Annotated in this window: 41 protein-coding genes and 11 pseudogenes (1 of these 52 running past the window's edge); 27 read left to right on the top strand and 25 right to left on the bottom strand. The window is 67.6% G+C overall.

Translation table 11 applies throughout. From position 1 onward, the window contains the following. Positions 1-336 precede the first annotated feature (336 nt). Positions 337-6,669 (top strand): DNRLRE domain-containing protein, encoded by a 6,333-nt coding sequence (locus LZF96_RS09025; RefSeq protein ID WP_233868409.1) that lies wholly within the window; start codon positions 337-339, stop codon positions 6,667-6,669. 119 nt (positions 6,670-6,788) lie between these two features. Beyond that, positions 6,789-7,229: a hypothetical protein gene (locus LZF96_RS09030; protein ID WP_233868412.1), complete on the top strand. Its 441-nt coding sequence runs from the start codon at positions 6,789-6,791 to the stop codon at positions 7,227-7,229. A gap of 42 nt (positions 7,230-7,271) precedes the next feature. On the opposite strand, the pseudogene LZF96_RS09035 reads toward LZF96_RS09030, so the two are convergent. Further along, positions 7,272-7,773 (bottom strand): annotated as a pseudogene (locus LZF96_RS09035) (transposase); the annotation flags it as partial. Here LZF96_RS09035 and LZF96_RS09040 point away from each other — a divergent pair. Further along, positions 7,772-10,147, top strand: a pseudogene (locus LZF96_RS09040) (RHS repeat-associated core domain-containing protein); the annotation flags it as partial. The pseudogenes LZF96_RS09035 and LZF96_RS09040 sit on opposite strands and share 2 nt — an antisense overlap. Positions 10,148-10,189: 42 nt before the next feature. Beyond that, entirely contained in the window at positions 10,190-10,507 is a 318-nt protein-coding gene (locus LZF96_RS09045; protein WP_233868415.1) for a hypothetical protein, read from the top strand. A 267-nt stretch (positions 10,508-10,774) separates the two neighbouring features. Here the strand turns inward: LZF96_RS09045 and LZF96_RS09050 are convergent. Then, positions 10,775-11,355 (bottom strand): annotated as a pseudogene (locus LZF96_RS09050) (transposase family protein); the annotation flags it as partial. A gap of 74 nt (positions 11,356-11,429) precedes the next feature. Beyond that, entirely contained in the window at positions 11,430-13,037 is a 1,608-nt protein-coding gene (locus tag LZF96_RS09055; protein ID WP_233868418.1) for a transposase, read from the bottom strand. A gap of 507 nt (positions 13,038-13,544) precedes the next feature. On the opposite strand from LZF96_RS09055, the gene LZF96_RS09060 reads away from it, so the two are divergent. The 5 genes from LZF96_RS09060 (at position 13,545) to LZF96_RS09080 (ending at position 17,773) form a co-directional block, all read left to right on the top strand. Next, positions 13,545-13,739, top strand: coding sequence for a ribbon-helix-helix protein, CopG family (locus LZF96_RS09060; protein WP_233868421.1), 195 nt, complete (start codon positions 13,545-13,547; stop codon positions 13,737-13,739). Next, positions 13,736-14,128, top strand: a complete 393-nt coding sequence (locus LZF96_RS09065) for a type II toxin-antitoxin system death-on-curing family toxin (protein WP_233868441.1) — start codon at positions 13,736-13,738, stop codon at positions 14,126-14,128. Before LZF96_RS09060 ends, LZF96_RS09065 begins: the two co-directional genes overlap by 4 nt. A gap of 55 nt (positions 14,129-14,183) precedes the next feature. Next, positions 14,184-14,819 carry an IS30 family transposase gene (locus LZF96_RS09070; RefSeq protein WP_233868445.1) on the top strand — a complete coding sequence of 212 codons (636 nt, stop codon included), beginning with the start codon at positions 14,184-14,186 and terminating at the stop codon, positions 14,817-14,819. 623 nt (positions 14,820-15,442) lie between these two features. Then, positions 15,443-17,245 (top strand): group II intron reverse transcriptase/maturase, encoded by a 1,803-nt coding sequence (gene ltrA / locus LZF96_RS09075; protein ID WP_233868704.1) that lies wholly within the window; start codon positions 15,443-15,445, stop codon positions 17,243-17,245. Positions 17,246-17,323: 78 nt separating this feature from the next. Continuing rightward, entirely contained in the window at positions 17,324-17,773 is a 450-nt protein-coding gene (locus LZF96_RS09080; protein ID WP_308294176.1) for an IS30 family transposase, read from the top strand. A gap of 19 nt (positions 17,774-17,792) precedes the next feature. Here LZF96_RS09080 and LZF96_RS09085 read toward each other — a convergent pair. Together LZF96_RS09085 and LZF96_RS09090 are read right to left on the bottom strand one after the other, a co-directional pair. After that, positions 17,793-18,453, bottom strand: a pseudogene (locus tag LZF96_RS09085) (transposase). Positions 18,454-18,725: 272 nt separating this feature from the next. Further along, positions 18,726-20,249 (bottom strand): MFS transporter, encoded by a 1,524-nt coding sequence (locus LZF96_RS09090; RefSeq protein ID WP_233868452.1) that lies wholly within the window; start codon positions 20,247-20,249, stop codon positions 18,726-18,728. A gap of 104 nt (positions 20,250-20,353) precedes the next feature. Here LZF96_RS09090 and LZF96_RS09095 point away from each other — a divergent pair, with 104 nt between their 5' ends. The 4 genes and pseudogenes from LZF96_RS09095 to LZF96_RS27325 form a co-directional block, all read left to right on the top strand. After that, the gene (locus LZF96_RS09095; protein WP_233868454.1) at positions 20,354-21,232 is read left to right on the top strand and encodes a helix-turn-helix transcriptional regulator; all 879 of its coding nucleotides are present in this window, start codon (positions 20,354-20,356) and stop codon (positions 21,230-21,232) included. A gap of 1,460 nt (positions 21,233-22,692) precedes the next feature. Continuing rightward, a complete protein-coding gene (locus tag LZF96_RS09100; RefSeq protein ID WP_233868457.1) occupies positions 22,693-23,178 on the top strand; it encodes a helix-turn-helix domain-containing protein in 486 nt (161 codons plus the stop codon). Then, positions 23,067-23,711, top strand: a pseudogene (locus LZF96_RS09105) (IS630 family transposase); the annotation flags it as partial. The gene LZF96_RS09100 and the pseudogene LZF96_RS09105, both read left to right, overlap by 112 nt. A 173-nt stretch (positions 23,712-23,884) precedes the next feature. Then, positions 23,885-24,080: pseudogene (locus LZF96_RS27325) on the top strand (transposase); the annotation flags it as partial. An 86-nt stretch (positions 24,081-24,166) separates the two neighbouring features. On the opposite strand, the gene LZF96_RS09110 reads toward LZF96_RS27325, so the two are convergent. The 13 genes from LZF96_RS09110 to LZF96_RS09170 form a co-directional block, all read right to left on the bottom strand. Next, positions 24,167-24,574, bottom strand: coding sequence for a type II toxin-antitoxin system death-on-curing family toxin (locus tag LZF96_RS09110; RefSeq protein WP_233868472.1), 408 nt, complete (start codon positions 24,572-24,574; stop codon positions 24,167-24,169). Further along, positions 24,571-24,765, bottom strand: coding sequence for a ribbon-helix-helix protein, CopG family (locus tag LZF96_RS09115; protein ID WP_233868476.1), 195 nt, complete (start codon positions 24,763-24,765; stop codon positions 24,571-24,573). The genes LZF96_RS09110 and LZF96_RS09115 overlap by 4 nt, the downstream gene beginning before the upstream one ends. Before the next feature lie 590 nt (positions 24,766-25,355). Beyond that, positions 25,356-26,599 (bottom strand): IS3 family transposase gene (locus tag LZF96_RS09120; RefSeq protein WP_233868479.1). Its coding sequence is split into 2 segments (ribosomal slippage): positions 25,356-26,317 and positions 26,317-26,599, totalling 1,245 coding nucleotides; the frame shifts between segments, so codons are not numbered across the junction. A gap of 76 nt (positions 26,600-26,675) precedes the next feature. Then, positions 26,676-27,491 (bottom strand): ABC transporter ATP-binding protein, encoded by an 816-nt coding sequence (locus tag LZF96_RS09125; protein WP_233868484.1) that lies wholly within the window; start codon positions 27,489-27,491, stop codon positions 26,676-26,678. After that, positions 27,491-28,480: a FecCD family ABC transporter permease gene (locus LZF96_RS09130; protein WP_374203185.1), complete on the bottom strand. Its 990-nt coding sequence runs from the start codon at positions 28,478-28,480 to the stop codon at positions 27,491-27,493. The genes LZF96_RS09125 and LZF96_RS09130 overlap by 1 nt, the downstream gene beginning before the upstream one ends. Positions 28,481-28,604: 124 nt before the next feature. Then, positions 28,605-29,630 carry an ABC transporter substrate-binding protein gene (locus tag LZF96_RS09135; protein ID WP_233868492.1) on the bottom strand — a complete coding sequence of 342 codons (1,026 nt, stop codon included), beginning with the start codon at positions 29,628-29,630 and terminating at the stop codon, positions 28,605-28,607. A gap of 444 nt (positions 29,631-30,074) precedes the next feature. Next, complete coding sequence (locus tag LZF96_RS09140; RefSeq protein ID WP_233868495.1) at positions 30,075-31,307, bottom strand: aminotransferase; 1,233 nt, start codon at positions 31,305-31,307, stop codon at positions 30,075-30,077. Further along, complete coding sequence (locus tag LZF96_RS09145) at positions 31,304-32,425, bottom strand: aminotransferase class I/II-fold pyridoxal phosphate-dependent enzyme (protein ID WP_233868498.1); 1,122 nt, start codon at positions 32,423-32,425, stop codon at positions 31,304-31,306. The genes LZF96_RS09140 and LZF96_RS09145 overlap by 4 nt, the downstream gene beginning before the upstream one ends. A gap of 87 nt (positions 32,426-32,512) precedes the next feature. Then, the gene (locus LZF96_RS09150; RefSeq protein ID WP_233868501.1) at positions 32,513-33,496 is read right to left on the bottom strand and encodes a PLP-dependent cysteine synthase family protein; all 984 of its coding nucleotides are present in this window, start codon (positions 33,494-33,496) and stop codon (positions 32,513-32,515) included. Further along, positions 33,493-34,635: a histidinol-phosphate transaminase gene (gene hisC / locus LZF96_RS09155; protein ID WP_233868503.1), complete on the bottom strand. Its 1,143-nt coding sequence runs from the start codon at positions 34,633-34,635 to the stop codon at positions 33,493-33,495. Before hisC ends, LZF96_RS09150 begins: the two co-directional genes overlap by 4 nt. After that, positions 34,632-36,047, bottom strand: coding sequence for an MATE family efflux transporter (locus tag LZF96_RS09160; protein WP_233868506.1), 1,416 nt, complete (start codon positions 36,045-36,047; stop codon positions 34,632-34,634). The genes hisC and LZF96_RS09160 overlap by 4 nt, the downstream gene beginning before the upstream one ends. Beyond that, on the bottom strand, positions 36,044-37,024 hold the full coding sequence (locus LZF96_RS09165; protein WP_233868509.1) for an ornithine cyclodeaminase: 981 nt from the start codon (positions 37,022-37,024) through the stop codon (positions 36,044-36,046). The genes LZF96_RS09160 and LZF96_RS09165 overlap by 4 nt, the downstream gene beginning before the upstream one ends. A 29-nt stretch (positions 37,025-37,053) precedes the next feature. Beyond that, a complete protein-coding gene (locus LZF96_RS09170) occupies positions 37,054-38,412 on the bottom strand; it encodes an alanine racemase (RefSeq protein ID WP_233868512.1) in 1,359 nt (452 codons plus the stop codon). Between the two features lie 46 nt (positions 38,413-38,458). Between LZF96_RS09170 and LZF96_RS09175 the strand changes: the two genes are divergently transcribed. Beyond that, entirely contained in the window at positions 38,459-38,656 is a 198-nt protein-coding gene (locus tag LZF96_RS09175; RefSeq protein ID WP_233868515.1) for a hypothetical protein, read from the top strand. 174 nt (positions 38,657-38,830) lie between these two features. Here the strand turns inward: LZF96_RS09175 and LZF96_RS09180 are convergent. Then, positions 38,831-39,657 (bottom strand): annotated as a pseudogene (locus LZF96_RS09180) (hypothetical protein); the annotation flags it as partial. A gap of 356 nt (positions 39,658-40,013) precedes the next feature. On the opposite strand from LZF96_RS09180, the gene LZF96_RS09185 reads away from it, so the two are divergent. The 3 genes from LZF96_RS09185 to LZF96_RS09195 all read left to right on the top strand — a co-directional run bounded on the left by LZF96_RS09185 (position 40,014) and on the right by LZF96_RS09195 (position 42,619). Beyond that, on the top strand, positions 40,014-40,217 hold the full coding sequence (locus LZF96_RS09185) for a cold-shock protein (RefSeq protein WP_233868518.1): 204 nt from the start codon (positions 40,014-40,016) through the stop codon (positions 40,215-40,217). A gap of 247 nt (positions 40,218-40,464) precedes the next feature. Next, positions 40,465-41,976 carry a DEAD/DEAH box helicase gene (locus LZF96_RS09190; protein ID WP_233868521.1) on the top strand — a complete coding sequence of 504 codons (1,512 nt, stop codon included), beginning with the start codon at positions 40,465-40,467 and terminating at the stop codon, positions 41,974-41,976. 334 nt (positions 41,977-42,310) lie between these two features. Continuing rightward, a complete protein-coding gene (locus tag LZF96_RS09195; protein WP_233868524.1) occupies positions 42,311-42,619 on the top strand; it encodes an SCO5918 family protein in 309 nt (102 codons plus the stop codon). 577 nt (positions 42,620-43,196) lie between these two features. On the opposite strand, the gene LZF96_RS09200 is transcribed toward LZF96_RS09195, so the two are convergent. Further along, entirely contained in the window at positions 43,197-44,435 is a 1,239-nt protein-coding gene (locus LZF96_RS09200; protein ID WP_233868528.1) for a PP2C family protein-serine/threonine phosphatase, read from the bottom strand. Between the two features lie 618 nt (positions 44,436-45,053). On the opposite strand from LZF96_RS09200, the gene LZF96_RS09205 reads away from it, so the two are divergent. After that, the gene (locus tag LZF96_RS09205; RefSeq protein ID WP_233868531.1) at positions 45,054-45,818 is read left to right on the top strand and encodes a trans-aconitate 2-methyltransferase; all 765 of its coding nucleotides are present in this window, start codon (positions 45,054-45,056) and stop codon (positions 45,816-45,818) included. A gap of 370 nt (positions 45,819-46,188) precedes the next feature. On the opposite strand, the pseudogene LZF96_RS09210 reads toward LZF96_RS09205, so the two are convergent. Both LZF96_RS09210 and LZF96_RS27330 read right to left on the bottom strand, forming a co-directional pair. Continuing rightward, positions 46,189-47,224 (bottom strand): annotated as a pseudogene (locus LZF96_RS09210) (transposase). 255 nt (positions 47,225-47,479) lie between these two features. Next, a pseudogene (locus tag LZF96_RS27330) lies at positions 47,480-47,845 on the bottom strand (maturase); the annotation flags it as partial. 92 nt (positions 47,846-47,937) lie between these two features. Between LZF96_RS27330 and LZF96_RS09220 the strand changes: the two are divergent. Beyond that, positions 47,938-48,591, top strand: a complete 654-nt coding sequence (locus LZF96_RS09220) for a hypothetical protein (protein WP_233868534.1) — start codon at positions 47,938-47,940, stop codon at positions 48,589-48,591. A 79-nt stretch (positions 48,592-48,670) separates the two neighbouring features. Here the strand turns inward: LZF96_RS09220 and LZF96_RS09225 are convergent, their stop codons facing one another. After that, positions 48,671-49,564 carry an NAD(P)-dependent oxidoreductase gene (locus tag LZF96_RS09225; protein ID WP_233868537.1) on the bottom strand — a complete coding sequence of 298 codons (894 nt, stop codon included), beginning with the start codon at positions 49,562-49,564 and terminating at the stop codon, positions 48,671-48,673. A gap of 1,158 nt (positions 49,565-50,722) precedes the next feature. Here LZF96_RS09225 and LZF96_RS09230 point away from each other — a divergent pair. Further along, complete coding sequence (locus LZF96_RS09230) at positions 50,723-50,887, top strand: hypothetical protein (RefSeq protein WP_233868540.1); 165 nt, start codon at positions 50,723-50,725, stop codon at positions 50,885-50,887. A 36-nt stretch (positions 50,888-50,923) separates the two neighbouring features. On the opposite strand, the gene LZF96_RS09235 is transcribed toward LZF96_RS09230, so the two are convergent. Further along, positions 50,924-51,607: a TetR/AcrR family transcriptional regulator C-terminal domain-containing protein gene (locus LZF96_RS09235; protein WP_233868543.1), complete on the bottom strand. Its 684-nt coding sequence runs from the start codon at positions 51,605-51,607 to the stop codon at positions 50,924-50,926. Between the two features lie 227 nt (positions 51,608-51,834). On the opposite strand from LZF96_RS09235, the pseudogene LZF96_RS09240 reads away from it, so the two are divergent. The 4 genes and pseudogenes from LZF96_RS09240 to LZF96_RS09250 form a co-directional block, all read left to right on the top strand. Further along, positions 51,835-52,005: pseudogene (locus tag LZF96_RS09240) on the top strand (NAD(P)H-binding protein); the annotation flags it as partial. Positions 52,006-52,148: 143 nt separating this feature from the next. After that, a complete protein-coding gene (locus LZF96_RS09245) occupies positions 52,149-52,475 on the top strand; it encodes a hypothetical protein (protein ID WP_233868725.1) in 327 nt (108 codons plus the stop codon). Between the two features lie 552 nt (positions 52,476-53,027). Next, positions 53,028-53,687, top strand: a pseudogene (locus LZF96_RS27335) (RICIN domain-containing protein); the annotation flags it as partial. A 26-nt stretch (positions 53,688-53,713) separates the two neighbouring features. After that, positions 53,714-53,908 (top strand): RICIN domain-containing protein, encoded by a 195-nt coding sequence (locus tag LZF96_RS09250; RefSeq protein WP_233868546.1) that lies wholly within the window; start codon positions 53,714-53,716, stop codon positions 53,906-53,908. A gap of 15 nt (positions 53,909-53,923) precedes the next feature. Here LZF96_RS09250 and LZF96_RS09255 read toward each other — a convergent pair whose 3' ends face one another. Then, complete coding sequence (locus tag LZF96_RS09255) at positions 53,924-54,241, bottom strand: hypothetical protein (RefSeq protein WP_233868549.1); 318 nt, start codon at positions 54,239-54,241, stop codon at positions 53,924-53,926. A 425-nt stretch (positions 54,242-54,666) separates the two neighbouring features. Here LZF96_RS09255 and LZF96_RS09260 point away from each other — a divergent pair, with 425 nt between their 5' ends. The 3 genes in view from LZF96_RS09260 to LZF96_RS09270 are tightly spaced (each overlapping or abutting the next) and all read left to right on the top strand, a layout consistent with a single transcriptional unit that may run on beyond the window. Further along, positions 54,667-56,151, top strand: coding sequence for a peptidoglycan-binding protein (locus LZF96_RS09260; RefSeq protein ID WP_233868552.1), 1,485 nt, complete (start codon positions 54,667-54,669; stop codon positions 56,149-56,151). Continuing rightward, positions 56,148-56,906, top strand: a complete 759-nt coding sequence (locus LZF96_RS09265; RefSeq protein WP_233868556.1) for an ABC transporter ATP-binding protein — start codon at positions 56,148-56,150, stop codon at positions 56,904-56,906. The genes LZF96_RS09260 and LZF96_RS09265 overlap by 4 nt, the downstream gene beginning before the upstream one ends. Beyond that, positions 56,903-57,671: the 5' portion of an ABC transporter permease gene (locus tag LZF96_RS09270; RefSeq protein WP_233868561.1), read on the top strand. 491 nt of this gene lie beyond the right edge of the window; the window shows 769 of its 1,260 coding nt (coding positions 1-769); its start codon is at positions 56,903-56,905; the stop codon falls past the right edge of the window. Before LZF96_RS09265 ends, LZF96_RS09270 begins: the two co-directional genes overlap by 4 nt.

A 57,671-nucleotide genomic window follows, 5' to 3' on the forward strand; every position in this document is an offset into this window, starting at 1 on the left:
CGGTCAAGCGGTGCCCCGAGACCCGGCGGCAACACCCCCCAGGTCATCCCTTCGACAGGGGGCAAACAGCCATACCGGGCCCGGGGGCCAGGCGCCCCGTTTCGGGGCCACGAGAAAGGTAACGGGGTGGTGACGGATCGTTGATCGAACATCGTTCACCAGCACGTTGTGTGATGACTTCTGTCCCAGTGTGATGTTCGCGACAGAGGGGAATCAGGGTTTAGCTGTCCGTGTCGGTCGGATTATCGTGCTTTCCCGTCTTTTCTTCCGGGCTACTTTCATGCCGCACGGATGCCACACACTGCATCCATCAAGTAGGCAGGAGAACGGGTAGAGATGACTACCTCTCGCCCCGACCGCACACCACGCGGTCGAAATCCCATCGAGGACGGCGCCGCCTGGCGCGGTTCCTCGTTCCCGTTGTCGGGCGGCCGGCGGCTGTTGCCGCGTCTGGCCCTGGGCGCGGCGTTGTTGTTGGCGATCGAGACGGCGGTGCTGGCGGGCGGCAGCGGACAGGCCGTCGCACTCAGCGGCCCGGCCTCCCGCGAGGCGGCCCCGACGCAGAGCGATGACGCGAAGGTCACCGAGGCCGCCGACATCCCCTCCGCGAAGGTGGCCGCCAAACTCGCCGGGCACCGGGTCGAGGCGCTCTCGGAGCGCACGGAGACCTCCACCACCTGGGTGAACGCCGACGGCTCGCTGACCACCGACCTGTTCGCCGGCCCCGTCCGCTTAGAGGACGAGGAGGGGCAGTGGCGGGAGGTGGATGTGTCCCTGACCGAGCGCAAGGACGGCAATCTCACCGCCCGTGCCCACCCGGCCGGCTTGATGCTCGCCGGTGAGGCCGGCACCCCGGCCGGCTCCCTGGAGGAGGCCGAGCAGGCCCCGGCCCGGGATCTGCTGCGTCTGGGCTCGGGCGATGAGCGGTTGACGCTGCGCTGGAAGGGCGGGCTGCCCGAGCCGGTCATCGAGGGCGAGGACGACACCATCGCCCGCTACCCCGAGGCCCTGCCCGGCGCCGATCTGCTGGTGGAGGCCACCCGCACCGGCTTCGAGCAGTACGTCCAGCTCACCGAACGCCCCGAGGTGAAGGAGTACTCCTACACCCTGCCGCTGAAGAGCGCCGGACTGAACATCGAACCGCAAAGCGACGGCAGCATCCTGTTCACCGACCCCGAGACGGGGGAGGAGCGGGCGGTCATGCCCGCCCCGGTGATGTGGGACGCCACCGTCGACCCGGTCTCCGGTGACCACGCCAAGGTGGTGGCGGTGGACATGGAGGTCCGCGGCGAGGGCGAGGAGGTCGAGCTGGTCCTGACCCCCGACATCGACTTCCTCACCGACCCCGACACCCTCTACCCCGTCACCATCGACCCCTCCACCGGCAACCTGGGGAACGTCTTCGACACCCTGGTCAAACAGGGCGACACCACCGACTGGTCCACCAACACCGAACTGCACATCGGCAACCCCGGCACCACCAACCCCGACGGCACCGAACGCTGGTCGCGGTCCTTCATCACCTGGGACACCTCACCCATCCGCGACGCACTGGTCTCCTCCGCCCAACTGCGCCTGTACAACACGCACTCGGGCAACACCGACTGCGCGCCCGCGCAGTGGACGGTGTGGGAGACCGGAGCCGCCTCCACCGCCACCCGCTGGACCAACCAGCCCCAGTGGATCCAGCAGTACGCCTCCTCCACCCAAACGGCCGGCCGCGCCAACTGCGGCGGACCCGCCTGGATCACCGCGAACGTCACCGACCTGGTGCAGGTGTGGGCCTCGGCCAAGGCCACCCGCGGCCACATGGGACTGCGCGCCCCCTCCTCGGCCACCTCGCAGTGGAAGCAGGTCCGCTCGGCCAACGCCGCCTCCAACCCCCCGCGCCTGACGGTCACCTACAACTACCGCCCGCGCACCGGCACCCAGCAGGAAGCCGGACCCCCGTACTTCTCCTACAGCGGGGAGTACGTGGTCAACACCACCACCCCCACCCTGCGCGACACCTTCATCGACGCCGACGGCGACAAGGTCAACGGCACCTTCGACATCCGTGACGCCGTCACCGACGCCCAGATCGGCACCTACCTCGTCTCACCCCGGGTGAACTCCGGCACCCCCGCCGAGGTGAAGGTCCCCGCCAACCTCCTGACCCACGGCAAGCGCTACAAGTTCCGCACCTCCCCCTACGACGGAACCCACTACAACCTCGGCTGGTCGGCCTGGAAATTCTTCACCGTCGACACCCAGGCCCCCAACGCCCCACCCACCATCACCTCCACCGACTACCCCACCGGACAATGGGTCAAGGGCAAGGGTCAGTCGGGCGTCTTCCGCGTCACCCCGCCCACCGGCACCGACCACCACTGGCTGGAATGGTCCCTGGACGGCGTGAGCTGGACCAAACACCAGACAAACGGCACCTCCGGCGCCAAGAACATCACCATCACCCCCGACCGCGACGGCACCCACACCCTCCAGGTCCGCGCCGTCGACAAGGCCGACAACACATCCGACGCCACCGAATACACCTTCCACGCCGGCCCCGGCGGCTTCACCCAACCCGCCGAGGGCGAACGCACCGCACGCCGCATCGCCCTGATCGCCGACGCGGACGCCGCCGCCTACAACAACGTCACCTTCTCCTGGCGACGCTCCGAAGCCGACCCCTGGCAACCCATCCCCCCGGCCCACATCACCACCGGCGACAACCCCCTCCAGGCCTGGCCCGTCCCCATGGCCGGCGGACGCAACGCCCGCCTGATCTGGGACGCCACCACCACCGTCGACCCCGACGGCGCCATCCAGATCAAAGCCGACTTCACCGGCCCCAACAACGCCACCGGCCACACCGAACCCCTCACCGTCGTCGTCGACCGCAATGCCTCCGGCGCCGCCGTCGAGAGCGTCGGACCGGGTAGCGTCAACCTCCTGACCGGCGACTACACCATCTCGGAAGAGGATTTGTCCCACTGGGACCTCACGGTGACGCGCACCGCCTCCTCGCGAACTCCCGACAAGGGCGGCAAGCAGGAGGGCCAGGTCGCGATCTTCGGCCCCGAATGGGTCGCCGGTACGGTGGCCGAGCTCTCCGATTCCGACTACAGCCATGTAAGGGTCTCCAGCACCACAGCGGTGAGTGTGGTCACCACTGAAGGCGACGAAATCCATTTCACCGCCAATGCGGCGAAGAGTAATTGGATACCCGAACCCGGCTCGGAGGAACTCGTTCTCACCGGCAGCACATCGGGCAGCTTCACGCTGACCGATGAAGAGGGAACGGTCACCGAGTTCACCAAACCGGATCCCACTTCCGAGACCTGGGTGGTTTCCAGCTCTCTGATCAACGGCCTGGCCAACTCCACCACCACCATCGTCTCCGAGACGGTCACCGTCGCCGGCACGAAACTGGCACGCCCGAAGCGGGTGATCGCCCCCACCTCGGCGGTGAACGCGGCCACCTGCACCTCCACCCCCTCCACCAAGGGCTGCCGCGCACTGGAATTCGTCTACGCCAACTCCACCACCGCCACCGCCGACGCCCTCGGCGACTACACCGGGCGGGTGAAGGAGATCCGGCTGTGGTCCACCGAACCCGGCGCCGCCACCGCCACCGCCAGAACGGTCCAGACCTACCGCTACGACAACGAAGGACGCCTTTGCGAGACCTGGGACCCACTGATCACCCCGGCTCTGAAGACCGCCTACGCCTATGACGAGGCCGGCCGCGTCACCCGCGTGACCTCGCCCGGCGAACTGCCCTGGACCCTCACCTACGGCCGGGTCGGCAACACCGCCACGGCCGGCGAGGGCATGCTCCTGAAGGCCACCCGCCCGGCACTCAAGCAGGGCACCGCCGATGAGGTCCAGGGCGAGGCCGTCACCAGCGTGGTCTACGACGTGCCGCTAACCGGCAGCAAGGCCCCGTACGCCATGGGCACCACCCATGTCGCGGCCTGGGGACAGACCGACGCCCCCACCGACGCCACCGCCATCTTCCCCGCCGACACCCTGCCCACCTCCCACACCGGGGAAAACCTGACGGCTGCGGACTACCGCCGCGCCACCCTCACCTACCTCGGCGTCTCCGCCCGGCAGGTCAACAAGGTGGAGCCCGGTGGACATGTCACCACCGCCGAGACCGATCGCTTCGGCAATGCCGTCCGGGAACTGACCGCCGCCAACCGTGCCCTGGCGCTCGGTGGCACAGCTGCAGAGCGAGCCCAACTGGCGCATCTCGGGATTGCCGCACTGCCCACTGCCGAGCGGGCCGAACTGCTGTCCACCCGCTCGGTGTTCAACGAGAACGGAGTTCGCAAACTCGAGGAGTTCGGCCCGCTGCGACGCGTCGACCTCTCCGAGGATCTCAAGGATGGCTCGACGGTCCTCGTACCTGCACGTACCTCGGTGGTGGCCCGTAAGTGGACGATCAACACGTTCGACCAGGGCCGGCCCACCAACGGCACCGCCACCGTTCGAGATCAGATCACCCGGAGTGATGTGGGTGCGCGGGTACGCGAACACCCCACCGCGTTCGGTGAAGTGAAGTCCAAGAGCACGGTGTACGACTGGGTGCGCGGTCTTCCCGTGGAGACCGTTGAGGACCCCGACGGCCTGCGTCTGGCCACCCGCAAGGAGTACGACGACCAGGGTCGAGAGGTGAAGGTCACTGTGCCCGGTGGCTCCGACACCTCGGTGACCACCCACACCACCCGCTACTGGACCGCGACCGGCACCGGTGCCTGCGCTGGACGCCCGGAGTGGGCCGACCAGGTGTGCGCCACCGGCCCCGCCGGTCAGGCAACCGGCGGGGGCTCCAACCCCGTGGAGATGCCCACCCAAACCAAGGAATACGACTGGTGGGGCAACACCGCCAAAGTCACCGAAACCGCTAACGGCGTGACCCGCACCACCGTCACCACCCATGACGGAGCAGGCCGCAAGACCAGGGAAACCATCACAGGCCCCGGCACGGCAATCCCGGAGGTCACCACCGAGTACGATCCGGCCAACGGTAAGGAGACGCGCCACGTCTCCACTGCCGGCGGCACCATCACCAAGGCCTACGACAAGCTCGGCCGGGAGATCTCCTACACCGATGCCAACGCAGGCACCACCCGCACCCACTACGACCTGCTGGACCGGCCGGTCCGCATCACCGACAGCGTTCCGTCCACCGTCACCCACACCTACGACCACACCATCGACCCCCGCGGCCTGGCCACCGGCACCACCGACTCCGTCGCCGGCACCTTCCGGGCCACCTACGATGCGGACGGCAAACCCCGAACCGAGAAGCTACCCGGCGGCTACACCCTCACCGAGCACTCCGACCCCGAGGGATCCGTCACCGAGCGGGTATACACCCGCGACAGCGATGGCGCCGTCGTCTACACCGACACCGTCACCGTCACCGTCCACGGTCAGGTGGCCGAGCACGCCGGCTGGTCCTCACAACGGTATCGCTACGACCGGGTTGGCCGTCTGACCGAAGTCGAGGACACCGCCCGGACCATCTGCACCCGGCGTACCTACACCTTCGATCAACGCACCAACCGCACCGCTCTGCGAACCGCCACCGGCAACCCCGGTGAGGACTGCCCGAACAGCGGTGGAACCACCACCACGTACGGCTACGACAGCGCTGACAGGATCACCGGCAGCGGCTACACCTATGACGGCTTCGGCCGCACCACCGCTGTTCCCGGCAGCAGTGTCGCCTACTACACCAACGATTTCGCTCGCCGCATCACCAGTGGAAGTGAGCGTCAGACCTGGACCCTCGACTCCGCCCTGCGCTACCGCACCTGGACAGTCGAATCCAACAGCAGCGGTACCTGGACACAGACCGTATCCAAGCGCAACCACTACGCCGGCGACGGCGACAACCCCCGCTGGATCGTGGAGAACACCGCCACCGGCGAGGTAACCCGCAATGTCGAATCCGCCAGTGGCGATTTGGCGGCCACCACCGGCACCACCGGTGATGTCGTCCTTCAAGTCGCCACTATCCATGGGGATGTAGCTGTACAACTCCCCTTGGCGGCAGGCGCGGCTCCGGTGGTGCTCGACTTCGACGAATACGGCAACCCGCGCACCGAGCAGCCCGCCGTCCGATACGGATGGCTGGGAGCCAAACGACGCTCCGCCGAAGCTGGTGGCGGCCTGATGCTGATGGGCGCCCGAGTCTACGACCCGCGAACCGGACGCTTCCTGTCCATCGACCCGGTCCGCGGTGGCAGCCACAACGCCTATGAGTTCGGAGTTGCCGACCCCATCAACCGTCCCGATGTCAATGGTGAATGGGTGCCTTTGGTGGTTTTCGGAGTACGCGCAGCGGTAGCGTGTTTCCGATACTGCAAAAAAGCCTACAAGGCGGCAAAATACGCCTATCGTGGATACAAGTGGGGTCGCTCCATGCGTCGCGGGCGACATGCCGCTCCGCGCACCAAGTTCACCACTCGCTACTTCAGTAGGACCACGCGTTCTCGTGCTTCTGCTGGACTCCGACACACAGGCTGTTTGGTGGGTGGTTACCTGCTAGGATCTGGGTCGATGCACTGGAGCAATAGGAATGCCCAGGTTGGCGCAGGATTGGTGGCAGGAGGTTTGAGTTTGGGGGCCTCTGCCCGAGGGAAGCGGTGTTGGAGGATGAGCCGAAGTTAACGCTTGGCTTATCGGGCTTGTGGGGGCGCTGTTATGGGCAGTGCCCCCACGGCAATTTAATTACCTGACTTTTTGTGGAGTTTAATGTGGGTGCGGATCCCTTTGCCTATGGTGCGTGGGTGAAGATAGGTTTCTCCCTGCGGGCCTCGTGGCTCTTTTTTTCTTTTGTGCTGGCGGGGGCGGCCGTCAGAGGTGGTGGATTTTTTGATGAGGGTGTGAATCACCTGCACTGGCTGACGGTAGTGGCTTTCTTTTTGTATATTTTTGTGCAGTTTGTTCCTGGCAGGAAAGTGGTGGGGTTGAGCGGAATGAGCTTTAATGAAGATCAACTCTCTTTCGGTGACCGAGCTATCTGGCTTATCACTTGGTTGGCGGAGTCGATGCTGGTAATGCTTCTGATTTTTCTCCTGGGGGGTGGAATAACCGGGGTGGAACTCTCCTCCCTCGTGTCGGCCGTATTCAGCCCTCAGTGGGCTATTCCCTATCTGGTCGGAGTCGCAATTCTTGTTATTTTTTGCTCAATCTGGCCAGTGCGATTTGCGAAGCATATTGGACTGTAGGGAATTTCTTTGTTCCTGTGCTTGGTTATTGAATTTAGGGTGTGTTCTATGTCGATGTAGGCGTTTGTAGTAGACGAGTGCGGCGGCCAGGCCGAGGAAGGCCGGGTGGTTGCGGGAATGCCGTTCGTCGCGCGGGGACAGAGGGCGGTAACCGACGAGCCGGGCGATGGTCCTCTCGATCTTCCACCGCTGTCGTCCGAGTCGTTGGGAACTCTCTACGCCCTTGCGTGCGATACGAACGGCCAGGCGTTTGCCGCGCATCCATCGGCCCGGGTCGGGGATGTCGTGGGCCTTGTCCGCATGAACCCGCCCGGGGCGGTGGTGGCGGCCGCATTCGGGGTCGTGCTCTGATGGGAGACCGACCGGGATCGGCTTCAACCCTTGGCTGTCGTGGTGTTACCACTTGAGACGGCGACCACGAGGGGCAGGCCGTTCGCATCGGACAGGACGTGCATCCCGGGACCCGCCCTGCCTCGATCCACGGGGCTCGGACCTGTGTGCTCGCCCCCTCCTCGGCCCGCACGTGCGCGGTGTCGATCAACACCGCGAATCTGACCCAGGGCACCACCACCCTGGTTCCCGCCGGCACCTCCGTGTCCGCCCGCACCTGGACGGTCAACGAATACGACACCGGACGGCCCACCAACGGCACCGCCACCGTCAAGGACCAGGTCACCAAGGTCACCACGGGCGCCTGGGTACGGGAACACCCAGGTGTCCATGCCGAGACCCGGGTGAGCCAGACGGTGTACGACTGGGTCAAGGGCATGCCGGTCCAAACGATCAATGACCCCGGCGGTCTGGCGGTCACCACCCGAACCGAATATGACGATCAGGGAAGGGTGACCAAGGAGATCCGTCCGGGCGGCAACGGATCGGACGCCCTCACCCGGGTGACGACCTACTGGTCCGCCACCGGCACCGGCACCTGTGCCGGGCGCCCCGAATGGGCCGACCTGCTCTGCTCCACGGGGCCCGGAGGCCCCATCACCGGCGGTGGCTCGCACCCGACCCAACTGCCCACCACCGTCACCGAGTACAACTGGTGGGGTGCCAGGGCCAAGGTCACCGAGACCGCCAACAGCGTCACCCGCACCACCACCACGACCCATGACGGCGCGGGCCGCCCGGTAACCGTGAGCACCACCGGTGGGCTCGGCACGGCCGTACCGGCGACCACCACCGAGTACGACCCGGCCACCGGCCAAGCCGTCCGCACCGTCTCACCCACCGGCGGCACCATCACCAAGGCCTACGACAAGCTCGGCCGGGAGATCTCCTACACCGATGCCGACGGCGGCACCACCCGCACCCACTACGACCTGCTGGACCGGCCGGTCCGCGTCACCGACAGCGTTCCGTCCACCGTCACCCACACCTACGACCACACCATCGACCCCCGCGGCCTGGCCACCGGCACCACCGACTCCGTCGCCGGCACCTTCCGGGCCACCTACGATGCGGACGGCAAACCCAGAACCGAGAAGCTGCCCGGCGGCTACACGGTGCGGGAGACCACCAACCCCGACGGCTCGATCCTGGAACGCGAGTACACCCGCGACAGCGACGGCACCGTCCTCTACAGCGACACCGTCACCGAGAACATCCACAGCCAGGTCGTCACCCACGCAGGCTGGTCCGCCCAGCACTACCGCTACGACAAACTCGGCCGCCTGACCGAGGTCGAGGACACCACCGAGACCATCTGCACCCGACGCACCTACACCTTCGACCAGCGCACCAACCGCACCTCCCTGCGCACCGCCACCGGCCTTCCCGGCGACGCCTGCCCCACCAGCGCAGGCACCACCACCTCCTACACCTACGACACCGCCGACCGCCTCACAACCTCCGGCCACGTCTACGACGCCCTCGGCCGCACCACCACGGCCCCCGGTCACGGCACCATCGCCTACCACGCCAATGACCTGGTCCACCGGCAGACCGCCGACGGCAAGCGCCAGACCTGGACCCTCGATGCCGACCACCGCTTCCGCGCCTGGAGCGTGGAGACCAACACCGGGGGCACCTGGACACAGGCCGCGTCCAAGCGCAACCACTACAGCGGCGACGGCGACAACCCCAGCTGGATCGTGGAGAACACCACCACCGGCGAGGTGACCCGCAACGTCGACTCCGCCTCCGGCGACCTCGCGGCGACCACCGGCGCGAGCGGCGACACGGTTCTCCAGGTCACCAACATCCACGGAGACGTCGCACTCCAGCTCCCGCTCACCGCAGGCCAGGCCCCGGTGGTCCTGGACCACGACGAGTACGGCAACCCCCGCACCGGCCAGGAACCCACCCGCTACGGTTGGCTGGGGGCCAAACAACGCTCCGCCGAGACCCTCACCGGCCTCACCCTCATGGGCGTGCGCCTCTACAATCCGCACACCGGACGCTTCCTGTCCATCGACCCCGTCTACGGAGGCGGCGACAACCTCTACGGCTATCCCGGCGACCCCATCAACCAGTACGACCTTGACGGCAAGGTATGGGGAAAAGCCTGGAATGCGGTCAAGCGAGGAGTTAAAGCTACCGGCCGCCTTGCCTGGAAATACAAGTGGGAAATTGGGCTAACGGCGGCAGGGTTTATTCCCGGCGTGGGGGCTGTTGCTTGGGGGATGCGTGCCTATCGGCTTTACAGTACGGTAAATAAGACGCGCAGCATGAGGGCGGCTCTCTATGTGACCCGCCGTCGGAAAACTGCTTATGGTGTCGGTAGGACATTCCAGCGTGGAAGTTTCAAAAACTCGGCGCGCTCCTTCGTGTATCATTACAAAAGGCATGGTAAAAAATATGGCTCTGCCAAGAGCTATCACAGGGCAGCGCAAAGTCACTTGAGAAATGTTCGAGGGACGAAGCGTAATCATCGAGGTAGTCCAGGAGGGAAGCTCAATCCAGGCCTTACTCGCTGACAAACATTTTGGTAGAAGGAAGACATGTGGCGGAAGAGACGTGTGTCACGGCTTGAAAATTCACTCTCGAAAGGGCCATGGTTTGAAGAGCACGTAGGTCTGGGTCAATCGGAAGAAATGCAAGATCTTCGCATTGAGGTGGATTTCCTCGAAGCAGCATTGACTGGGTTCCTGGGAGCCGATGAGCCACATGAGATTCGCCACGCCGAAGAAGTGGTAGATGAGGGTTTTCGCCTTGTGGAGGAAGGTCTGAGTAAGTTGTCGGACGAGGATGTTTATTCGCGCCTGCGTGAATACATCAGTTCCTTGAAGGTTGCCTATGGGGAGCTCATCAAGGAGCGTAAAGGAACTGATTTTTAAATTCTGGAGATTTTACTGGGGTGCCCTTGCGTATGCATGCTGGGTGTAGCCGGTAAAACTGATACGGCTGTCATTGGACAAGCGGGTTAAGCGGGGTTCTCATCAAATGATGAGAACCCCGCCTGTTTTGGGTCTCCTTGAGTGTAAAGTTCGCAGAGGGCGACCCTGTCGGGGTTCTTGAAGTTTCGCAAATATTGCTCCGTCGCTTTTCGGTGTGTTACTCGTTGACATGGTATGAGTGAGACACCGAAAAGTGACGGAGCATTTTCAGTGTTGGCTCTCCAGGGTGAGGATGGCTGCGGCGATGTCCGTCATGCGGTCCGGGCTGCAGCGGCTCCGGCGGAAGATCCGCCAGGACTTCAGGCGGGCGACGCCTCGTTCGACAGGAGTGCGGGCCCGGGTGAGTGCCCGGTTCAGCGTCCGTTCGGTCGGCGACAGTTCGCCGTTGGGCGGGCGGCGGATGACGGTAGTGACCCGGGGAGCCGGCGCCGATGTAGGCGGGTTCGGCGACGATCGGGACGCCCTGGCGTTCCCAAATTCGGATGATGCTGTGGGTGCGTGCGGCGGTCGGATCGTGAGCACGGCCCGGCAAGGCCGGCGAAGATCCACAGAAGCTGACCTTCGGGATCAGTGACGACCTGCACGTTCACGCCGTGGCGCCGATGCTTGTGGGAGTAATCGGCGCGTCCGTCGCCCGGGCGGCCGCACTCGCTGAGGGTGCCGTCCAGGAGCACGTAGTCCGGGTCGTGCTCGCGCAGGGTCTTGAGCAGGCCCGGCGCCCGGCCGGCGAGGAGCCGCACGACGGCGGTGGTATAGGCGTGGGCGGTGCCTACGGATATGCCGAACCCTCCGACGTCACCGGCTCCCGCCCCCCATCCCGGCGGATCACCGAGCGACTCTGTCGGGGATCTTGGGCGTGACCTCATTTGCCTTGTCGCCACCAGCATTCCCAGGTCAGACCGCGGGTGTTGAGGTACTCCTGGAAGGTCGTGGGTGCGCGAGGGCGGTGGGGGTGTCGAGTCGTGCGTGAGGCGAGGCGTTCGATGTTGATCGCGATGCCGGTCAGGATGTGCTGTACGTGTGTTTTGCGGATGCCGTGGTAGCGGCTGCGTCGGGCCTGGTGTCCGTTGATGAACTCGCAGATGGTGCCTTCGACGCCGGACCGGGTGGCGTAGAGCCGTTTCCACCGGGTGTCTTCCTGGTCTGTGCGGTTCCGGGCCTGGAGCTCGTGGAGGGGGCGGGGGAGGAAGTTCACGGTGCGGGCGGCGGTGCCGCGGGTGCAGGCAGACCGGTCGGGGCACGGGTCGCACTGGTGCGGGCGGAACCGGGCCACGGTGTGGGGCGCCATGGCCGGTGGCTCGAGCCAGATGTGGCTGGTCTCGCCGTTGGGGCAGGTGACCTGGCGCTGGTCGAAGTCGATGGAGAAGTCGTCCCGGGTGAAGCCGGACTGTTCCTTGCTCTGCCGGGCGCCGCCGGCTTTCACGGGGCCGACGAGTTCGACGCGGTGGTCGCGGAGGGAGCGGTGCAGCAGCGCCACGGAGAGGTAGCCGCCGTCGAGCAGGTGCTGCCGGGGCAGCAGCTCGCGGGCACTCAGCCGGGTGTGGATGCCGGGGAGGGCCTCGGTGTCCCGGGTCGGCTCGGTGGTGGCGATGTCCGTGATCGGGTTGGCCCGGGCGTCGTCGGTTCCGCAGGTCTCGGTGACATGGACGAGGTAGCCGCTCCAGCGGGTATTGCCCCGGATAGCCCGGCGGGCGTCACGGTCGTAGGGCGTGACGATCCGCATGGCTCCTTTGGGCTGTCCGTCCTTCTCGGTACGTGGACGTAGTCTGCCGCGGGCGTCGAGGAGGAAGTTCTGCACCATGATCTGCCGTAGCGCTTCCGCGCGAGGACCGCGCTGGTGAGGCGGCAGTCGCTGCAGGAGTCCGTGGGCGTCTGCTCCTGCCTGTTTGAGCCGGGTGACGGGGTGAGTCGGCCGGCTGGGAAGCCGCACCGGACGTCCGTAGCGGGTGGCCCACTCGGCATCCACCAGCCCGTCCAGGATGTCGGGTGCCCGCTGGGCGGTTTCCTCCAACGTTGCGCGTACTGCTTCCAGGACCAGCTCCAGACGGGTGAGGTCCCGCGCGGCAGCCAGGACCCGGGTGGAGTCGCTGCGCTGTCTCCCGCGCTCGGTGACCATGCCGGCTGCCCGCATCCGCTCCAGCGACAGAGAGAGCAGCTGGTCCGCGCGATCGTCCTCGCACAGACGATCACGGAAGTCCGTCAGCACGCTGTGATGGAACCCCGGGTCGTCCAGCTCCAGAGCCAGGGCGTACTTGAAGTCGATCCTGCATCGCACCGCCTCGGCCGCCTGCCGGTCGGAGAGGTTCAGTAAGAACTGAAGAACACAGACCATGGCCGGCTGTGCCGGCGAGAGTCCGGGGCGGCCATCGCGCGGATACCAGGAGACGAAGTCCTCATCGTCCCAGAGCCCGTCAAGGTGATCACGTACCCACATCGCCGTGGTGCCACGGGGGTTGCTCGCCCGCGCCATCCGAGCTGTGAGCTCGGGAACTACTACACCGGACCGGGGACGAACGGACACTGATCACCTCAGGAGGACGGAACCACGCAGGACCGCCCGAAGTTTTCCAACCGCAGACAGCCCTTGTCCCGAGAACTCCAAGATCCCCGACAGAGTCATTCCCCGTCTCGCCGGCGCCCCGGTCGCCTGCTCTCGGGTGCGACTGTGCCCTGTGGCCCGGCTCGTGACACCGTCGTTGTTCGCTTCCGCCCGCGTCGCGGCCCGCCGGCGGCATCGTCCGGGCATACCGCCGGGTCACCACCGGCCCGGGTGCCCCTGTGGATGATCCGCAACACGTGACTGCCCTCATCGTTATCGATCTCCCTGCCCCGCACGCGGTCGGCCACGTGATCATTTCGGCTGTCCGGCGCCGCACGGTGCAGCGAACCCGGCGCGGCGTCCTGGCAGGGCGAACGTTGCCCGAGGTGGCACGGGCATCGCCGTGCCGACAAGATACCAGACAGGTATCATCGGTATATGGCGATGACACTTCGACTTCCCGACGACCTCGACGCGAAGCTCACCGAGCGTGCTCGTCGCGAGGGCCGCAGTAAGCAGGAGCTTGCCATCGAGGCGATCCGGGAGGCCCAGAATCGGGCCGAGTTGAAGGTCGATGACGTCCTGGCCGAGCTGATGGACAGCGATGCGGAGATCCTGGACTACCTGAGGTGACCGAGGTGCGTTACCTCCAGATCGACGAGATCCTGGCTATCGCCCGCGCGGTCAACGGTACCGAGCACAGTGTGCGGGACATGGGGCTTTTGGTGTCGGCGATCGAACGGCCCCGGACCCACGTGTTCGGGGCCGAGCTGTATCCCGGGTTGCACGACAAGGCGGCGGCCCTGTTGCACTCCGTTGCCCGCAATCATGCGCTGATCGATGGCAACAAGCGCACCGCCTGGCTCGCCATGCGCGTCTTCCTGCGGTTCAACGGCGTCGGCCCCGGTATCGCCCCGCCGCCCACCTCCATCGCCGGACCGTTCGTCGAGGACGTCGCGCAGGACATCATCGATGTCCCGGTCATCGCCAAGCGCCTCTCGGTCTGGTTCCCCGCCTCCTGAAGCACGAGGCGGTGTCATAGTCTCGAAGCAACATTGCAGGTGAGAGGGGTTGCTCGTGGCCGGTCGGAGGCCGTTGACGTTGGCGGACCGTGAGGAGATCGCGCTCGGGCGGGCCCGGAACGAAGGGGTACGAGAGCTTGCCCGGCGGCTGGACCGCGACCCGTCGGTGATCAGCCGGGAACTCGGGCGGAACTCCTCGCAGCGCGGCTACCGGGCCGTGGCCGCGCACAAGCGTGCCGCGCAGCGCCGTTCGCGTCCTCAACAACGGCTCTTGGAGCAGAACATGATGCTGCGCCGGCGTGTGCTGGCGGACCTGCGGCACGGCCGCAGCCCCAACCAGATCGCGGGCCGCTTGAAACCGGAGGCCACCGACGCCACCGTGAGTCTCATGGAAGGTTCCCTCCCAGCCGGCGGCGACACGATCTCGCACGAGGCCGTCTACACGTGGATCTACGCCCTGCCCAAGGGCGAGCTGGCCAAGAACGGCATCCTGCTGCCCTCGGGCCGCACCCGCCGCGGCCCCAAGCGCAAACCCGCCGCCGGTAACGGCGCCCGCATCATCGGCATGCGTTCCATCCACGACCGCCCCGCAGAGGCCCTCGGCCGCCAGGTCCCAGGACACTGGGAAGGCGACCGTGCGACACGAAGTTGCACGAATTTGAGTGGACTGACCGATTGGAGAGGCGGTTGATGAAACCGTAGGTGCAGTCACGGGTCCGTGTCCGTATGACCCGTCCCCGCCCTTGACGTGCGATGCCGGTAACGGCGTGGTGCGAAGCTCAGGGGAAAGCCCAAGGACTTCCGTTCCATCCGGGAGTTACAGGCAAGGGGAAGACCGGACGGGTGAAGTATATGAACTCCCGATGATGCCTCGTGATCCCAAGCCCCGCCGATGGAATGCGTGAGTGGGGTGCATGGCTATCCGTTGAGAAGCGGCAGGCGCTGGCTGGTAGAGGTCACTCCGGCCAGGTGGACACCGCCGCCTCGGGGTAAAGGGAGCACCCACCCCGGTCGTATCTCATTCGTGTGGAACGTGGAAACCCCGTTGGGGTCCGGGCCGCTTCGGCCCGGTCAGCCGACCGCAAGGAAGGCTCAACTCCCCAGCGGGAACAGGACGGTCCAACAAGCCAATGCCGGAAGCCGAAAGGAAACGGGAAAGTGATGCATCATGACCGGCCCCTCCGCCGGTCGTCTCACATAACCGTCCGGATACGGGTGCACTGCCCGGACCCGAAAGGGTGCTGACGTGGGCCGGGTGAGCCTGTGCAGAATCGCTGAACAAAGACGACGGAACCGAGGGGCAAGTTGGACACCATGCTGATGGCGGACGGAGCGGCCTCGGCCCTTCCGGCTGCTTCCGCGCCGGTGAACGGACCCGAGGGCGAAGACTTGGACTGGGCGTCGATTGACTGGCGGCGGGTCGAGGAAGACGTACGGCGTCTGCGGCAGAGAATCTTCACGGCATCGCAGGCAGGGGATCTCAAGAAGGTCCGCAATCTACAGAAGTTGATGCTCCGTTCCCGCTCAAACACGCTCTTGAGCGTGCGGCGGGTCACGGAGATCAATGCTGGACGTGCGACGGCGGGAGTCGACGGAAAGGTCGTGCTGTTGTCCCAGTCCAAGGCCGCATTGGCCGACTGGGTCCAGCATCGTGTCCGACCGTGGATTCCCAAGCCCGTCAAGCGGGTGTTCATCCCCAAACCGGGGACCACGAAGAAGCGCGGACTCGGAATTCCCGTGATCGTTGACCGGTGCCTGCAAGCTGTGGCACTGGGAGCACTGGAACCCGAGTGGGAAGCGCGGTTCGAGCCGAAGTCGTACGGCTTTCGGCCCGGCCGCGGCTGTCACGACGCGATCGGGGCCATCTACTCCACGCTCAACGGGAAGAACCCGCAGCGTGCATGGGTGCTCGACGCAGACCTGACGGCGGCGTTCGACCGCATCGACCACACCCGTCTCATGGCCGCTCTCGGTACCTTCCCCGCCAGGGGGCTGGTCCGACAGTGGCTGAAGGCCGGGGTCGTGGATCGCGGTCGGTTCGCCCCAACCGAGGAGGGAACTCCGCAAGGAGGGGTGATCAGCCCGTTGCTCTTCAATGTGGCCCTGCATGGAATGGAGGAAGCCGCAGGGGTCCGCTATTACACCACCGGCAGAGATGCCGGAAGTGCCCAAAGCGGCAGCCCCGTGCTGGTGCGATACGCAGATGACTTTGTCGCGATGTGCACCAGCCGTAAACAGGCCGAGCAGGTCAAAGAACGGCTGGCTGCATGGCTGACGCCCAGGGGACTGGCTTTCCACGAGGACAAGACACGCATCGTCCACGCGGAGAGCGGATTCGACTTCTTGGGGTTCAACGTCCGCCGCTATCACGGCAAACTGCTGATCAAACCAAGCACAGCGGCTCAGAGACGGATACGGGAACGGCTCAGCACCGAAATGGCGGCCCTGCGAGGGGCCAATGCCGGTGCGGTACTCAAGAAGATCAACCCGATCGTTCGGGGTTGGTCGGCCTACTACCGGACGGTGGTGTCCAGTGAGATCTTTACGGCGCTGGACAATCACATGTGGAAGCTCGCTTACAAGTGGGCCAAGCACAGCCACCCGAACAAGCCGAAGCACTGGATATCCGCCAAGTACTTCGGCCGGTTCAACAAAGCCAGGATGGACCGGTGGGTGTTCGGTGACCGCGACAGCGGCGCCTACCTCCTCAAGTTCTCCTGGACGAAGATAGTCCGGCACCAACTGGTCAAGGGGAAGTCGTCCCCGGACGACCCTGCCCTGGAACCCTATTGGGCTCAGCGGCGCCGCAAGGGAACCTCTCTACCAGTCGACGCCATGACCGTGCGCCTTCTACAGGAACAGCACGGCCGTTGCTCGATCTGCGGAGGACTCTTGCTGCACGCCGACCACCCGCCGCAAAGCCCACAAGAATGGGAAGCGTGGCGGGTCGTCATCCGGAAGGCGATCTCCAAGCAATACATCGCGTTCCCAAGCAGGAGCATGCCGGGCGGTCAACGACTCCGTCTCCTCCACACCCATTGTCACCGTCGGAATGGAGCCGCCGCGATGACAAGTCCAGCACTTTTGCCTGCCGGCGAGCCTTCGGGGCTTGCTTGAGCCGTGTGCGGTGAAAGCTGCTTGCACGGTTCTGAGGGGGCGGGGACACAGTAATGCGTCCCCGCTACCCGACTCATCATCGGCAAAGAGGGTAAAAGCGCCGCCGCCACCCTGGTGGACCGCACGACCCGCTTCCTGATGATCCTCGCCCTGCCCGACGGCAAACAAGCCGACGGACTGGCCACCGCCTTGACCCAACAGGTCCACGGAATGCCGCAGTTGGTCCGCAAGTCCCTCACCTGGGACCAGGGCACCGAGATGGGACGCCACGCCGCCCTCACCCTCGCCACCGGCCTCGATGTCTACTTCGCCGACCCCCACAGCCCCTGGCAGAGACCCACCAACGAGAACACCAACGGCATCATCCGCCGCTACCTCCCCAAAGGCACCGAGATCACCGGCCACCAGCCCTACCTCACCGCCGTCGCCGAAGAGATCAACAACCAGCCCCGCCGCTGCCTCGGCTACCTCACCCCACAAGAAGCCTTCCAACGCGCCCTCACCGAAGGCGTTGCTTCAACGAATTGACACCGCCCTCGTTTGCTGCTCACTCGGTGAGGGCGAGGTTGTGGAGGGAGTGATGCGAAGCACGGAGTGGTGAACACCGTCCCCCTGTATCGGCAGTCGCGCAGGCTATTTCAGCTTTTCATTCGGGTGAAGGTGTGCTCGACATGAACGCGTAGCCATCGGTGAGAGGTGTTGTGTTCCTCCTTCCGGGCGGACAGCTCCTCTCCTCTGTGCCGACGGCGTTATTGGATAATCGGACCGGTACCGCAGTAGTTGCCGTCGGCGATCGCCCTGGGTGTGGTGCCCACGGCATCCCGGGTCCCGGAGATCTTCCGGGCCCTGCAGTCGTGGCGGTTGCCCGGTACCGGTCGGCCGACGGCGACGACGAACCGGGTGCCGGCGTTGATGACGACGTGGTGGTTGGTGGAGTACCGGCGGTTTCCGGAATGCTGAGCGATGACATGGTCAGGAGGGACCGGGGCGCCGTCCACGTAAGCAGGGTGTCCCTGCAATACCGCCGACGTGATCGGAGCGCGATAGTCGGCCCGAAGTGGTCGACGCTCCGGTTGATGGTTGCCTTGAGACGCCGAACAGCGGGGCGAGCCGGCGCAGGGTGAAGTTGGGGTGCCGAACTGTCGAGGGTTCAGCCCGGCGAGTGGGGCTGTCCAGGACGGTTCCGATGCTGTGATTACACCGGTCATCGTGAAATCGTCTCACTCGTAACCAGCACTTACGGGTCAGCTTTTGGCTCGGTGTGGCCCATTCGCATGGGGGCCATCGCGAGCGCCCTCCTTGTCCTCGACGAGACGTGGTGATGAATATGGCTGAAAAATCTCACTGCCCAGCTGTTGGTGAAAATCCGTAGGAGGGGTTGTATATAGCGACACACGACGGCTCTCCTCGCGCTGCTTTCGGTCGTGAGGATCACCGCCGGTGCACTTCATGGGGCAGTCGATCGGGTATTCGATATTTTTCAGGCGATTGTCTTCGTCCGGTCCACCGTGTCGTCGGGAAGGACATCGCCGGTGACCTCCGGAGTCGCCGACTTGGGAAGCCAGCGGAGGGCGAGAACCCCGAGTGCCGCGTGCAGGAGACCGGCCACGATCACGGCTGCGTGCAGGCCGGTGACAAAAGCCGACTTTGTCTCTTCGATGATCGTGGGGGCCAAATTCGGAAGCTGAAGGGTCTCGGTGAGGGTGGGGGCCAGGTCGGGGCCCTGAAGCCGGAAGATCAGCGCGGCGAGCGAGCCGAGAAGCGCGATACCGAGGGCGTTGCCGAGTTCGTTACTGGTTTCCGCGATGGCTCCCGCCGAGCCGGCTCGTTCCGTGGGTACGGCGCCGACAGCGGTATCGGCGACGACGGCGAAGGAGATGCCGTACCCGACGCCCGCGACCATGGTGGAGGCGACATACCAACCCACTCCGCCGGTGATGGTGATCGGAAGCAGCAGCAGGAGACCGGTGATGATGGAGAAATGGCAGGCGATCAGAGCGGTCCGCTTGCCGATGCGGTGAACCACCATGGGTGTGACGATGCACGTCGTGGTGAGTACCACCGCTCCCGGGAGAGCGAGGAGTGCGGCATGCAGGACGGGTAGTCCGAGGACGGACTGGAGGTAGATGCCCGCCAGGTAGGCGGTTGCCGACCATGCGGCCAGGGGTAGCAAGCCGGTGATGATCGCGACCGTGAAAACACGATCGCGAAAGAGCGAGAAGTCCATCAACGGGTGCTCGAGGCTTCGCTGACGGCCGGCGAACCACGCCAGGAGGGCAATCCCTCCCAGTCCTGCCAGGACGGCAGTGGGGGAGAGCCCTTCGGTCGCGGCATGCTTGAGACCGTAGATCATGAGCAGGAGGCCGGCTGCGGAGGTCACGACGCTGAGCGCGTCCACACGGCCCGGTCGGGTGGCACGGACCTCACGGAGCAGAATCGGAGCGAAGATCAGGAAAAGGGCGATGACGGGAAGGTTGATCAGGAAAACCGATCCCCACCAGAACCGTTCCAGCAGCAGGCCGCCCACGATGGGGCCGATGGCGAACCCGGCGGCAAACGCCGCGGCGAAGATACCGATTGCCTGTGCCCGTCGTCGGGGATCACCGAACAGCTCACTCAGCACCGCCAGGGCGGAGGGCAGGAGAGTGGCTCCCGCGATGCCCATGAGCGCGCGGGCCGCGATAAGGAACTCCGGTGTGGGGGCGAACGCCGCCGTGGCGGAGGCGATACCGAAGACCGTCGCGCCGATCATGAGCAACTTCAGTCTGCCGTAACGGTCGCCGATGCTGCCGAAAGCGATGAGCAGTGAGCCGACGGCGAAACCGTAGATGTCCAGGATCCACAGGGCCTGGTCCGCGCTCGGCGTGAGTGCCTGGCTGAGCCGGGGCATCGCCAGGAACAGAATCGATCCGTCCATGGCAACCAGGAGGACGGGCCCGAGAACGACCAGGAGACCGAACCAGGCCCGTCGGTCGGGTGGGGTGTGTACATGCTGTTCAGACATACCGCTCACCGTCCGGCACGGGCTGCCTGCCGGCCATCCCCCTGCTGTGGGTACCCCTGACAGGTATACCCACGGGTGTGCCCTGTCGTCCTATCCTCAGCGGTGTGGAGAGTCTCGGAACGTTCCTGAAGAGTCGCCGTGACCGGGTCACACCGGCTGAGATCGGGTTGCGCGCTTACGGTGCCGCCCGCCGTGTCCCGGGACTGCGGCGCGAAGAACTCGCGCAACTCGCGGGGGTGAGCGCGGGGTACTACACCCGTTTGGAGCAGGGGCAGGTGGACACCGCGTCCGAGCAGGTCCTCAACGCCCTCGCCCGGGTGCTGCAACTCGATGAGATCGAACGCGTCCATCTGCACAATCTCGCCCGACAGCCTTCGAACCCCGGGCTCTCCGAACCGCACCGGGAGACCCCCAACCCGCGGGTACTCACGCTCTTGCAGGCCCTTGACGACGCGACACCGGCGATCGTGCTGGGGCGACGTGGAGACGTACTCGCCTGGAACCGTACGGGGCACGCTCTCATCGCCGAGCACATCGACGTCAATGCGCCGCAGGATTCGCTCCGTCGCCCCTCCGTTCCCCGGATGTTCTTTCTCGACCCCCTCACCCGTGACCTGTACCGCAACTGGGACGAACTGGCCCGCGTCCACGTCGCCTACCTCCGCCTCACCGCCGGTCGCTTCCCCACCGACGCGCGGTTGGCGGAACTGATCGGGGAACTCACGATGCGCAGCGACGTTTTCGCGATGATGTGGGCCGACGGAGAGGTCGCCGACTGCACGGTCGGTACCATGCATCTCCAGCACCCCACCATCGGCGCCACGAGCGTCACCTACCAGGTCTGGCTGCAGCCCGACAGCCCCGACCATCGGTTGGAGGTCTACACCCCGAACGACCCGGGCTCCGCCGACGCCCTGCGCATCCTGACCACCAGGGACCGTATCGACAACACGCCGGATGCCGCCGTTGGCCGGCAGCACTGAGCCCACGGCGTGCCGTCACACCCCGGGCGAAGCCGAAGGGGCCCCGCCGGACCCGGGAGTCCTCTGGGACTTCCCCGAGACTTCCGACTCCGTCAAGCGGTGCGACCATAACGCAGGCGAAAAACCATTCGGACAGGTCGGCGACCATCGCTCCTCCATCACGGCAGGTCACCGCGTTCGCCGGTTTCTTCCGGGATAGCCGCCCGGGTTCCGTCTTCAAAGATCATCTGAGTAGTGGATCATGGTGTCGCGATACGTCGTCATGAACTCACCTACCCAAAACAGGAGTTACTTGCTCCGCTGATACCCCGGGTCGCGACGGGGCAGCCTCGGCCGGAGGACTGACAGCCTTCTCGGTCGCCTCATCGACCGAAGCGAAGACGCAGTGGCTCTGCGGTCGACCGTTCCACCGCACCGTGTGGCCTTCCGGGCATGTGCCCTTGAGGTGGCGCGTCGTGGCAGGCGGCGCGCCACCGGCCTCGGGTCCGGGGCGCGGGATCGGGGACCGTGATCGTCTCACGAGGGTGGTCGCAAGCGGGAATGTCGGCGGCCCCTGCCGGAGCCTTGGCGTCTCCACGTCGGCGGACTGAGGGGGAGCGGTGCGCGACGGCAGCTGCTCCGTTCCGGGCGGATGGGGTTCGGGGCCCTGACGCTCATATGACGCCCGTGGCGTCCTCATGGCGGGAAACGAGCCGGAAAGCCGCCTCTGACCCGGGGTCTTCCGGATTCCGTCGAGGCCGACCTATCTCCGATGACCCATCACCTGGAGTGCGTCGCGATCCTGGAACCGGCCGTGAAGGGCTCCTGACCTGCGGTTTCGCGCGCGCGTTATGTGCGTTGTGGGCGTTACGGACGATATCCTGACGCTCGTGACGCTCATTTGACGCTCGTTCCGATGGGTCGTCAGCTGCCTGATCGCGCAGGTCGCGCCGGGTGGGGGCGTCCTCCCGCGAGCCGACTTTGCGGAAACTTTAAGCAAACCCGGCCGAGTCCCCGCCGGTGGTTCGACGGGTCGAACCGCCGGCGGAGTGGGCGCTCAACGGGTCGGCCCGCAGGGCTCCGGTATCCGAGGAGAGGCCTTGACGCAACTGCTCCCTGTGTTCCCGGCCTCCGGGGAACACAGGGGAACGATGGCGGCCCGGGTCCGGGCAGTGGGCCCTCCTCAACCGAGGGCGAGAGGGTGGGGGAGGAGACTGTTGATGAAGCGCGAACAAGGAGCAGGGCATCCCCCTCACGCGGGAGCACGGCCCACCGGTGAATCGAAGACTCCTGTTGCTCGGACCCCCGCTCGCGCGGGGAACACGCGGCCGTCAGCCGTTCTGCGGCTGCGGCGGCCGGACCACCCCCGCTCGCGCGGGGAACACCAGCAGGTAACAGCGCTCTAGTAGACCGTCGCTTCTAATTCTGGCTGGTTGTGGGGGATGCTGGTGCCGGCAGATCTTCCTTCCCTTTTCTGCCGGATGAGGACTGGTGTCATGCCGTTGGAGAAGAAGCGGCCGGTGAGGCTGACCGGTGAGGATCGTGAGTGGCTGGAGCGGGTGGTGAGGACGGGGGTCCGTCCGGCATCGATGATCCGGCGGGCCCGGGTGCTGCTGGAGCTGGACACCTCGGTGGGAGAGGTCGCGTCCCGTCCGGTGATCGCGGCCCGGGCTGGGGTGTCGATCGAGACGTTGCGGCTGGTCGCCATGCGTTTCGCCGAGACCGGTGGCGACGTTCACGCCACGATCGCGCGGAAGAAGCGCGATCTGCCACCAGTGCCCTCGCCGGTGACCGGTGAGGTCGAGGCCCGGCTGATCGCGCTTGCCTGCTCGCAACCGCCCCCGGGCCATGCCCGGTGGTCGCTGAGGCTGCTGGAGAAGCACGTCGCGCTGATCGAGGACATCCCCGATCTGGATCACTCCACCATCGGACGAGTGTTAAAAAAACGGAACTGCGTCCTCACCTGAAGAAATGCCGGACCATCCCCGCCAAGGCAAACAGCGAGTTCGTCGCACGGATGGAGGACGTCCTCGACGTCTACGTCCGACCCTACGACCCTGCCGTTCCGGTGGTCTGCATGGACGAGAAGCCCTACCAGCTCCTCGATCACGCCCGCGACCCGATCCCCGCCGCTCCGGGGCGTGACCCGAAGGAGGACTCCGAGTACGTGCGTGGCGGGACATGCTCGATCTTCGTGTGGGTCGAGCCACTGGCCGGCCACCGCCGCATCAACGCCCGCCGACAACGAACCCGCCTGGACTGGGCCGAGGAAGTCGACCAGCTGCTGACCTGCGACTATCCCGACGCGGAGAAAGTCGTGCCGGTCATGGACAACCTCAACACCCACACCATCGGCTCGCTCTACGAGACATTCAAGCCCGCCAAAGCCCGCGACCTGGCCGCCCGCCTGGAGATCCACTACACCCCCAGGCACGGCTCCTGGCTCAACATCGCCGAGATCGAACTCTCCGCGCTCACCCGGCAATGCCTCGACCGCCGCATCAACGACATCGCCGTACTCAACACCGAACTCGCCGCCCGGCAGCAAGCCACCAACGCCCAGCAGCGGCAAGTCGACTGGCAGTTCACCACCGAAGACGCACGCATCAAACTCCGCCACCCCTACCCAAGAATTAGATGCGACACACTACTAGCGCGTGAAGCGGCTGTGGGGCAGCCGACCTGCCCCACCTGCACTCCTTCACCCCGGGGCCTGGACCGCGACCGCGACGCCGTGGTCGCCGCGCTCACGCTTCCCTACAGCAACGGCCCCACCGAGGGCGTCAACACCAAGACCAAGCGCATCGCACCTCAGATGCACGGACGAGCAGGCTTCCCCCTTCTTCGCCACCGCATCCTCCTCGGATAGCAGGCACTATCCGTCACCACCGAATGTGAGACAGAGCCGCTCGTTTGACAGACCCGCACGGCACCGGGCACGCGAGGCCCCGGCCCTCACGTCGCCGTGCGTCGGGAAACGGGGAACCAGACCGAGAGGCGCTTGGCGATGACCGGGACATCGATGATGTCCTGCGCGACGTCCTCGACGAACGGTCCGGCGATGGAGGTGGGCGGCGGGGCGATACCGGGGCCGACGCCGTTGAACCGCAGGAAGACGCGCATGGCGAGCCAGGCGGTGCGCTTGTTGCCATCGATCAGCGCATGATTGCGGGCAACGGAGTGCAACAGGGCCGCCGCCTTGTCGTGCAACCCGGGATACAGCTCGGCCCCGAACACGTGGGTCCGGGGCCGTTCGATCGCCGACACCAAAAGCCCCATGTCCCGCACACTGTGCTCGGTACCGTTGACCGCGCGGGCGATAGCCAGGATCTCGTCGATCTGGAGGTAACGCACCTCGGTCACCTCAGGTAGTCCAGGATCTCCGCATCGCTGTCCATCAGCTCGGCCAGGACGTCATCGACCTTCAACTCGGCCCGATTCCGGGCCTCCCGGATCGCCTCGATGGCAAGCTCCTGCTTACTGCGGCCCTCGCGACGAGCACGCTCGGTGAGCTTCGCGTCGAGGTCGTCGGGAAGTCGAAGTGTCATCGCCATATACCGATGATACCTGTCTGGTATCTTGTCGGCGAGGTGATACCGGTGCCACCTCGGGCAATGTTCGCCCTGCCACGACACCGCGCCGGGTTCGCCGCTCCGGGCAGCGTCGGGCAGCCGAAGGATCACGTTGCCGACTGTGTGCAGGTCCGGGAGATCAATGACGATGAGGGCAGCCGACCGTTGCGGCTCATCCACGGGGGTACCGGGTCGGTGGTGGCCCGGCGCCCCGAATGCCGCTGCCGGCGGGTCGCGAGGTGGGCGGAAGCGAACAACGGCGGTGTCACGAGGTGGGCGCCGGGCTTCAGGCACGGGCCACCGGGCACAGCCGCGCCCGACTTCAGACGGTCGGGGGCTCCGGCGAGACGGGGAATACGTTCCGCACACGTCATGCGTCGGGTGGAGGCCCGCCACCCACACGCGTGCCACGGATCACGCCGTCCTCCACGACCGGCCGGAAGTGGATACGACCGGCTGACCGGATCCCGGGGACGAACCGCACACGCGGGTGGAACACCCACCCGGCCACCGTGACGTCCCTCGGAACGGACGTCATGTTGATCTGAACCGCTCCGGGATCGGTGGAGGCTCTATGCGTTGGCTCCAGCTGCCGGTGGGGGCTGGTGTTGAGCGTAGTGGTTGGTCTCGTGTTCGTGGGGCGGGATGTCTCCGATTGCTGTGTGGAGGCGCTGGTTGTTGGACCAGTCGACCCATTCCGCGGTGGCGAGTTCGACGTCGGCGAGGCCGTGCCGGGGCTTGCGGGGTTTGATCAACTCCGTTTTGTAGAGGCCGGTCCGGGATTCCATGAGGGCGTTGTCCAGAGTGTCGCCGACGGTGCCGATCGAGGCGTCGATGCCGGCGTCGAGGAGATGCGCGGTGAACGCGAAGGACGTGTATTGACTGTCCGCATCCGAATGATGAACCAGCCCCGGTTCAGTGGGAGTTCCGGCGCGGTCACGACGCCACAAAGCCATGTCCAGGGCGTCGAGGACGAGCTTGGCCCGTTTGCCGGTGGCGGCGGACCAGCCCACGATTGCCCGGGAGAACACGTCCGCGACGAATGAGACGTAGACGATCCCGGACCAGGTGGAGACATAGGTGAAGTCAGTCACCCATCGCTGGTTCGGGCCGGATGCGGTGAAGTCGCGTCTGAGCAGGTCGACGGCCCGATCGTGGCCGTCGTCCCGGGTGGTGGTGCGGATCTTCTTCCCGCGTAGGGCGCCCTCGAGGCCGAGATCGCGCATCAGCCGGGCGACGGTGCAGCGGGCCGCCGGTATGCCCTCGCGGTGCAGCTGCCGCCAGACCTTCCGCACCCCGTAGACGCTGAAGTTGTCCGTGTGGACGCGGCTGATCTGCCTCTTCAGCTCGGCGTCGCGGACGGCCCGGGCGCTGGGGGTGCGTTTCTTGGCGGCGTGGTAGGCGCTCGTTGCGATCTTGGGTCCGTGGCTGGTCAGGACCCGGCAGATCGGCTCGACTCCGAACACCTGGCGGTGTGCCTCGATGAACGCTACGAGCGTTTCGACGGCCGGTCGGGCTCGGCCGCGAAGAAAGCGGAAGCCGCCTTCAAGATCTCGTTGGCCCGCCGCAGCTCGGCGTTCTCGGCCCGCAGCCGCTTGATCTCCGCGGCCTCCTCGGACGTGACGCCGGGCCGCCGGCCGTCATCGACTTCGGCCTTGCGGACCCGGGTCCGCACCGTCTCGGCCGCACCGATTCCCAGCTTGGCTGCGACTGCCTTCATCGCGGCCCACTCGGTGGGGTAGTTGGGACGGATCTCCGCGACCATGCGTACCGCGCGCTCACGAAGCTCGGGCGGGTAGGGGGACGGACGTGCCATGACTCGACCCTCTCAGGGAATCGAGCCTCCATCAGACCCGGAGCGGTTCATCCTCTCGGTCGAATGATCTGTAGACCTACGGGGCGACGGGCGACATCGATTTCGTGATGGTTTTCTCCGAGGTGGTGACAGCCAGGTAGGTGATACGGAGGGAGCCCGTGCTGGGTTCGCGGTCGACGAGCGTGTTGACGCCGTAGACCGACTCGATCAGCTCCGGGATCAAGACGGTCTCGGGGGCGCCTGCGGCGACCACCTGTCCGTGGTCGAGGATGACGACATGGTCGCAGTAGCGGGCGGCGAGGTTGAGGTCGTGCAGGGCGATGACGCAGGTGACGTCCAGCGATCCCAGCAGGTCGAGGAGTTCGAGCTGGTGGCGGATGTCGAGGTGGTTGGTGGGTTCGTCGAGGAGGATCTCGCGCGGCTCCTGGGCAAGGGCACGGGCGAGTTGAGTGCGTTGCTTCTCCCCTCCGGAGAGGGTGTGCCAGGCGCGGTGCTGTTTCTCGGTGATGTCGGCCCTTTCCAGTGCCGCGTCGACGATTCGCTGATCGTGCTCGGACAACGCGTCAAAGCGGCCTCGGAAAGGGGTGCGGCCGAGCTCCACGACTTGTCGGACGCTGACGTGGTTGTGGGCGGACACATCCTGTTCGACGACGGCTAGCCGGCGGGCCAGCACTCGGCGGCTGAGGTGGCGCAGGTCGGTGTCGTCGTAGCGCACGGTTCCGGTGTCGGGGCGGCGCAGGCCGGCAAGCAGGCGCAGCAGCGTGGACTTGCCGGAGCCGTTCGGGCCGAGGAGCCCGACGATCTGCCCGTCGTGAGCCGCCATGTCGATGCCGTCCAGCAGCCGGTGGCCCTTGACCGACCAGGAAAGGCCGTCGGCGGTGATACGTCCCATCAGGACTCCAGACGCTTCAGAATCAGCGCGAAGGCGGGGGCCCCGAGCAGCGCGGTGATGACTCCCGCGGGCAACTCGTGGGGCGAGAACGCGGTGCGCGCGAATGTGTCGACCCAGATGAGGAAGATGGCGCCGACGATCGCGGACAGGGGGAGCAGGGATCGGTGCGTCGGGCTGGCCAGGATCCGGACGGCGTGGGGGACGAGCAGTCCGATGAAGCCGATCGCGCCGGAGGCCGCCACGGCGGCCGACGTGATGACCGCGGTCAGCACCAGTAGCCAGATGCGGGCGGCGGTGACGTTGATCCCCAGGGCGGCGGCGGAGTCCCAACCGAAGGTAAAGGCGTCGAGGGCGGGTGCGAAGAACTGGATGGCGATCAGTCCGGCCAGGATGATCACCACGGTCACGGTCACCCCCTCCCACCGGGCGCCCGCGAGGGTGCCGAGCAGCCAGTAGGTGAAGCCGCGGGTGGAGTTCGCGTCCCCGCTGACCATGAGGATGACGGAGGTGACCGCGGTGAAGAACTGGGCCACGACCACACCGGTGAGCACCACGCGGGAGGGGGTGGCGACGCGGCCCCCACCGAGCAGGAGCAACAGCACGCCGAAGGAGACCAGACCGCCGAGGAAGGCCCCTGTCGAGAGGGAGATGCTTCCGCCGATGCCCAACAGGAGGACGGCCACCGCGCCGGTCGAGGCGCCGGCGGACACGCCCAGGAGGTAAGGGTCGGCCAGCGGGTTCCTGGTGACCGCTTGCAGAACCGCGCCGGAGACGGCCAGAGCCGCTCCGATGGCGGCGGCCAATAACACCCTGGGAAAGCGCGACTCCCAGATCAGGGCGTCCAGCAGCTTCGGCAGGGGTGGGTTGGGGGCGATCCCGCCCAGACCGATATGCCGAAGGATCGTGGAGACCACATCGAGGGGACCGATGTTCGCGCTCCCGAACAGGGATGCCGCGACGACCGACACCAGCAGTCCGGCCGAGGCCATGAAGAAGAGGGCCACTGTCGAGGCGCGCCGCCGCGGGCGCACCGGAACCTTCTCACCGCCGATGATCGGGTTCGCGGTGGGCCCGGCGGTCCTCTTTGAGGTCGTCGTCATAGCGGTCTGTTGTTCATCCGATCTCGTTCAGGCCCTCGACAAGCGCGGGAACCGTGAACACGCTGCCGTAGCCGGGATCCATATGGGCGCCGGGGATGGTGACGAACCGGTCGTTGACCACCGCGTCAAGCTTGCTGGTGAGGGGGTCCTTCTTCAACAGGTCGATCTTCTCCGGTGCGGTGTCGTTGGGCTCGCCCCGGGACAGGTCGGCAAGGATGATGACGTCGGGGTTCCGGGCGGCGACCTCGTCCCAGCTGACCTCGGCCCACTTGGTCGACGCGTCAGCGAAGATGTTCTCGATTCCGACGAGGTCGGAGATGTGCTGCGGCAGTCCGCCGGGGCCCGCCGCCCACGGAGTGCCCGCGTAGGTGGAGTAGAACCACATCACCTTCAACGGGGTATCCCGCTTTTCGACCGCCTCCAGTGCCGTGTCCACCACGGCCTGTTGTTCGGTCGCGAGCTTCTCCCCCACGGCGGACACGTCGAAGATCTCGGCCAGCCGGCGGTACTCCTCGTACATCAGCGTGAAGTCCGCGCCCGCCACGCTCTCGTGATAGGAGCAGTCGAACTCGGTCAGGTAGGTCGGCACGCCCAGGCTGTGCAGTTGTGCCCGGTCGCCGGACTGCGCGGGGGTGAACATACTCGCGAAGGAGCCGTAGACGAAGTCCGGTTGTGCTTCCAGCAGCTTCTCGTGCTTGATCTCCTGTCCATGTGCGGACAGGATCGGGATCTTCTCGTACTGCTCGGCGATCTCGTCGGGCGTCTTGTCGATCTCGTATCCCGATCCGACGATCCGGTCGCCGACCCCCAGGTGGATGAGAATCTCCGCGGCGGTCTGGTTCAGCGTCACGACCCGCTCAGGGGCGGCTTCGAAGGTCACGTCGATGCCACAGTTCTTCATGGTCAGCGGATAGGCCGTCGTGCCCGCACCCGTTGGTGTCTCCGGTGTCTCGGCATCGGACGCCCCACCCGCGCAACCCGCGAGTCCGACCGCCGCCGCCACGACCGCCGCGGTAATGATACTGATCTTCGTTTTCATTAAGCAGATGGTAGCAGCAGGACCATGGGCGACGTAAGGAGATTGCCGGACGGGATCACGGCGAACACCGCCCGGACCGGCATAGGTGTCGGCGCCTCGAGCGGGGGGATCGGATCAACGGCCGGCCCCGGTCCGTCACCACCAGCCGGTCGCAGAAGCGTGCCCGCCGGTGACAGGTCGTGCGAGACGACCACCGCGATCCGCTCGGCGGCGGTGAACAGGCGGCCACACGCGCCCCCCGACCTCGTGCGGCAAGACACCTCGCGACGACGACCTGCCGGAATCCTCGGCGCCACCAGACCCGGTACGTCGCAGGGGGCGGCGCCGAGGGGAGAAGTCCACCCGCGACGCCGCCGGTCCGCTCCCGGGCCTTCCGGCGGCTCCCCGGACCGGCCCCACGCCGGCGAGCGGTAACGGGCTTGCGACCGAAGATCACTTACAGCATCAAGACCTTCGGTCCGCCGGGCGTGCGCGAGATCGAGGCCGACCGGACGATCGGGTGCCGGGGAAGCGGGCGTGCGAGAAGTCGATGAAGCGGCGGGCCAGTTCCTCGATCGACTCCGGTTCGCAGTTGCCGATGCTGACCCGGATCGTCCCCCTGTCCTCGGGGGTGAAGGCCGTGCCCGGCATCAGGATGGTGTCGTGTGCCAGGGCGAGCTCCCGCACGACGTCCTCGGTCGCGACGCCGGTCACCGGGTGCCGGATCCAGCCGAAGAACCCGCCGCAGGACAACAGTTCGAAGCCGCCCGGCCGTCCTGCCATGACCTCGCGGAATACCGCGCGCCGCCGGGCGACCTCCCGCACCCGTGCGGCACGCCACTCACGGGCGCCGGTGAGCCCCGCCAGGGCGGCCTCCTGCCCGATCCTCGGCGCGCAGACGGCGACGCAGTCGAGCAGCTTCTCGATGTGGTCGTTGAGCGGGGGGGCGGCGGCCACCGCACCCACCCGGTAGCCCGGGATGGCCAGTTCCTTGGAGAAGGAGTACAGCCCGACCACGGTGTCCCGCCAGTCTCCGGCGTACAGGCGGTGAGCGGGTTCCGTCCCGTCGCGGAACAGACGGTAGGTCTCGTCCAGCAGCAGGGCGATGCCGTGCTGCCTGGCGACCCGTGCGAACTCCTCGATCTCCTCGGGCGGTACGGCGACCCCGGTCGGATTGCCCGGCGTCACCAGCAGGATGGCTCTGGTCCGTTCGGTGATCAGGGTCGCCGCGGCGTCCGCTCGCGGGACGAGTCCCGCGCCGGGCTCCAGGTAGACGGAGGTGATGCCGTTGAGTCGCAACCACATGTCGTGGTTGAAGTAGTAGGGCAGCGGCACGATCACCTCACTGCCCGGTTCGGCCAGCGCGCTGACCGCCAGACAGAAGGCCTGATTGCAGCCCGCTGTGACGACCACGTCGTCCGGGTTGACCGCGCCGCCGTGGCTGTCGCTGAGGTCGGCGGCGAACGCCGCGCGCAGGGAGGGCAGCCCCGGCACATCGGTGTAGGCGCCGCCGTCCGCGCTCCGGGCCGTGGTGACGATGCGCTCCACCACGACGGACGGGGGCGGGTAGGAGGGGGCGGCTTGGGCGAGGTCGAGTACGGTGCTTCGCGGCTGGTGGCCGCGGAGTGCGGCGTACACCGCCGTGATCGGCGAGGCGCCGACCACGGCGATGTCCGGGCGCGGGTGAGGGACGCTCACCTCAGGTCCGCGAAGGTCTGGGCCAGGGTGCGCGCCGCCGCCTCGACCGTGTCGCTCGGCCTGGCGAGCGACACGCGGATCAGGCGCAGGCCCTCCTCCGGGTCCGCCCAGTGGAACGGCGGGCAGGGCAGCACGTGCACGCCCCGGCGGACCATCTCGGCGTAGAGCTTCGCCGAGTCCGGACCGTTGTCGGGCAGCCGTACCCTGGCCACGCTGACCCGGGAGTCCGGGTCGGCCAGTGACAGTCCCACCGCGCCGATCTCGGTGGACACGATCCGCCGGTTGTGCTCGATGAGCGCGGTGGCGTGCTCGAAACCGCTGTCCCCCCAGTCTTTCGCCAGCTCGCGGATCAGTGCCAGCACCGCGGGCGATGCCGACAGCAGCGATTCGGCGAACGCGGCCTCGATGGCCTCGGCGTGCTTCGGGGAGAAGGCCAGCATGCCGATCTTCAGCTCGTGCATCGGCCAGAGCTTGCCGGTGTCCTCGAAGGTGATCCAGTCGGCGCCTGCCGCGTCCAGGATTTCGTAGGTGTCGTACTGGGCGGCCTTGACCTGGCCGCGGAACGCGGCGTCGACGATCACGGTCTGACCGTGGCCGGCGGCGTGCTCGGCCAGGGAGCGCAGATGCCCGGGCGGGGTGACCAGGCCGGTGGGGTTGTTGGGATGGGTGATGGCGATGACGCCCACCGGCCTGCCCGGCCAGCGTCGCTGGACCAGGTCGTCCTCCGAGAGCGGACGCAGCCGCAGGCCGCGGGTGCGGAACAGGTCGGCGATGTTGTCGAAGGTGGGGTGCAGCAGTGCCACCTCGGTGTCCTGCGGCAGCGCCCTCGCCACGATGTCGGTGGCCAGCGTGGAGGAGTAGCAGCTCAGGATCCGGCCGGTGCCGACCGGTGCGCTGTGCTGGCCGACGGCGTCGAGGAAGGTCCGGTGCGCCTCGGTCTCGATGTCGGCGAACCGGCGCCGGGAGGCTTCCTGGAACAGGTCGGGGAACCGGGCGATCACCTCGGCCTGCCGTGCGCTGAGCGTCAGCCGGGCGTGGCCGTCGGTGAGGTTGAGGCCGCCGTTCACGTCGGTGAGCGCGGCGACCTCCATCTTGGTGAGGTTGTCCAGAGCGATCATGTCGAGCCCTCCTGGCTTGTCGGGGCAGAGCAAAGCGACGAATTGGTGGATTCGCTGGATTTCTTCGTGATCGCGCCGAGCCGGGCGCTACCGCAGCATCGAGGCCAGCCGGTCGACGACCTGCGCGTCGAACAGGCCGTTGGCGGCCATCCAGTCGTCGTTGAACACGGTGTCCAGGTACTTCTCGCCGCCGTCGCAGACAAGCACGACGATCGTGGTCTCGGGCCCCACGCTCTGCGCGAGCTCCAGGGCCTTGTAGACCACGCCGCCCGCCGAGCCGCCGATCAGGACGCCGAAGTTCCTGGCCAGGTAGCGGCACGTCTCGAAGGCTTCCGAGTCGCTCGCCTTGATCCCCTCGTCGATCAGGTCGTAGTCGACGAGGTCGCCGATCTCCGAGCCTTCCGGCGACCCGGTGCCGGACTGGTGGTACGGCGCGCCTGCCCCGCCGAAGGCGATGGAGCCCACCGGCTCGACGCCGATGATCCTCAGCTCCGGGATGCGCTCCCGCAGGGCACGGCCGGTCCCGCACAGCGAGCCACCGGTGCCCACCGCCCCGAGGAGGTAGTGGATCTCGTCACCGAGGTCGTCGTGCAACTCTCGGGCGAGTGGCCTGTAGCCGTTGGGATTCCCCTGGTTGACGTGCTGCGCGGTCCAGTACGCGCCCTGCTCGGCCGCGAGCCGTTCGGCCACGGCGTCGCGTTCGGCGGTGGCCAGGGCCTCGTCGTCACCGGCGATGTTGAGCATTTCGGCGCCGTAGGCGAGCATGCCCCGTAATTTGTCCGCGCTGGAGTGGTTGTCCACCACCGCGGTGAACTTGTACCCGCGTTCGGCGGAGATGAGCGCCAGGCCGAGTCCGGTGTTGCCCGAGGTGGACTCGACCAGCCATCCGCCCGGGGCGAGCAGCCCCGCCGCCTCGGCCTCGTCCACCATGGTCCTGGCCATTCGTATCTTGGCGGTGCCGGTGGGGTTGTACTGCTCCATTTTCAGCAGGACGGTCCCGGCCCCGTCCGCCACCGCCAGCCTGAGCAGAGGGGTTTGGCCGATCAGCTCGGACACCCTGTTCTTGATCATGGTCTGTCCTTCGCGCAGGTCTCCGTCAGACACCGCACGAAGAAGTCGTTGTCTTCGGGGGTCGACAGTGAGGCTCGGATGAAGTTCTCGTAGCCCGGCTCCCGCCAGGCCTTGACGATGATCCCGGCGCGGTGCAACTCGTGGGTCACCTGATCGGAGCGTCGGTTCGTGTCGATGAACAGGAAATTGGCCGAGGACGCCACGACGCTGAATCCCGCGCCACGCAACCGGTCGGTGACCCGTGCGATCTCCAGACCGGTCCGGCGAACCGTTTCTGCCAGATGCGCGTGGTCCCCCAGCGCCGCGACGGCGGCGTCCTGTGCCAGTTGGTTGACGTTGTAGGGGGTGCGGACCCGGTCCAGTGCCCGGACCAGCGCGGAGTCGGAGGCGACGCCGAACCCCACCCGGAGGCCTGCCAGGCCGTATGCCTTGGAGAAGGTGCGCAACACGATCCACGGCCGGTCCTGTCCCCGCAGAACCGCCAGCCCGTCGGGGTACTCCGGGTTGGGGCGGGCGAACTCGCAGTACGCCTCGTCGAGCACCAGCAAGGCCGACCGCGGGGTGCCGGCCACGACCCGCTCCAGTTCGCCGGTGCCGAGAATCGCGCCCGTGGGGTTGCACGGGTTGGCGAGGAAGACGAGTTTCGGGCCCAGGGCCAGCGCGTCACGCCACGCGGCGGCGTCAAACCCGAACTCGGCGGTGACCGGGACCTTCTCGACCCGGGCCCCCACCATGCGCGGGAAGATCTCGTGCAGGCTGAAGCCGGGCGCCTGGGTGGTCACCAGGTCACGCGGGCCGAGCACGGCCTGACACAGCAGTTCCAGGATGTTCTCCGAACCGTTGCCGAGCACGATCCGATCGACCGGCACGGACAGCCTCGTCCCGATCGCCTCGGCCAGCCGCTTGCCGGTGGGATCGGGGTAGCGGGAGAGGCCGTCGGCCAGCCGCGGGCTCAGGGCTTCCGCTACCGAGGGAGAGGCGCCGTAGGGGCTCTCGTTGTTGGAGAGCTTGATGACGTGGGCGGTGCCGCTGAGGGCGGCCACCTTGTCGGTGTCGGCGCCGGGGTCGTAGGCGGGCAGGCCCGCCACCTCCCGGCGCACCAGGGATGCCGAGGTCGCCGGTTCGGGGAAGTGGTTCATGACGACCTCGTCACCAGGGCAGGTGCGCCGGGCCCCGCTCGATGCAGCCGGTCCACCCGGCGCAGGAACGCGATCACCAGGATGACGGCGGTGGCCGCGAGGCCGATGGTCTGGCCGATCCAGACGCCCTCGACCCCCCGGTCGGCGGTCACCCCGAGGAGGTAGCCCGCGGGTAGCCCGATCAACCAGTACCCGACGAGGGAGATCCGGAACGGGCTTACGGTGTCGCCGACCCCGCGCATGATGCCGTTGCCGATGTTCTGGCTGGCGTCGAACACCTGCATGAGCGCGGCGATCAGCAGGCCGGTCGTGGTCAGCGCGATGATGCCCGAGCTTCCCGCATGCTCGGCCGAGAGGAACAACGACGCGATCCGACCCGGCATCGCCACGTACACGACGGCGATGCCCAGCATGGCGACCACGCCCCAGCCCAGGCCCAGGAGCCCCATCCTGCGTGCCGCCACGTAGTCGTCGGCACCGCTGGCCTCACTGATGTGGATCGACGCCGCGTGCGACAACCCGGCGGAGATCATGAAGACGATATAGATGATCTGATTCAGCACCGTCTGTGCGGCCAGGGCCTCGACACCCAAGGTGCCGATGATCAGGGTGAGCACACTGAAGAACCCGGCTTCCGAGGCGTAGGTCCCCGCGATCGGCAGACCGAGGCGCCAGACGGACCGGACCGCGTCGGGGGACCAGCGCCCTCCCCCCGACCAGCTGAGGTACGGGCGGATCTCGCTGTCGCGCGAGATCACCGCGACGAAGGCCAGGAAGGACAGCAGGAACACCGTGACGGTGGCGATCGCGACGCCGAGGAAGCCGAAGGCGGGCAGCCCGAGCTTGCCGTAGATCAGCACGTAGTTCAGGCCGATGGTGGCGCCGACCGACGCCAGCGTGATGGCCAGCAACGGACCGGGCCGCTTGAGGCCGGTGGTGAAATGGCGCAGGTTCTGGAACCACAGGCACGGCAGCATGCCAGGAGCCATGATCATCAGGAAGTCGCCTGCCTTGTCGACCACCACCGGGCTCTGGCCCAGCCACAGGAGCAGCGGACCGATCAGCAGCAGTACCGCGGCGAACACGACACCGCATACGGTCGCCCAGAAGAACCCGGCGAACAGCAGCTGGCGAACCCGCTCCCGGTCGCCGCGCACACGCGCCTCGGCGACCAGGTTGCTGACCCCGGTGACCAGACCGGTCCCGGTGGTGCGCAGCTGGTTGAACAGCACGATGGCCAGTCCGGCGGCGGCGATCTCGACCGCGCCGAGCCTGCCGAGCATGACGATGTCCACGGTGGTCAGTGCGACATAGGCGAAGTTGGTCAGGATCAACGGGAACGCGAGCTTGAGCAGTGCCCGCGAGTTCTTGACCCACCAGCCCGCGCCTGCCTCGACCGTATCGGTGCTCACCAGAAGTCGGCCCTTTCCCCGCGCCCGGCGGCCAGGGCGAGATCGGCGATGTAGCGGCCCAGCGCGGCGTCGGTGACCGCCATTCCGCTGTTGTAGGCGAAGACCACATCGTCGGGAGCGCGCCGCGCGGGCGCCCGGCCGAGCAGGATGTCCGGCAGTTCGGCGTCCACCGACGGCAGGCTGCCGTCCTCGCCTCGCAGGTCGTCGCAGGTGGCGTGCATCTGGGCGGTGTCGGTGGCGATCCGGTAGTCCGCGCCGTGGCACACGTCGGCGTGCACGCCGTATCCGAGCAGCACGGCGACCGAACCCGGCTTCATCCACTCGCGCCGGACCTCCTCCGTCACCGACAGGCCGGCGACGCCGATCACGATGTCCGCCTCCCCGGCGGCCCGTCGAAGGTCCTCCACCACCTCGACCTCCCGGTCGGCCACACTGTCCTGGACCGCGCGCAGACCGTCGGGATAGGTGCCGAACACCTGCAACCGGTCCAGTTCCGGCAGTGCCGCGAGCAGCATCGGCAAGGCCATCCGCCCTTGGACTCCGGTGCCGACGACCAAGGCACTGCGGGCGTCCGGGCAGGCCGCGCGGGCGAATAACGCGGTGGTGGCCGACGACCGCAGGGGTCCGAGCTTCACCACGTCCATCAGCGCGATCGGCGCACCGGTGGTGTCGTCGGCGAGGAAGATGAACGAGTGGAACCGGTAGCTGTCCCGGCTGCGGCGTGGGTCGAACTCGTAGACGGCCTTGAAGCACACGGTGCCGCTGGCACCGTCCCTGGCCACCATCGAGTAGCTCAGTGAATGGTGGTCGGAGTCCTCGATGATGGTCTTGACCGGGTTGTCGGACCCGCCTTCGCGCAACGCGCGGTAGGCCTTCTCGACGACCGAGATCACCTGCCGGTAATCGAAGTCGAGCCCTTCTTGTTGCGACTGTGGCAACAGCCACAACTGGCCGGGCGCGGCGTAATTCTGTGACATGCGAGATTTGCCCTTCATCGGAGGTCGAGTCAGATCCCGTCCAGCTGCCAGCGGGGCGGGGCCCCGCCGTCGCCGAGCCGGAGGACGGCCTTCGCCGGCAGTGCGGCGTCGTGGAACGGCGATTCGTTGGAGTCCATCTGGTAGCCGGCGGTGTTGAGATAGACCAGCTGGTCGCCGCGGCGCACCGGCCGCGGGAAGCCGATCTTCCGCCAGGTCACCAGATCGCTCTCCAAACAGGTCGAACCCGCGACGCAGGCCGGGAACACCTCGTCGGTGACAGACCGGGCGGACAGCGGCACCGGGTCCGGGAGGTAGTCGCTGTTGAACCACTGTTCGGAGAGGCTGAAACTGCTGCCCGCGACGGTGACGATCGCGTACCCGTCGGTGTCCCGCCGGTCGTCGACCTGCTGCACCCGGAACAAGGTGAAGCCGGCCTGGTCCAGCAGCGCCCGCCCGGGCTCGATGACGAACCGGACGCCGTGGCGGGCCGCCTTCGCCGAGAGGCTCCCGCCGGCGACCGGGTGGCCCATGATCGCGCGCACCGCCTCCGCGGCGGACTGACCCCCGTACGGGTAGAAGTCGTCGAAGTTCTTGGCGCCGTGGTAATGGGCGGGCTCGTTCCGCTCGACGAACTCCTCCCACAACAGCGGATCGACGTAGCGCACCGGCAGGCCGCCGCCGATGTCGACCAGCTCCGCTGATGGTGAGCCACGCCGTCTGGCGTCGAGGCAGAGATCGATCATCTCGTCCGCCGCCATGGCGCGTTCGGCCGTCGAGTAGCCGGTCAGGTGGAAGGAGAATCCCCGTAGGTTCACGTGGCCGGCGTGTTCCGCGCAGAGGCTGACGGCGGTGTCGCGCTCGGCGGCGGCCATCCCGAAACGGCTCCCCGGCTGACTGTCCGTCCGGGATCGCAGCAGCACCGTGACCCGCTGTCCCGCAAGGCGAGCGGCGGCGGCCAGCCTGCGAAGTTCGCTCACCGAATCAACGGCTACCAGGCAGCCGTGCCGGACGGCGAGCGCGTGCAGGGTGTCGTCCTTCTCCGGGCCGGAGATGCCGATCCGGTGTCCTGGCACCCCGCCTGCCAGTGCCTTGACCAGTTCGGGGGCGCTGGCGGCGTCGACCCCGACACCGAGAGCGGCGGCCGACCTGACGTAGCAGTCGGCCTTGTTCGCCTTCTTGGCGAACAGAATGTCGGCGTCCGCCCCCGCTTCGGCGCACGCTCGCCGGAGCGTGGCGACGTTCTCCTCGAAGACCTCCGGCAGCACGACGTGCAGCGGTGACCCCAGGCCGTCCAGGAGGTCGGCCAGCAGGGCTTGGTGATCGTCCAGCAGTGTGGCGACGGTGGGATGGCGAAGGGCGGTCAGTGATAAGGGCCGATCCGCGGACACGGGAGACCCCGACTCTTGGCTCGATGTGGGCACTCGATCTTTCTACATGAACCTGATAATCATTTGCAACAGGTTGGGTGGGCTCATCCCGACCCACCAGCCGGCCGCGGGCATCGCGCCCGCGCCACCGCTCCGGGGTGAGCAGGCCGATGTGCACGCCGGCGACGGCGAAAACCTCCTCCGGGGTTCCGGTCCCGACCACTCGGCCGCCGGAGAGGGCGACCCCCTGGTCGGCGGTTCCTGATGGGGGAGACCGGGAAGGAGGCCGACCCGCAACCTTTCGGGCCCGTGGAACCCGGCGGTTGGTGGGGCCGACGGGGGTAACCGCCGTGGTTGTCGCCGCTTCCGTGGGCGGGGTCTTGGGCGAGGAGGCGGCCCGTGGCGGGGGTGTGGAGGTGGACGCCATGAGGGTCGGGCCGGTGATGCGGGTGGTGGAACATCGCGGACGGCGAAGGAGTCGCCAGGGCTTCGGAGTGGCCACGACCTGTTCACCCGGCGCTCGGATCCTCGCGTGGGAGCGATTGTGGGTCCGTTGGCCGGTGGAGAGGTTTTCTCATCGGCCGCGGCAGGGGGTGCGCACGGTGCCACCGGCGCCCTGGTCGCGCTTGTCGGCCCGGCAGGGCGCGTTCACGCGGCTCAACGCGTCGATGATGGCCCGGGTGCGGGCGGCGCGGATGTCTGGACGGCTCCCGGCGGGGCGGGCGGGGCCCACAACGGACGGCCGGTGGGGGTGCCTCCCGGCCGAGGGCCGGGGGAGGGGCTGGGCTGGGGCCACACGTTCATCCCGTGCCTCCTCGAATGGTACGGCCGATCGGCGGCGATATCCCCCGACCTTCGGCCGGGAGGTACCCCCGGTCGAAGGTCGGAAGGGTGCCGTCCGGGATCACGAACACCTTCCACGCCGTCGCCCCGGTCGCGGTCGTGAGGTCCGGGGCCCGGGCGGCCGGGAGCGCGACGGCTTCGGTGACGTGGCGGTGGGCGGTGGGGATGCCGATACCCGCCGCGAGCCCCGTATGGGGAATCCCCCGTCCCCGGGGTCGGAGGAGTACGACCGCACCGTGGGTGCCGGGGTCAACAGGGCCTGATGGCAGGGGAAAGCCGTCTCCACCGGGTACCGGTCGCGCGTCGGTACGCGGTGAGGGGATCCGACAGGTGACCCGGGGTCGATGGGGACGGATCGACTCCGGCGGGTGGACAGGCACGTGAGGCCCCGGGCGGACGGGTTGATCCCGATCGACGCCCCATCTCCCGGGATTTTCATCCTTCCCCCACTCGGCCCCGCACCCGGGCCTCCCACTGTCGGGTGACTTGGAAAAGGCTCAATATCTGTCCCCGCGACATGAGGGTTTGGCGGATCATGCGGCGAGAGTTTTTGCCGCGAGGGGCAGGGTGGGATTATTCAACGCACGCGCGCCGTTCCGACATGCTACTGTCTCTCTCAGTTGCAGTTGTGGTTCCCAAAACTTCAAGTGCCTCCACCCGGCTCCTGCCGAGTGGGCGTGCTTTTGTATTTCCGGTCGTTTCCGGGCGGGGTAATCATCGCGGCGACACGGCGTCCGCGTGGTGCGGGCTCCGATGCACTGCCCCAAAGGAGATATGACATGGCTGCTGGTACCGTGAAGTGGTTCAACTCGGAAAAGGGCTTCGGCTTCATCGAGCAGGATGGTGGCGGCGCCGACGTGTTCGCCCACTACTCGAACATCGCCGCCCAGGGTTTCCGTGAGCTGCTCGAGGGTCAGAAGGTCAACTTCGACATCGCGCAGGGCCAGAAGGGCCCGACGGCCGAGAACATCGTTCCGGCCTGACGCGCACTCTGTGACCGGGGCCCGCATCCTTCGGGGTGCGGGCCCCGGTCACATGTTTTCCCGCGATGGGTTCACCGCGGCCGACGCCCACGTTTCACGCCCCATCGCGTCACCCATTTCAGTACCTGTGTCCGCACGGATTTCCGGTGGCCGGGTTTTCTTTATCGCCGGTTCATGTCTGTGATTTCTCGTGCTGCTCGTTGCCGCGGAAATTCCTTGATATGCGCCGCATCGAGGAAGGTTCCGCATGAACCGCACACGTATGAATGACCGTTCCGCCCGCCCCCGCGCCGGCGGTGCCGACGCCGGAAGGGGCGGCAGCCGCTTCGGTTCGCAGGCGCCGCGCCGTTCCGGTGGGTCGGCCCGTTCCGGCGGTTACGGCCGTCGACCCGCCGCGCCGCAGGGTGAGTTCGCGCTCCCCGTGACGCTCACCCCCGCGCTGCCCGCCGTGGAGGGCTTCGCCGACCTCGACATGCCCCGGCAGCTCCTGGCCGAACTCGGCAAGCAGGGCATGACCGCACCGTTCCCGATCCAGGCCGCGACGCTGCCCAACTCCCTGGCGGGCCGTGATGTCCTGGGCCGCGGACGCACCGGCTCCGGCAAGACCCTCGCCTTCGGTCTCGCACTGCTCGCCCGCACGGCGGGACAGCGTGCCGAGCCCCGCCAGCCGCTGGGGTTGATCCTCGTACCGACCCGTGAGCTGGCGCAGCAGGTCACCGACGCTTTGACTCCGTACGCCCGCTCCGTCGGGTCGCGACTGGCCACGGTGGTGGGCGGGATGTCGATCGGCAGACAGACCGGCGCGTTGCGAGGCGGAGCCGAAGTCGTCGTCGCGACCCCGGGGCGACTCAAGGACCTCATCGACCGTGGCGACTGCCGGCTGAACCAGGTGGGCATCACGGTGTTGGACGAGGCCGACCAGATGGCCGACATGGGGTTCATGCCGCAGGTGACCGCGTTGCTCGACCAGGTCCGCCCGGAGGGACAGCGGATGCTGTTCTCCGCCACCCTGGACCGTAACGTCGACCTGCTGGTGCGCCGCTATCTGACCGACCCCGTCGTGCACTCGGTCGACCCGTCGGCCGGCGCGGTCACGACGATGGAACACCACGTCCTGCACGTCCACGGTGCCGACAAGCACGCCGCGACGACCGAGATCGCCGCCCGCGACGGCCGCGTGATCATGTTCCTGGACACCAAGCACGCCGTCGACCGGCTCACCCGGGACCTGCTCAACAGCGGGGTACGGGCCGCCGCGCTGCACGGCGGCAAGTCGCAGCCGCAGCGCACCCGGACGCTGGCGCAGTTCAAGACGGGGCATGTCGGCGTGCTGGTGGCGACCAACGTCGCGGCGCGTGGCATCCACGTCGACAACCTCGACCTCGTCGTCAACGTCGACCCGCCGACCGACCACAAGGACTACCTCCACCGCGGTGGCCGTACCGCCCGCGCCGGCGAGTCCGGCAGTGTCGTCACCCTCGTCACGCCGAACCAGCGCCGCGGCATGGTCCGCCTCATGTCGGACGCCGGGATCCAGCCGCAGACCACCCGGATCCACTCGGGCGACGAGGCCCTGAGCCGGATCACCGGCGCCCGGGTCCCGTCCGGTGTCCCGGTCGTCATCACCGCACCGGAGGCCGAACGCTCCCGACGCGGCCCCTCCTCCCGGGGTGGCTCCTCCTCCCGGGGCCGACGCCGCCCCTCTTCGGCGATCCGGCGCGAGCCCGTACGCCGGTCCGTCTCCGACACGGCGGCCTAGAACCCTCGTGCCCGGGAAGCCGACCCGTCTCCGCGGAGGGCACCCTCGACGCCGGTCCGGATACGGACCGGCCCGGCGGGCGCCGGCCCGGTGCACGGGACGGTGACCGGGGCGATGGCCGCGACCGGAGCACGGGTGCCCGACGCCACGGGCGTCGGGGTGGCGCGGTCCGTCACGGTCGCCGTCCGCCCGGGCCGCCCGATCGTCCGTGACCGGGACGGCCGGTGCCCCGCCGTGGCCGACGAGCGGGGCGATGCCCCGGGCGTTCCCGCTCTCTCCCGCTGAACCACCTCTCCCGCTCGGACCGTTCTTCCCTTCTCCTCTGTGAGGCCCCATGCGCTGCGTCATCGCCCGCTTCCCCTTCGAACTCACCAAGAGCGGCGTGCTGGAATCGATGAAGGGGATCAAGCCCGAAGCGGGAACCGGCGAATCCGTGATCATCGGTCGTCGCCACTACCCCCTCAAGCAGGTCGGTCAGGTCGTCACCCGCCAGGACCGACGCGACTTCAGCGCCGCCGAAGTCCTCCGGGCGATGACGAAGCTCGGCTTCACCTGCCGCACCCTCCCCGAGGCCGTACCCGTACGCGACCTCAGCCCTCTCCAGCGGGCTTCCGCGATGCTCGGCACCCCCTTGGCCGTTTGACCGACGGGGCGGGCTCGTCGCAGGAAGTGTCCGGTGGGCGGAGTAGCCGAGAGGCGCCCATGGCCCGGGAACCGACCCCCTCGATCACAACGCGGTACATCCCGCCCGTCTCCGGGGCCCCCATCGGGCCCTGCGGGATCCGGGTGACATTCGGGTGACACGGTGGTGCTGATGATCGGGTGGCCCGTCCATCGCGAGGGTGTCGAAGAGGGCGGAACCCCTCCCGGCGGGTGAAATCCGTCGGGATTTCCGTCGCCCTCCGCCTCCGGACGGCTTCGGGAGCCGCCGGAGGCGGTGCTCACAACCCCGCCGATGACCACGGTCGGGGAGGTCCGAGAGCCCCGCCCGGATTCCACCGGGGCGGCGATGTCACCGGACAAGCCGTCGGGTCTCCGACGTGGCGCGGGATCGTATTCACCGGCGGTCCGGCTGCTTCAGTGGTGACGCCACCGGGCGAGACGGGCACTCGCGGTTCTGTCGCCGGAGACGACGCGGGCGACGCGGTCACCCGGGGCAGCGCGCCCCGCTCCGCCCGCCCGGGGGCCGGCCGGAGCGGAATGGCGGAGCGGTCATCGGGTCATCGATCGGGAGTGGACCGCCCCGTCCGTGACGGTGCGGACGCGTTGGCGAGGTCGGCGCCGGTGTCGGCGTCCCGCCGGGAGTGGTCGACGCCGTGCCAGTCCAGGCACATGACGGTCGCGTCGTCCTGCAGATGGCCGTGGTTGGCGTCGACGATCGCCGAGATGAGAGTGCGGGCGGCCTCGCGGGGATGCAGCTCGCCGGTGCGGACGACCAGGTCGGCCAGGTCGAGGCTGTTGGCGTTGCGCTCGAGCATGCCGTCGGTGAGCATCACCAACCGGTCGCCCGGCCGCAGGTCCGGGGATTGGACCCGGTAGGTGGGGGAGATCTGGAAGCCGAACGGCAGGTCGATCTGCGGAACGATCTGTTGTACCCGTCCGTCCCGCAGGCGTAGTGGCCAGGGGTGGCCGGCGTTGACGAACTCGGTCCTGCCGTCGAGCAGGCTGATGCGCAGGAGTTGGCCGGTGACGTAGCCCCGGCGGCCGTGATCCCGGATGGCCCGGTCGGCCTGGTGGGCCTGCTCGGCGAGGTCGGCACCGGCCCGCCGTGCCCGGCGCAGGGCGCCCACGAGGAGGCTGGCCAGTAGCGCGGCGTCGACATCGTGCCCCATGGCGTCGGTGACGGAGAGCTGGACCGTGTCCCGGTCGATCACGTAGTCGAAGGTGTCACCCCCGACGTGGTCCGCCGGCTCCAGCGCCCCGGCGACCGCGAACTGCGCCGCCTCACAGGCAAGCGACGTCGGGAGCAACCGGTGCTGGATCTCCGCGGCCAGGCTCAGCGGAATGGTGCGGCGGCCCCACTGGTACACATCGGTGAAGGGCCGGTTCGCGATCACGATGTACGCCAGGGCGTGCGCGGTCTCGCCGATCTCCCGCATCACCTCCGCGTCCGGCTCCGTGGGCAGGAACAGTTCGAGGAGTCCGATGGCGTCCCCGCGGTTGGTCACCGGGGCGATGACCCGTACCAGCGCGTCCTCGCTCCTGTCCTCCACCGCCGGCCGCTGGGTGCGGATCACGTCCTCGTACAGGGTGCCCCGCAGCGTGATGCGCCGGGCGGGCTCATCGGTGTCGACGCTGCCCGCCGCCCCCAGCCGTACGACCGAGCCGCCGGTGAAGTCGGTGATGAGGAACGACACCGACGCGGCCTCGAGGTGCTCCTTGAGCATGCGCGCGACCACGTCGAGCGACTCCACGGGCGCCGCGGCCTCGGCCGCCGCCAATGTTCCGGCCAAGGTCATCGTCCCGCCCCGGCCACGTCCGTTCCCGGGAGCACGAGCGACCGGTTCACCGTTCCCGTCGGGCCCACATGCGGTCACGGCGACTCCTCGCTGCTTGTCTGTGCCCGGTTTTCCGTCCCGGGCGGGCGACGGGGCGACGCCGGCCCGGTGCCGGACAGTTGTCATTGCACCACAGAGTCCCCGAACGGACGCACTTGGGGATCAACCACCGGTCGGACGTCCCGACGCCACCACCGTGTGGAACGCCCCGGCATCGCGACCGCTCGGCCCACCGGGGTTCACGCCACCCCGCGCCGGCGGTGACCCGTCGTGATCGCCGCGGCCCGCATGGCGGTCTGTACGTGGTGCGAGTTCACCGCCGAACTCCCGGCCGCCCACCGGATCCGGTGGGGGAGGGGTGCCGTGTGACACCGTCGGCGAACGCGGTCGTTCCGGGCTGCCGTTGGTTTCGCCGCGGCTCGGCCCCCCCGGCACGGCGCCCTCACCGCGATCGCCCACCGAGGAGGGGCGATCTTCCCCGGGACAGACAACTCTCGAAATCAATGGCATTGATAATCGTTTTCATATATGGATTGGGTGCCGGTCGCTACGGACGAGGAACGGAAGAGGTGCACGGACGTGGACGTGAGCAGGGGGACGGCCGGCACGTGGGTGGAGCGCTGGGAACGACAGCAGCGGCGGTACGCGGTGGATCGCGAGGAGCGGTTCACGGTGATCTCCGATGTCGTGGAGCACGTCTGCGCCGGTCGTGACCGGCCGCTCCTGCTCGACCTCGGCTGCGGCCCCGGCTCCCTGTCCGCCCGGCTCGCCCACCGCCTGCCGGGTGCGGAGATCGTCGCGGTGGACATGGATCCCGTGCTGTTGGGGCTGGGACGCTCCCATCACGCGAACGCCGCCCGGTACGTGGAGGCGAAAATCGGCGCGGACGGCTGGGTCGAGGCCCTGGAACTGCGCCGCGACCCGGACGTCGTCGTCTCTACGACGGCTCTGCACTATCTCTCCGCTCCCGCGCTGCTGCGGACCTACCGCGTTCTCGCGGCTCTTCTACGGCCCGGCGGGGCGCTGGTCAACGGAGATCATTTCCCTCCCGACGAGCAGTCCTGCGCGGAGCTCACCGTCCGGGTGGGTCGGCTCAGGGCCGAGCGGGCGGGCGATCACGGCCACGAGGACTGGGAGTCCTGGTGGAGGGAGGCGGCCGCGGACCCGGAACTGGCCGATCTGTTCGAGCGACGGGAGCGGAGCCGTCCCTCGCCCGACGAGGACGGGAATCGGGACCTCTCCGTGCGCCACCACACCGAACTGCTGCTCCGGGCGGGGTTCCACCACGTCACGCCGGTGTGGCAGGTGGGGGACAGCGGCGTGCTCGTGGCGCTGAAGGACTGACACACCCGTACCCGTACCAGTGCCCCGCCACCGCCCCGTCGTCCTTGTTCCCCTCCGCCGTGCAAGCGGGACCGGGAGGGAAAGGCCGGTGACCGGACTCCTCGACATCGACGGGGGCGGCGACCGGCGGAAACAGGATGACGGTCCGCACATGGACGAGGCCGTGCCCCGGACCGCCGTGGAGAGGGAGCCGCGCGCCCCGCTCCACGGCGTCTTCCGCGAATTCGGCCGCTGCTTCAGTCGTTCTCACCATGGTGGTCGGGGGAGGGGTCGGGGAGGTTTCCGCTCCGCCGATGCCGCTCGGGGGGTGCCTCTATGTCTTTCGTCAAGGCGTCTCTGTCGGGTTCGGGGCGGTTCGGTGTTGCTGGGGTTATGCGGCGAGCTCGACGTTCTTGGGTGTCCGGGATTCGTAGAAGGTGCCGTCGCGGAGCATGGCGAACAGGACGCTGATGCGTTGGCGGGCCAGGTGCAGGAGGGCTTGGGTATGGGTCTTGCCGCGGGCTCGCTGGCGATCGTAGGTGGGTACGGAAGGCCGGGTCGGCGTTCATGCAGGCGAAGGTGGAGAGGAACATGGCGCGTTTGAGCTGCCGGTTTCCTCCGCGTGGGGCGTGTTCGCCGTGGATGGAGGTGCCCGAGGACTTCGTGGTGTGGACGGCGGCCAGGGAGGCGGCCAGGGAGGGGATGACGACATCGAGGGTGCCGGTGCCGGGCACGACAACGCTCTGCTCGCCCAAAGCGTCGAAGACGTCGTCGATGAGCCGGTCGGCCATGCGCGGGGCCTTGGGCCGGATCAGTTCGAGGAGTTTGCGGCGGCCGGCTTTGCGCAGTGCGGCCGGGGAACCGTGGCGCTCCAGCAGCCGGGTGACGGCCGGGTGGCCCGGGCGCGGGCCCGGGACGCGTTCCAGGGAGGGGTGGAACCGGGTGAGCAGGCCGCGTATGCGGTTGGAGGTGCGGGTGGCCTCGGCCGCGAGGTCCTGGTCGAAGCCGACGAGGACGGTGAGTTCGGCGGTGATCTCGTCGGTGAGTTCCAGCGAGCGCAGGGTGTGCGGCATGGTGCGGGCCGCGTCCGCGATCACCGCCGCGTCGCGGGCGTCGGTCTTCGCCTCGCCCGGGTAGAGGTCGGCGATTCGCCGCATCGCCAGGCCCGGCAGGTAGGCGACCTTGCAACCGGCGTCCCGGGCGACGGTCAGCGGCAGGGCCCCGATGGAGGCGGGCTGGTCCACGATCACCAGAACGGTGCCGAACTTCGCCGTGCGCTTGTCGAACACCGCCCGCAGCCTGGGTTCGCTGTTGGGCAGCGGCTTGTCGAAGACCTTCTTCCCGACCGGGGTCAGTCCGTGCCCGTGATGGGCGGACTTGCCGATGTTCGGGCCGAGGAACACGCTCACGTCTTGGGTGTCGAACATCGCTTCTCTCCAGGGGAGTTGAACGTGCCGACCTCGGTGGCGGTGTCGTAGTGAAGTAGGCCGTCGGCGAGGTGCCCGTGGTACGGGTCCTTTTTCGACGGCCCCTTCCCGAACGACGTATGCGGCTTTCACCGCACGTCGCTCTCCAGATTTTTTCCGGGTGGAGGAAATAGCCCGGCCAGCGTGGATGTCATGGTGGCAGGTCTGGCAGACGATGAGTGCCTTGCGTTTCTTGCTTGCCATGAGAACCACCCACGAAGGACGGTCCGGCCATCCAGGCCGTTTGAGATCAGCCACTTTCGGGATGTGATGGACATGCAGGTTCGACTTCGCCCCGCACATCTCACACTCGCCAACCAGCAACCGTTGCAAGACTTCGTTGCCGCGAGTGCGGTTGGTGACCGGCTTACGGTCTGTGATCTCGGCTGTGCGTTTACGTTTGAGGGGTATCCCGCCGAAGGTGGCGATCAGTGGTTTCCTTCCATTGTCACGTGGAACTGTGACCTGCAAACACCAGCGTGGACCGTCCGGGGTCTCGACGGTCCCATGAAATTTGCGGGCCATCTTCCGGACGGTTGACTTGTGCTTGTTCGCGAGAGTTTTGAGCATTGACGTCTCCATAACCCATCGCAAAACGCCCAGACGGTGAACGTTCTGAGCGAGAAGGTGTACTGCACCAGACCTCCGCGGGATTCTGGTTTCCCGCGCCTCATGTGGAGGACTGGGACGCCTCGGCCGGCGCAGCCACGGGAAGCGAGACCACGGTGGCCGAGGACGTCTTCGTGCCCGCCCACCGCATCGTTTCCTTCGGGGACGTGATGACCGGTAGGACCCCGGATCGCTCCGACACCGGCGTCACCGGCCGCGACTACGGACTTCTGGGGTACACATCCTCGCGGACGTCGCCGCCGTGTTCCTGGGCATCACCCGGGGTGCCTACGAGCTGTTCGTCGAGCGGCTGCCCGGCCCGGGGGATCACGTACACGAATTGGACCGAGCAGAGCCTGTACCCGATCACGCAGATTCAGGTGGCCGACGCCGACAACAAGATCTCCGCAGCCGAGGCCCTCTCCCGTCGATGGCTGGAGGTCCTCCAGAAGCGCGCGGATGCCGATGAGCAGCCGACCCCGGAGGAGAAGGCCGTCCTGCGGGGCCAGACCGCCTTCGCGGTGGAACTGTGCCGGGAGGCGGTGGAGGTGCTCTTCAGGGCGAGTGGTGGCTCGGTGATCCAGCGCGGTGTCGACCCGCAGCGGTTCCACCGGGACATCGAGGGGTTCTCACTGCACGCGCTGGTGCAGCTCAACGCCAACCTGGAGGTGCAGGGCAGGGTCCTGCTCGGCATGGACCCGGCAACCGACTTCCTCTGAGCCGGATCCGTGATGAGGGAAGAGCCCGGCCGGTTACTGGACCGGCCGGGCTCCCCTTATCACGGACCCGGGTGGGCGGTCAGGACGCCTTCGGGTCCTGGAACAGCTCGATCATGGCCGCGTAGCTGTTGTCGCCGTATCCCTTGTCGATGGCCCGCCTCACCAGGGTGTGCACGAAGGTTGGCAGCTCGGTGTTGACGCCCTGTGCCTCGCTCTCGTGGAGCAGGTGCTCGATCGAGGCGAAGTGGGTCGACAACGTGGCATCGTTCGCCGGGTACTTGCCGTCCCCTGCGTCGATCTGGCCCGCGTAGTCGGTGGCGAAGAGCTTGACGGCATCGACCCACCCGGTGGCCCACGGCAGGAAGGTCTTGGCGTCGATGTTCGCGCTCCTGAGCAGGGCGGCGCCGTGGACGAAGCTGTTCAGGGTGCCCCACATGACGCCCAGCAGCGCCACGTCGTAGAGCACCGCGAGACCGGGGTCGTCGCCCACGTGGGTGGTACGGCCGCCCAACTGCTTCAGTGCGGTCTCGTGCCTGTCGAAAGCGCTCCGGGAGCCGCTGTAGAAGAGCACGGATTCGGCCGCGCCGATGGTCGCGGGGATGGCCATGATCGCGCCGTCGAGGTACTCGGCGCCCCGCTCGGAGGCCCACGCGGCCGTTTCACGGGCCTGTTCCGAGGAACCGGAGGTGAGATTGGCGAGCACCCGTCCCGACAGGGCGCCCTCCAGCGGGTCGAGGATCTCGTGCATCACGTCGTAGGTGGACAGGCACACGACGACCAGCTCACCGGCCGTCACGGCGTCCGCCGGAGTGGGCGCGAGCACCGCTCCCAGCCGGACGAGGTCGTTCGCCTTCTCGGGGGAGCGATTCCACACGGTCGTCGGATACCCGCCCCTGAGAAAAGCGGCAGCCAACGCCTGGCCCATGAGTCCCAGACCGATGACCGTAACAGGGGAACGATCGTTACCCGCCATTGAATATCCTCCACATTTTTAAAAATTCGACGCGGGACAAGTAGGCGTCGAAAGGGGTGGACTTTCGAGCTTCTTGGAAGCCGCCGAAACGGCGATGACCCCTCACCCTCCTTTTCGGCGGCGTAGCCAGGTTTACAGAGTCGATCGCATCGGTCAAGTTTTTTATGTTCGGCTCCCGGTTACCTTTTGGTAAGTGCCGTGGCTCATTTTCGTCGGTGTCCGGGGCCTTCAACGGGGTGAAGTCGCGGAACACTGGGGTCGTATCCCTTTGACGGTCCGCGAAAGACCTTTGTCCACGGGAAAGAACCGGTCACAGGAGCGGGGTGAAATCACCCCTCGGGGGCCGGGCGGACGTCGTCGGACGTGGCGCGGCAACCCCATCGGGATCAGGTCGGCTTCACCGGGTGCCTGCCCCCGGCGGGCATCGCGGCGTGAGGCGCGGAGCCTTCGGTGCGGTGAGTATCGACCACGGGTGACGTGGCCCCCCGGCGACGCCTGGAACGTGAGGGCGACAACGGCGGGTGCCCCTGACATGTCGTCCCGTGCAGCGCTCGACCCGCGGCCACCGCTCGCAGTCGGCCGGGGCGGCCGCACCACGGAGCCGACAAGCCCGCACGAAGCGTCGCGCGTCCCGCGCCCCCGGCCCGAGGCGAACCCCGCCACGGCCGAGTGAACCCTCTACAGCACCTGCGACGAGAACTCCGATTCCGAGACGCGGGCCCCGGAGGACGAGCCCGGCGAGGACGTGGTCGGCGTCACCGGGGTCCGACCGCCGAGCCCGATGGTCGACACCCCGTGCTCGGGGACGGCGGTGGACACCTCACCCGGCTGGAATCACCCGGTGGAGGCGAAGCCGACGGCCATCCGTCGCTTCCCCACGACACGCTTCCCGCCTTCTTCGGGATCGACCCGCACACGGACCGCAGGCGGTTCCTTGCCGAACCGCGCGACCCGGCCGGTCCGCAGGCGTACCGCTGCTTCACCCGCCGGCGCTCCGACATCGGGGACGCCCCGGTGGACGGCGGTGTGGATGGCCGTCTCCGCCGAGGGCCGTGGAGCATCGGGCGTCGACCGGGACTCCGCGCTTCTCGCCCCGCTCTTCGACGAACGGGCCCCAGCTCTCCCGGACGGCATCCGTCGCCTGATCGACCCGGGGGTGTGCGCGGGCAATGTCCCAGCGACGACGCCGGCTTCGCACGACTCCCGGTCCGCGCCGGGATCGACTCGATCTCCGTCGCGCCGGACGGCTTCCCGGCGGTCGAGGGGAACGTCGCCGCCGCCGAACGCGAGATCGTCGGGCACGGCGAACACCACGCGGCGTGACCCGGGAGACGCCCCCGGGGCCCGGTCGGGACGCCGTCAGGGCGAGGGTTGCGCCCGGTGTCTCCGTTCCAGGCCGTCGAGCAGCAGGTCGAGCCCGAAGCCGAACGCGTCCTCCCGGATGCCCCCGGGTTTCAGGGCCTGCTCGGTGATCATCTCGGCGAGGTGCGGATAGGTGTCCGCCGGCATCCGGTCGAGCATGTCCCCGGCGACCGTGGCCAGTTCGGACGCCGAGTCGAACGGCAGGCTCGCCTCCTGGAGCACGAAGCCGTACACGTAGCTGTCGATGGCCGAGAGGGCGTGCGCGGCCAGGGCCGACGGGAAGCCCGCCCGGCGCAGGGCGCCGATCACCGCGTCGTGGTGGCGCAGGGTGGCCGGGCCGGGACGGGCTCGGGAGTCCAACAGGCCGATCGCCCAGCGGTGTCGGGTCAGGGCGGCGTGGGCGGAGAACGCCCGGTCGCGCATGGCGGTCCTCCAGTCCGCCCCCGGCGACGGCAGCTCGATCTCGGCGAAGACGGCGTCCACGATGCCGTCCAGGACCGCCGCCTTGTTCGGGACGTGGTGGTACAGCGACATCGCCTCCACGCCCAGCCGATCGGCGAGCCCGCGCATGGTGAGCGCGCCGATGCCGCGCTCGTCGGCGAGCAGGACGGCGGTGCGCAGGATGCGTTCCGCGCTCAACGGTGCCCGCTTCCCGTCGTCCGCGCCGGTCTTCCCGGTCATCTTCCGCCCCTTCCCCCGTCGGTCGGTGGGCTGTGCGCCTTGACGAGACTTTACGCCGTAAGGCAGCCTTACGGCGTAAGGCGACGTCCGCGCGGCCCTCGCGCGGATCCGGGAAGGGGAACGACATGAGCGACCACGACATCGCACGGGACGGAGCCGGGCCGCCCGGGACCGCCGGCATCGGCCGGGTCTGCGTCATCGGCGCGTCGGGCAAACTGGGCCGGTACATGGTGCGGCACGCGCTGGAGCGGGGATACCGGGTCACCGGTGTCTGCCGTGAGAAGAGCGTCGGCAAGCTCGAGGAGTTCGGGGATCGGATCACCATCGTCCCCGGCGACACCGACGACCCCGAGGTCATCCGCCGAGCCGTCGCCGGATGCGACGGCGTGCTGACGGTGCTGGTGCCGTGGGGCGTGCACGGCTACGCCTCGGGCACCGCGCGGGCGGTGCTCGACCACGCGCCGGTCGACTCCCGGCTGGTGTTCTCCTGCGGCCGGCACATCACCCGGGACGGCAAGGACGTCTACCCCTCGGCTTCCGCATGGCGGCGGCCGTCGTCGGCCCCCTCGCCCGACTGCTGCGTGTCGTCGACGTCAAGGACCAGGTCGAGGCGTGCCGTCGGATCTTCGCCACCGACCGCCGCTGGACCGTGGTGCGCGGCAGTGACCTGGAGGAGGGCGAGAGCCAGGGCCTGCCGGTCTGGAGCCACCACGTCGGCGACCCCGTGCTGAGCAGCAACCTCACCCGCCGGGTGGACTTCGCGCTCTTCATGGTCGAGGCGCTGACCGACGACTCACTGATCCGGCAGGCCCCCGCCATCGTCGGCCGCCTGACCCCCTCGGCACTCGCCCACCCCGCCGGCGCCTGACCGCCGTCCCCCCTCCACCGTCCCCGGCATCGGGACCGGCCCGGCCGGTCCGGTCCGACCCCTCCCGTGCCATCGCTGATCGCCGCATCCATCGTGAAGACCGACGAGGAGGGCGACGAATTCCACCCGGGCGACCCCGGCCGATCAACCACGGCTCCGATGATGTTCAACTCGTCTTTCCCGACGCCGACTTCGATGTCCGAGGAGCCGACCCCCGGGCCTCCCGGGTGCGTGTGGCGGTGTGGCGTTCGCCGCGGGGACCTACCCGCCGACACACCGGCACGCATCGTCCCCGCCCCGGAAGCCGTCATCACCGTCGACCGCCGGGGTGGGGTGAAGCGGGTGGGGTGAAGCGGCCCATCGGACCGGATCCGAACCCGCCCGTGGGCCCGGCCGCCCGGGCCCCCACGGTCCCCTCCGGTCCCTCCCTCCGCCGGAGGTCCCGTGGAGGTCGGGGGACAACCGCGCACGACCGGGAAGGGAGGTTGACCCACCGCGCCACGCCCGCGCCGCTCCCCGACCGTTCCCGAACATCCCGACCACGAGGCATCGATGACACAGGACAAGCAGGACCCGCCCGGCACGTTCGCTGCCACCTTCGCCGAGCGGCCGACTCGGGGGCGGCTGGGCCTGGTGCCCGGACGTCGGGTGTTCTTCACCGTGGGCGGGGGTGTCGCGACGGCGGCGGCACCCACCCTCGGGGTGGCGGCGGTGGGGGTGGTGTGGCCCGAGGGACGCGACCGGACCGAGACGGTGGCCTCCACCGAGGAGCCGCCACCCTCGCAGTCCCCGCCCCCCGGCGACCCGGAGCCGGAGCCGGAGCCTTCCGAGGAGGAGGAAGAGGCAGCCCCCGGGGATGCCTCACAACCCCTGTACAACCCGCTCGTGCAGGCCCCGCCGGCCCCGGAGCCCACCGACCCGGAACCGGAAACCGACTCCGGGTCCGACCCCGACCCGGCGGAGGAGACCGACGCGAAAGCGGAACCCCGATCGGCCGACACCTTCGCGGCCGGCGCGACCTACCGCCTGCACACCGGCACCGGCGCCGGCCTGTGCCTGGACACCGCTTCCGACCCCACCTCCTCGGGCGTCAACGCCCACCAGTGGGCCTGCGGCGCCACGGCCGCCCAGCGTTTCCGTTTCGGCGCGACCGCCCTCCCGAACACCTTCACCCTCTCCAGCTCGGGCAACTGCCTGGAAGTGGCTGACGGCGAGATGAAGCCGGCCGGTAACGTCGGATGGGACCGTGCACCGGGGAGCCCTCCCAGCAGTGGCGGGTGGAGCCGCTCGGCAACGGAACCCACCACCTGGTCGCGGTGCACAGCGGCTTCTGCCTCGACGTGGCGAACAACTCCACCAACCAGGGGGCCAACGTCGGCCAGTGGCACTGCAACGACACCGGCGCCCAGGACTGGACCCTCGAACGCCTCTGAGGCCGACCCCCTCGATCAGCTTCCTCCCCGGTGGGCCCTGCGAAGGGCACGTTTGGTGACGAGCAGCCGAAGCGCGACACCGCCGGCGACGAGTACCACGGCCGCGGTGACCCCGCCCGCCACGGTGACCGGCCAATCCACTCCGGACCACAGCCACTCGGTGCCCGAGGCCGGTTCGGGGCCCCACGACTGGATCTGTGGCGGATGCCGGTGGTGCGCCTGGAGGGCTGCCAGACCGAGGGTCAGGGCGCCGATCATGGGGAGTAGCAGTACGCAGCCCCACCACAGGGCATGGGAACGCACCCGCCGGCGGTAGAAGCCGACCTCATCCATCGGGGTTGTTTCCTCACTCCTACTCAAACGGACGAACCGTGGTCTTCCCACGGGCCAAACGCATGGGTCCTCCGGTGGCCTTATCGAACCGGAGACGCACCATCCCATCGCAGCGCCACCAGCCGTTCTCCGCAACCATGTACCTCTCGGGCGGCTTTCGTGGGGGATTCATGTGTATTGCTCATTTCGGGCGAGAAGTCTCACCTCCGTATTCGGTCGGCTTGAAATCCATATTGGAGGGAAGAGGTGGTCGCAATTTTGCGTGAGAGGGAGAACGAAGCTGCGCCACACCGTGGACTGTCGGACAAATTTTCCATCCATCGACCGGTTTTCAAGGGGGAGCGGTAGGGTGAGGCGCGGTGTGCGATTGAAATTAATTTTCGCGATTTTTCCCGTTTCTAGGGGTTGGGGAGGATAGGCAACCCATGCCTGCTGTAACCGATGGTGAGGGGGGCCTCGGCCGGCCGGTCGGGGCGTTCCGGGGCCGGGTCTGGGCGGTAGTGGTCACTGTGGGCGCAGCGCTGTTGATCGCCGGCGGAGCTGTGGCGTCCTGGATGATCAAGTCTCCGGCTCAGGCAGTGGCGGACACCACGCCCCCCGAACCCACCACGCTGACATTTCCTGTGGAGCGCCGACTTCTGACCGATTCCGTAGTCATCCGCGGCACCGTGGTCTCGGACTACTCGGTACAGATCACGCCGGTCGTGGGGGCTGGTGAGGGAACTGCCGCGCCAGTGGTCACCCGGGTCCCGGTGAGCCCGGGAACGGAGTTGGAAGCGGGACGGGTATTAATGGAGATATCCGGTCGGCCAGTGTTTGTATTGCCGGGGGAACTGCCGGCATACCGGGATTTACGGCCCGGGGTCGAGGGGCAGGACGTGGAACAACTCCAAAAGGCGTTGAGGAGCCTGGGACACGACACGAAAGGAGATCGTCAGGGCTTCTTCGGTCCGGGGACCAAGACTGCGCTGGTCGCTTTCTACGAGACCATCGGCTACTTTCCCCCGGAAGCGGTCGAGGGCGGGGCGGAAGCGCTGGAAGCTGCCCGGAGACGGATCATCGAAGCCGAGAGGATGCTGGAGGATGCCGAGCACACGTTGGCCTCCACGGTGAGCGGAAGCGGCACACCCGGTGCTTCCGGGGCCGAAGGCGGCTCGGGGGACACGACCGACCGGGTTGACGGCGATGAAGACTCGTTCGGCAGCGAGAGGGCGCTCGACACAAAACCCTTGGAGCGAGCCGTGAGCCGTGCGGATGAGGATCTCGCCGAGGCTCGGGAGGAACTGGTCGAGCTGGAGGCCGCGAATGGACCGATGCTACCGGCTGGCGAGGTGGTGTATGTGCCCGCCTTTCCTGCTCGCGTGGACATGGTGTCGGCACGAGTCGGTACGGTGGTCTCCGGTTCCGTGATGACGGTTTCCTCGGGGGATCTGGTGGTTCACGCCCAGTTGAGAGAGGATCAGCGTGGTCTGATCAGTCCCGGGCTGCCTGCGATAATTCATTCCGAGTTGGTCGGTACCAGTCATGACGCTCGCATTGTCTCTGTCTCCGATGTGCGGTCCCTTCTCCCGGAAACGTCGGTGGAGTCCGGTCAAACCGGTGGCTATCTGCTGGTCGCCGAGTCTGAGGAGGCGCTTCCGCACGAACTGGCCGGCCAGGATGTGCGGGTCACCATCGAAACAGCCAGCACCGGCGAGGAGGTTTTGGTGGTTCCAATCACCGCGGTTTCGGCAGGGGCGGACGGTAGGACTTCCGTTACTGTGCTGAACCCCGATGGCACTCATAGTCGGATCATGGTCGAACCAGGAACTGTTGGGAATGGATTCGTGGCGGTGCGATCTTCCGATGGGGACACGTTGGCCGAAGGGCAGCAGGTGATCACCGGAGTGTCGCAGGGAGCGGGGAAATGAATGTACCGGTGGTGGAGTTATGCGGGATTTCATTGATATATCCCGGACCACCCGAAGTGGCTGCGTTGAGACTCTGTGACCTGACCGTTGAACGCGGCGAATATCTCACTGTGGTTGGCCCGTCCGGCTCGGGTAAATCAACTCTGCTCAATATTGTGGGTCTGTTGGACGCCCCGACCGCCGGGCGATACCTACTTGATGGTATCGATACCGGGAGACTCTCCGACGGTCAGAGGGCGGCACTGCGTGGCCGCCGTATAGGCTTCGTCTTCCAATCCTTCCACCTTCTGCCGCACCGCACCGCCCTGGAAAACGTGGCCTTGGGCATGGTGTACACGGGGGTGCCGAGTCGGGAACGACAACGGCGGGCGAGGGAGGCCTTGGGACGGGTGGGCCTCGCGCACCGACTCCACGCCGTTCCGTCCCGACTGTCCGGTGGAGAACGGCAGCGAGTGGCCATCGCCCGGGCATTGGCGGCCGAGCCGTCGCTACTTTTGTGCGATGAACCTACGGGTAATCTTGACTCAGGTACGGCGAATGCGGTGCTCGGTCTGCTCGAAGTACTTCACGACTCCGGTCTTACTTTGATGGTCATCACGCATGACTCCCGGGTCGCTGCACGAGGCACTCGGACCGTGGTCCTGGAGGACGGAGCGCTGAAGCAAGACGCTCACCTCGGCACCTCCTCTTCCCATGCATTTCGCCCGAAGAAAGGTGCAGACGAATCCTCAATGGGCGGGAGCGGGTCCGCATGAGACTGCTGTCGCGTCGGCCCCGCCCTCAGGGGCTGCCCTCGGGCGTGGAACCATCCCGATTCACTGTGCGGGATTTACTCGGAGAGGGTGTGACCGGGATGCTCCGGCGCCCGGGCCGCTCCGCTTTGACGGTTTTGGGTACTGTTCTGGGCGTTGGTTCGTTCGTAGCCGTGCTCGGTCTGACCGCGACCACCTCGCATCAGGTGGACAGCCGATTCGATCTGCTCGCTGCGACTTCCGTGGTGGTGGAAGACCGGGCTGCGGAGCACGATCCGTACGCCGGGCCGGCCCTACCACAGGAGGCGGAGGAGCGTGTCGCACGAGTCAACGGGGTTACCCGGACCGGAGTGTTCTGGCCTGTGAGGACACCGCATGGGACCTCCGTGCGGTCCTCGCCGGTGGGCCCTGCGGCCAATGGCGAGGAGGTTCCGGTGGTGGCTGCTTCTCCGGCCTTGTTGGGAGCGGCGGAACCCGTCCTGGCTCACGGACGGGTATTCGACGCATTTCACGCCGAAAACTCGCTAAAAGTCGCGGTACTTGGGTCTTCCGTGGCGGCTCGGCTCGGCATCACCGGGTTGGAGACCGGACCGACCGTCTTCATCGGCGACGAGGCATTCACTGTGATCGGTGTGGTCGAAGACGTGAGGCGTCAGCCGGATTTGTTGCTTTCGGTCCTGGTCCCTCACACCACGGCAGAAATGCTCTGGGGGCCGCCGGAGGGGCTGACTGCCCGAATGCTGATCACGACCCGGGTGGGAGCGGCGC

The organism is Streptomyces sp. ST2-7A (assembly GCF_021390475.1).
In the GTDB taxonomy this organism is placed as follows: Bacteria; Actinomycetota; Actinomycetes; order Streptomycetales; family Streptomycetaceae; genus Streptomyces.

Bases quoted from the DNA above. Each gene is read 5' to 3' on its own strand.
- LZF96_RS09025 (WP_233868409.1), top strand. From the start codon at position 337: ATGACTACCTCTCGCCCCGACCGCACACCACGCGGTCGAAATCCCATC.
- LZF96_RS09055 (WP_233868418.1), bottom strand. From the start codon at position 13,037: ATGGCGCGGGCGAGCAACCCCCGTGGCACCACGGCGATGTGGGTACGT.
- LZF96_RS09060 (WP_233868421.1), top strand. From the start codon at position 13,545: ATGGCGATGACACTTCGACTTCCCGACGACCTCGACGCGAAGCTCACC.
- ltrA (WP_233868704.1), top strand. From the start codon at position 15,443: ATGCTGATGGCGGACGGAGCGGCCTCGGCCCTTCCGGCTGCTTCCGCG.
- LZF96_RS09090 (WP_233868452.1), bottom strand. From the start codon at position 20,249: ATGTCTGAACAGCATGTACACACCCCACCCGACCGACGGGCCTGGTTC.
- LZF96_RS09100 (WP_233868457.1), top strand. From the start codon at position 22,693: ATGAGGACTGGTGTCATGCCGTTGGAGAAGAAGCGGCCGGTGAGGCTG.
- LZF96_RS09115 (WP_233868476.1), bottom strand. From the start codon at position 24,765: ATGGCGATGACACTTCGACTTCCCGACGACCTCGACGCGAAGCTCACC.
- LZF96_RS09125 (WP_233868484.1), bottom strand. From the start codon at position 27,491: ATGGGACGTATCACCGCCGACGGCCTTTCCTGGTCGGTCAAGGGCCAC.
- LZF96_RS09130 (WP_374203185.1), bottom strand. From the start codon at position 28,480: ATGGCCTCGGCCGGACTGCTGGTGTCGGTCGTCGCGGCATCCCTGTTC.
- LZF96_RS09135 (WP_233868492.1), bottom strand. From the start codon at position 29,630: ATGAAAACGAAGATCAGTATCATTACCGCGGCGGTCGTGGCGGCGGCG.
- LZF96_RS09145 (WP_233868498.1), bottom strand. From the start codon at position 32,425: ATGATCGCTCTGGACAACCTCACCAAGATGGAGGTCGCCGCGCTCACC.
- LZF96_RS09150 (WP_233868501.1), bottom strand. From the start codon at position 33,496: ATGATCAAGAACAGGGTGTCCGAGCTGATCGGCCAAACCCCTCTGCTC.
- hisC (WP_233868503.1), bottom strand. From the start codon at position 34,635: ATGAACCACTTCCCCGAACCGGCGACCTCGGCATCCCTGGTGCGCCGG.
- LZF96_RS09165 (WP_233868509.1), bottom strand. From the start codon at position 37,024: ATGTCACAGAATTACGCCGCGCCCGGCCAGTTGTGGCTGTTGCCACAG.
- LZF96_RS09175 (WP_233868515.1), top strand. From the start codon at position 38,459: ATGAACCTGATAATCATTTGCAACAGGTTGGGTGGGCTCATCCCGACC.
- LZF96_RS09185 (WP_233868518.1), top strand. From the start codon at position 40,014: ATGGCTGCTGGTACCGTGAAGTGGTTCAACTCGGAAAAGGGCTTCGGC.
- LZF96_RS09190 (WP_233868521.1), top strand. From the start codon at position 40,465: ATGAACCGCACACGTATGAATGACCGTTCCGCCCGCCCCCGCGCCGGC.
- LZF96_RS09195 (WP_233868524.1), top strand. From the start codon at position 42,311: ATGCGCTGCGTCATCGCCCGCTTCCCCTTCGAACTCACCAAGAGCGGC.
- LZF96_RS09200 (WP_233868528.1), bottom strand. From the start codon at position 44,435: ATGACCTTGGCCGGAACATTGGCGGCGGCCGAGGCCGCGGCGCCCGTG.
- LZF96_RS09225 (WP_233868537.1), bottom strand. From the start codon at position 49,564: ATGGCGGGTAACGATCGTTCCCCTGTTACGGTCATCGGTCTGGGACTC.
- LZF96_RS09235 (WP_233868543.1), bottom strand. From the start codon at position 51,607: ATGACCGGGAAGACCGGCGCGGACGACGGGAAGCGGGCACCGTTGAGC.
- LZF96_RS09245 (WP_233868725.1), top strand. From the start codon at position 52,149: ATGGCGGCGGCCGTCGTCGGCCCCCTCGCCCGACTGCTGCGTGTCGTC.
- LZF96_RS09250 (WP_233868546.1), top strand. From the start codon at position 53,714: ATGGGACCGTGCACCGGGGAGCCCTCCCAGCAGTGGCGGGTGGAGCCG.
- LZF96_RS09255 (WP_233868549.1), bottom strand. From the start codon at position 54,241: ATGGATGAGGTCGGCTTCTACCGCCGGCGGGTGCGTTCCCATGCCCTG.
- LZF96_RS09260 (WP_233868552.1), top strand. From the start codon at position 54,667: ATGCCTGCTGTAACCGATGGTGAGGGGGGCCTCGGCCGGCCGGTCGGG.
- LZF96_RS09265 (WP_233868556.1), top strand. From the start codon at position 56,148: ATGAATGTACCGGTGGTGGAGTTATGCGGGATTTCATTGATATATCCC.